Below are 55,553 nucleotides of genomic sequence, written 5' to 3' on the forward strand. Positions count from 1 at the left end.
CTCGACCCGGCGATCCTCGACCGGGCCGAGGTGTTCGTCGAGTACACCCCGCAGACGCGCATCGAGGGCGAGATCCAGTCCAAGCCGGCGGACTTCCCCGTCACCGAGCTCTGGGAGGTCCTCACCGGGCGCGCGCCCGGTCGTTCGGGCGCCGACGCGATCACCGTCTTCGACTCGGTCGGGTTCGCGATCGAGGACTTCTCGGCGCTCCGGTACGTCCGCGACCAGGTCGCCGGCACGCGCTTCGAACAGCGCATCGACCTCGTCGCGGATCCCGACGACCCCAAGGACCTCTTCGGGCTCGTCGGCGCGTTCTCACCGGTGGGCTGAGCGGATGTCGGTGCAATCCCCGTCGGCGGTCGTCATGGTGCGACCGCACCACTTCGCGCCCAATCCGCACACCCTCGCCGACAACGGCTTCCAGCCGGCAGCCGTCGGCCTCGACCCCGAGCGGCTCGCCGCCGCGGCCTACGACGAGGTCACGCGCGCCGCGGCGGCGCTGGAGGCCGCGGGCGTCACGGTGCACCTGTTCGAGGACGAGACCGCGCATCGGCCCGACAGCGTCTTCCCGAACAACTGGATCTCGACGCACTCGGGCGGGCACGTCGCGCTGTTCCCGATGTTCACGCCGAACCGTCGCACCGAGCGCCGCAGCGACATCGTCGAGCTGTTGAAGACCACGTACCGCGTGCAGGACGTCATCGACTACTCGGGCCTCGAGTACGACGACGTGTTCCTCGAGGGCACCGGCGCGATGGTGCTCGACCACGAGGCGCGCATCGCGTACGCCGCCCGATCGAACCGGGCCGACCCCATCGCGCTCGAGCGCTTCTGCACGAACTTCGGCTACGAGCCCATGGTGTTCGACGCCGTCGACGGCCGGGGCATGGCGGTGTACCACACCAACGTCATCCTGAGCATCGCGACCGAGTTCGCGCTCGTCGCGGCCGACATGTTCGTCTCCCCCGCCCGACGCCGGGAGGTGCTCGACCGGCTGGCCGCCCGTGGACGGCGCGATGTCATCGCACTCGACAACGCGCAGGTCGACGCCTTCGCGGGCAACGCGCTCGAGCTGTGGGGCGCACAGGGACGCGTGCTCGCCCTCTCCCGCACCGCCTTCGACGCCCTCACCGCCGACCAGCGGGCGCGCATCGCGCGCACCGCGCGCCTCGTGCCCCTCGACGTGCCCACCATCGAGCTCGCGGGCGGCTCGGTGCGCTGCATGCTCGCGGGCGTGCACCTCGACCCGCGGCCCGGGCTCGTCGAGCACCGGTCCGCACCGGTGGACGATGCCGCGGCCGATGAGATCGCGGCGCTCTGACGCACCGCGCGACATCCGCACACGACGAACGGCCTGTCCAAAGGACAGGCCGTTCGTGTTCACCCGACCGCTCGGCGACGGGTCGCCGCGGCTCAGCGGGTCGGGTAGTGCCGCTCCTGCGACCCCGTGTACAGCTGCTGCGGGCGACCGATCTTCGTCTGCGGGTCGAGGTTCATCTCGCGCCAGTGGGCGATCCAGCCGGGCAGGCGGCCGATCGCGAAGAGCACGGTGAACATGCGCGTCGGGAAGCCCATCGCCTTGTAGATCACGCCGGTGTAGAAGTCGACGTTCGGGTACAGGCGGCGCTGCTTGAAGTAGTCGTCCTCGAGCGCGAACTGCTCGAGCTCCTTCGCGATGTCGAGCAGCGGGTCGTCGACCCCGAGGCCCTCGAGCACGGCGTCGGCGCTCGTCTTCACGATCTTGGCGCGCGGGTCGTAGTTCTTGTAGACCCGGTGGCCGAAGCCCATGAGCTTGACGCCGTCCTCCTTGCGCTTGACGCGCTCGACGAACTTGGCGACGCCCTCGCCCGAGTCGCGGATCTGTGCGAGCATCTGCAGCACGGCCTCGTTGGCGCCGCCGTGCAGCGGACCGGAGAGGGCCTGGATGCCCGCGGAGATCGACGCGTACAGGTTCGCGCCCGTCGAGCCGACGAGCCGGACCGTCGAGGTCGAGGCGTTCTGCTCGTGGTCCTCGTGCAGGATCAGCAGCCGGTCGAGCGCCTTGGCGAGCGTCGGGTCGATCTCGTACGGCTCGGCCATGTTGCCGAAGTTCAGCCGCAGGAAGTTCTCGACGAAGTTCAGCGAGTTGTCGGGGTAGAGGAACGCCTGGCCGATGCTCTTCTTGTGCGCGTACGCGGCGATCACGGGCAGCTTCGCGAGCAGGCGGATGGTCGTGAGCTCGACGTGGTCGGGATCGTGCGGGTCGGACGAGTCCTCGTAGTAGGTCGAGAGCGCCGCGACCGCGCTGGAGAGCACGGCCATGGGGTGGGCGGTGTGCGGCAGTGCGGAGAAGAACCGCTTGAGGTCCTCGTGGAGGAGCGTGTGGCGCCGGATCTTCTCGTCGAACTCCGCGAGCTGGTCGGCGGTCGGCAGCTCGCCGTACATGAGCAGCCACGCGACTTCGAGGTAGGTGGAGTGCTCGGCGAGCTGCTCGATCGGATAGCCGCGGTAGCGGAGGATGCCCTGCTCGCCGTCGATGTAGGTGATCGCGGACCGGGTGGACGCGGTGTTCACGAACCCGTAGTCCAGCGCCGTCAGGCCGGTCTGCCGCGTCAGCGTCGACAGGTCGATGCTCGAGCTGCCCTGCGAGGCGCGGTGGATCGGGAACTCGGCCGTTCCGCCGGGGAAGTCCAGCGTCGCGGTGTCGGGTTCGACCCCGACGGTTTCGTTCACGACGTTGCTCACGGCGTCTCCTGTGATCGTCACTGTCTCGCGGTTCCCTGCTCTCCGGCCCGGCACCGGTCGGCGCGCGCGGCCCGACTACAGCCTAGACGGGTCGGGCGCACACTGTCGCATCCGCCAACGGATCGGGTGATCGGTTGGAGAGAAACCACAGATCACGCGACGATTCGGCCACATGCCCGCTCAGCGCACCGCCGTCGCCCGGAGCCGCGCGGCGGCCTGCCCGATGCGCTCGTCGGTCGCGGTGAGCGAGAGTCGCACGTGCTCCGGGAAGTGCGGCCCGTAGAAATGGCCCGGACCGGCGAGGATGCCGAGGTCGGCGAGCCGCTCGATCGACGCCCAGGCGTCGCGGCCCTCGGTCGCCCAGAGGTAGAGGCCCGCCTCGCTGTGGTCGATGCGGAAGCCCGCGTCCTCGAGCGCGGGCTTCAGCAGCTCGCGGCGGGCGCGGTAGCGCGCCTTCTGCTCCGCCACGTGCGCCTCGTCGGCGAGGGCGACCGTCATGGCCGCCTGGAGGGGCGCGGGGACCATCAGCCCGGCGTGCTTGCGAGCCGTGGTGAGGCGCGCGATGAGGTCGCGGTCGCCGCCGACGAACGCCGCCCGGTAGCCGGCCATGTTCGACTGCTTGGAGAGCGAGTAGATCGCGAGGACCCCGCGCACGTCGCCGCCGGTGACCTCGGGGTGCAGCACGCTCGGCACTGCGCGCCCCTGCCACGGCTCCTCCCAGCCGAGCTCGGCGTAGCACTCGTCGCCGACGATCACGGCGCCGAGCTCGCGCGCCCGTTCGACCGCGCGACGCAGCTCGTGCACGTCGAGCACCCGACCGTCGGGGTTGCCGGGCGAGTTCAGCCAGACGAGCCGGGTGTTCGCGGGCCAGTCGGCGGGGTCGTCGGATGCCACGGCCTCGGCGCCCGCGAAGATCGCGCCCATCTCGTACGTCGGGTAGGCCGCGCGCGGGTGCACGACCGCGTCCCCGGCGCCCACGCCGAGGAAGAAGGGCAGCAGCGCGACGAGCTCCTTCGAGCCGATGGTCGGCAGCACGCCATCCGTTTCGAGGCCCTCGACGCCCCGCCGGCGAGCGAACCACTCGACGATCGCCCGACGCAGGGCGGTCGTGCCGACCGTCGTGGGGTACGAGTGCGCGTCCGTCGCCGCGGCCAACGCCTCGCGCACGAGCGGCGGCGTCGGGTCGATCGGCGACCCGATCGACAGGTCGACGATGCCGTCGCGGTGCGCGGCGGCGCGGTCGCGGTACGGGACCATCAGGTCCCAGGGGTACTCGGGCAGGGCCCCGAGCGCCATGGTCAGTGGCCCTGCGGGGGCAGCGCCGCGATCAGCGGGTGGTCCTTCGGGATGACGCCGACCTTCGCCGCGCCGCCCGGGGAACCGACCTCGTCGAAGAACTCGACGTTCGCCTTGTAGTAGTCGGCCCACTCGTCGGGCAGGTCGTCCTCGTAGTAGATCGCCTCGACCGGGCACACCGGTTCGCAGGCGCCGCAGTCGACGCACTCGTCGGGGTGGATGTAGAGCGACCGCTCACCCTCGTAGATGCAGTCGACGGGGCACTCGTCGATGCAGGCGCGGTCCTTCACGTCGACGCACGGCAGGGCGATGACATAGGTCACGGTGGGTCGGTGTCCCTTCGGAGATGCTGGACTGCCAGTCTATGCGCGGTGCACGGTTCGCGGCGGCAGTGAGGGCCACGCGACGACCAATACGGAAACGATCGCCGGGCCGATCGCCCAGACCGTCCCGACGACGCCGTCGGCCACGAGCACGGAACCGCCGGGGCCGGGGAGCGCGAGCACGGCCACGGTCGCCACGACGCCCGCTGCGGCCGCCGTCGCCGCTCCGCGCCCGCCCGCCACGAGACGGATGCCGATCAGCAGGGCTCCGACGCCGACGAGCCCGGCGACGAGACCCCACGGGATCGCGATCCCGAAGACCTCGAGCGCGTGCCGGTGCCCGATGGTCGCGACCGTGCCGTAGACCACGCCGATCGCGAAGGCGATGGCGTAGGTGCCGATGCGCGAGCCGAGCGGGCGACGCTCGGCGGCCGCGCTCACGGCGCCGGCGTCACGGTGTAGGTCACCGTGCCGCCCTCGCCCGCGAGGATCACGAGGTACCGGCCGTCGGTGTACACCGAACCGGCGTCGGACGCCTGCGCCAGCGCGGCGTCCTCGGTGAAGCCCGCGCCCTCGAGTGCGCTGCGGGCGTCGCCGAGCGGATCGCTCGCTCCCGAGCTGAGCACGACCATCCAGCCGTCCGCGGACGCGGCGCCGCCCGCGAGCTCGACCGTGCCGTCGATGATCGGCACGCTCTGCGGGAAGTCCGCCGGGATGTCGCCGCTCAGGTCGACCTGCCCGCCCGTCGCCTCCTCGACGGTGCCCTCGACCCCGCGTTCGACGAGGTCCTGGACGGCTCCGCCGCAGCCGGTGAGCAGCACCGCCGTCGTGAGGCCCGCCGCGAGGGCGGCCGCGATGCGCGCGCGGGTGGTGAGGTGTGGCATGGGCGCGAGTCTATCCGGCCGTCCCGATCCGACCCGTCGGACGAGGCGAGCGCCGCCCCGGCGGCATGCCGTAGCGTGGTCGGCGGTGCGGCCCCACCGCCGCGGGAAGGACGATCGAGGATGACCGAGCAGCCCGGAACCGATGAGGCCCGACCTCCCGTGCGAGTGGAGCTCGACGGCGTGGTGGCGACCGTGGTCATCGATCGGCCGAAGGCGCTCAATGCGCTCTCCCCCGACGTCCTCCGGGCCCTCGCCGACGCCTTCGCGGCGCTCGAGGAGGAGCGCGACGCGGTCCGAGGCGTGCTCGTGCTCGGCGAGGGCGGGCGCGCCTTCGTCGCGGGCGCCGACATCCGGGCCCTCTCGACGCTCACGCCCGATGAGGGGTCCGAGGCCGCCCGGCTCGGGCACCGGGTCGCGGCGACGATCGAGGCCTTCCCCGCGCCGGTCATCGCGTGCGTCGACGGGTTCGCGCTCGGCGGCGGACTCGAGCTCGCGCTCGCGTGCGACCTGATCTACGCGACCGACGCCTCCTCCTTCGGCCAGCCCGAGGTCCGGCTCGGGGTCATCCCGGGCTTCGGCGGCACGGTGCGGCTCCCCCGCGCGGTCGGGCTGCCGCTGGCCAAGGAACTCATCTTCACCGGCCGCCGCATCGACGCCGCGACCGCGGAGGCGGCCGGCCTCGTCGCGCGGCGCTTCGCCGATCGCGAGGCGCTGCTCGCCGGCGCGCGCGCGACGATCGACGAGGTGGCCGCGAACGCCTGGACGGCGGTCGCGCTCGCGAAGCGCGTGCTCGTGGAGGCGGCCGGGACGCCGACCGCGACGGCCTCCGACCTCGAGGTCGCCGGCTTCGCGGACGCGTTCCGCACGGCCGACCTGCGCGAGGGCATGGCGGCGTTCATCGAGAAGCGCGAGCCGGCGTTCTCCGGTCGCTGAGACGACGGATGGCGCGACTCGCGCCCGTCGCCGGCGAACCGCCGCAGGCTGCCCGGCGACGCCGCTGCCCGCCCGGCATCGGAGGCCGCCGGTCGTTCCGGGCCGAGCCCGGTCAGCCGGTGACGTGCGAACCCAGCCAGGCCATCCCGTCGAACCGGACGCCGTCGGCGCCGTACATCTCGAGGTGCAGGTGGGGGCCGGTCGACTGGCCGGTCGTGCCCACGGCGCCGAGCGCCTGTCCGGCCGTGACCCGCTGACCCTGCGAGACGGCGAGGGAGCCGTACTGCATGTGGGCATAGAGCGACGTGACGACGACGCCGTCGATGTTGTGCTGCACCTCGACCATCACGCCGAGGCCGCCGCCCGACTCGGTCGCCGCGATCACGACGCCGTCGGCGATCGAGCCGATCGTGGCGCCGAGGCCGGGGTTGAAGTCGACGCCGTCATGGTAGGTCGAGCAGCCGGCACAGGGCGCGATGCGCGGGCCGAAGCCCGACGCCGTCCGCGAGGGGTCCACGGGCCAGACGACGCGGTCGGCCCGCAGCAGCGAGACCTCGCCGAGCCCGGCGACGCTCGACTCGATGGGCGGCGGCGCCGCCTCGACGTCCCAGTGCCCGACGTCGATCGGCTCGAGGGCGACCTCGGAGCCCACCTCGAGCGTCTGCGAGCGGAGGGACGTGCCCTGCGACGCGGGCGCGTAGACCGAGGCGCGCGCGGCGCTGTCCGTCGCCGTCACCGCGAGGGCGGGCACGCTCGTGGAGAGCAGCATGCCGCCGGCGAACGTCATCGCGCCGATCGTCATGATCGGACGGAGGCCGGCGGCGCCGCGAGGGCGGCCGGCCGCGCGGTCGCCCTCGGGTGCGGGGGCGGCCCGACGGGCGTCGGTGGTCGGGGTGCTGGCGGGGGCGGCCGTGGCGGTGCGGCGGTACCGGGGGCGTCCGGCCGCACGGCGGCCATGCTTGGGGAGGTTCATAAGCGGGGGAAGTCTGATCCAGGTAACGGTTACGTAACGACACACGAGGGTTTCGGAGAACCCGACAACCTTACGAGGCCCTTTCTGTGAGGTTCCTCCACTGGCCCGACGACCGCTGCCCGACATCGTCGCAGGCCGGCACGACGACAGCGGGGATGCCGCGGCGGCCCCGCGGCATCCCCGTCTGTCGCGCCGGTGGCTAGCCCTGCTTCTTCAGTCGCGACGCGGCGCGCGCACGCGCGGTCGCGTCCAGCTCGACCTTGCGGATGCGGACCGCGGTCGGGGTCACCTCGACGCACTCGTCCTCGCGAGCGAACTCGAGGCACTCCTCGAGCGACAGCTGGCGCGACGGCGTCATCGACTCGAAGGTGTCGGCCGTGGACGACCGCATGTTCGTCAGCTTCTTCTCCTTCGTGATGTTGACGTCCATGTCGTCGTTTCGCGAGTTCTCGCCGATGACCATGCCCTCGTAGACCTCCTCGGTGGGGTTCACGAAGAAGGTCATGCGCTCCTGGAGCGCGATGATCGCGAACGGCGTCACGACGCCGGCACGGTCGGCGACGATCGATCCGTTGTTGCGCGTGACGATCTGGCCGGCCCACTCGTCGTAGCCGTGCGAGATCGCGTTGGCGATGCCCGTTCCGCGCGTCGTCGTCATGAACTCGGTGCGGAAGCCGATGAGCCCGCGGCTCGGCACGATGAACTCCATGCGGACCCACCCCGTGCCGTGGTTCGACATGTTGTCCATGCGGCCCTTGCGCGCGGCGAGGAGCTGCGTGATCGCGCCGAGGTACTCCTCGGGAGCGTCGATCGTGAGGTGCTCGTACGGCTCGTGCAGCTTGCCGTCGACCTGCTTGGTGACCACCTGCGGCTTGCCGACGGTGAGCTCGTAGCCCTCGCGGCGCATCTGCTCGACGAGGATCGCGAGCGCGAGCTCGCCGCGGCCCTGCACCTCCCAGGCGTCGGGGCGTCCGATGTCGACGACCCGGAGCGACACGTTGCCGACGAGCTCGCGGTCGAGGCGGTCCTTGACCATGCGCGCGGTGAGCTTGTGCCCCTTGACCTTGCCGACGAGCGGCGAGGTGTTCGTGCCGATCGTCATCGAGATCGCCGGCTCGTCGACCTCGATCACCGGGAGGGGCCGGACGTCCTCGGGGTCGGCGAGCGTGTCGCCGATCATGATGTCCTCGAAGCCCGCGACGACCGCGATGTCGCCCGGGCCGGCGCTCTCGGCCGGATACCGGTCGAGGGCCTTCGTCAGGAAGAGCTCGGTCACGCGGACGTTCTGCACCGAGCCGTCGTGCCTGACCCACGCCACGGTCTGGCCCTTCTTGATGGTGCCGTGGAAGACGCGCAGGAGCGCGAGGCGACCGAGGAAGGGCGAGGCGTCGAGGTTCGTGACGTGCGCCTGCAGCGGGTGCTCGTCGTCGTAGGTCGGCGCGGGGATGTGCTCGAGGATCGCCTCGAACAGCGGCTCGAGGTCGTCGTTGTCGGGCAGCGCGCCGTTCTCGGGCTGATTGCGGCTCGCGGCGCCGTTGCGACCCGAGGCGTACACGACCGGCACGTCCAGGATGGCGTCGAGGTCGAGGTCCGGCACGTCGTCGGCCAAGTCCGACGCGAGTCCGAGCAGCAGGTCCTGGCTCTCCGCGACGACCTCGTCGATGCGAGCGTCGGGGCGGTCGGTCTTGTTGACGAGGAGGATCACCGGCATGCGGGCCTCGAGGGCCTTGCGGAGCACGAACCGCGTCTGCGGCAGCGGTCCCTCACTCGCGTCGACGAGCAGGACCACCCCATCGACCATGGACAGGCCGCGCTCGACCTCGCCGCCGAAGTCGGCGTGACCGGGGGTGTCGATGACGTTGATGGTCACGGGCGTGCCGCCGGCGTGCGCGCCGTTGTACGAGATCGCCGTGTTCTTGGCGAGGATCGTGATGCCCTTCTCACGCTCGAGCTCGTTCGAGTCCATCGCGCGCTCCTCGACGTGGGCGTGCTCGGCGAACGAGTGCGTCTGGTTGAGCATCGCGTCGACGAGCGTCGTCTTGCCGTGGTCGACGTGGGCGACGATCGCGACATTGCGCAGGTCGTTGCGGGTGGCCTTGGCCATGGTGTGGTCCTCGCGTGGCCGCCGGTCGCCGTGAGGCTCCGGGGCGCGGATCGGCAGCGCCGGGGCGCTGGTGTGGGAGTCGGTGGGAGCGCGAGGAGCCGATGCACACGGCTCGCGCCAGTCCAGCCTACCGCGTCCGGCGGAAACGACGGACGCCCGGCCTCCTGGGAAGGAGGCCGGGCGTCGGTGACGGCGGGCGTGCGCTACGCGCCGAGCTGGAGGTTCGCGCCCGGGATCGCCGCGAGGAGATCCTTCGTGTACTGCTCCTTGGGGTTCTCGAACACCTCATCCGTGGCCGCGGCCTCGACGATTCGACCCTTCTGCATCACGCAGACGTTGTCGGCGATGACGCGCACGACCGCGAGGTCGTGGGTGATGAAGAGGTAGGTGAGGTCGAGCTCGGCCTGCAGGTCGGCCAGCAGGCGCAGGATCTGGGCCTGCACGAGCACGTCGAGCGCCGACACGGCCTCGTCGAGGACGACGATCTCGGGCTTCAGGGCGAGCGCCCGCGCGATCGCGATGCGCTGGCGCTGACCGCCGGAGAGCTCGTTCGGGTAGCGGCCCACCAGCGTGCGCGGCAGCGACACCTGGTCGAGCAGCTCCATCACGCGAGCGCGACGCGACGCGCGGTCGCCCACGTTGTGCGTGACCAACGGCTCCGAGATGGTGTTGCCGATGTTGCGGAGGGGGTTCAGCGAGCCGTACGGGTCCTGGAACACGGGCTGCATCCGGCTACGGAGGTCGAACAGCTCCTTGCCGGTCAGGCTCGCCAGGTCCTTGCCGCCGACGAGGATCTTGCCGCTCGTGGCATCCTCGAGCTTCAGCAGCATCTTCGCGACCGTCGACTTGCCCGATCCGGACTCCCCCACCAGGGCGGTGGTGGTGCCCTTCGGGATCTCGAACGAGACCTGGTCGACGGCGGTGAAGTCGCCCGAACCGCGGATCTTGAAGACCTTGGTCAGGTCTTCGACCACGATGGCCGGGGGCTGCGCGGCAGCCGCCTCGTGCGCCTCGGCGCGAGCCTCGGCCGTCGCGATCAGGTCGATCGTGTCGGTCGTGGTCCCCGGCTCCGCGGCGTGCTCCGGCGCGGACTCCACCGCGTGGATCGACTGGATGCGACGGGAGGCGAGGCTCGGCGCCGCGGCGACCAGGCGCTGCGTGTACGGATGCTGCGGGTTCTGGAGGATCTCGAGCGACGGCCCGGACTCCACGACCTTGCCCTTGTACATGACCACGAGCTGCTCGGCACGCTCGGCCGCGAGGCCGAGGTCGTGCGTGATGAACAGCAGGGTCGTGCCGAGTTCGCGGGTGAGCGACTCGAGGTGGTCGAGGATGACGCGCTGCACCGTCACGTCGAGCGCCGAGGTGGGCTCGTCGGCGATGAGCAGCTGCGGGTCGGCCGAGAGGCCGATGCCGATGAGCACGCGCTGGCGCATGCCGCCGGAGAACTGGTGCGGGAACTGCTTGAGTCGGCGGTCCGCATCCTGCAGGCCTGCCTGCTTGAGCACCTCGATGGCGCGCGCCCGGACCTCCTTGCGGCCCGACGCGATGCCGTTGGCCTTGACGGCCTCCTCGACCTGGAAGCCGATCGACCAGACCGGGTTCAGGTTCGACATCGGGTCCTGCGGGACGAAGCCGATCTTGCGCCCTCGGATGTCCTCCATCTCCTTCTTCGACGCCTTGGAGATGTCCTGGCCGTCGAGGAGGATCTGGCCGCCGGCGATCTGGCCGGAGCCGGGCAGCAGGTTGATGATCGCGTGCGCGGTCGTGGACTTGCCCGAGCCGGACTCGCCGACGATCGCGAGGCTCTGCCCGCGGTAGAGCGTGATGTTCACGCCGTCGACCGCCGTGACCTTGCCCTCCTGGGTCGTGAAGTCGACCTTGAGGTCCTTGATCTCGAGGAGCGGGCGCTCCTCGGCGTCGGGGGTGTGCTGCACGTCTGTTCCGTTCACGGTCGAGGTCATCGCTGCGCCCTCGCCTTCGGGTCGAGCGCGTCGCGGACGACCTCGCCGAGCATGATGAAGCTCAGGACGGTCACCGACAGCGCGATGGAGGGCAGGATCAGCGTCTGCGGGTTCGTCCGCAGGTCGACCTGCGCCTGGCTGATGTCGTTGCCCCACGACATGGTGCTCGAGGGCAGGCCGACGCCGAGGAACGACAGGGTCGCCTCCGCGACGATCGCCGAGGCGAGCGAGATGGTGGTGATCACGATCACCGGGGCGATCGAGTTCGGCAGGACGTGGCGCCAGAGGATCCGCAGGCGCGTGACGCCGACCGCGGTCGCCGCCATCACGAAGTCGGAGTTCTTCACACGGAGGATCTCGGCCCTCAGCACACGCGCCGTCGCCGGCCACGCGAAGATGCCGATCGCGAGGGAGATCGTCCAGACGCTCGCATACTGCGAGAGCACCGACATGATCACGACCGCCGCGAGGATGTAGGGGATCGAGAAGAAGATGTCGCCGAGGCGCGAGAGGACCGCGTCGACCCAGCCGCCGTAGAAGCCCGCGAGCGCACCGAAGAAGATGCCGAGCGAGGCCACGAGGAAGGTCACGATGAGGCCCACCGACAGCGAGGTCGACGTGCCGTGGATGATCCGCGAGTAGATGTCGCAGCCCTGTCGGTTGTAGCCGAGCACGCTGCCGTCGCCCGGGCCCTGGTTGCTCAGCGAGAGCTGGCAGTACCGCGGGTCCACGCTCGTGAACAGCGTCGGGAACAGGGCGACGATCACGATCAGCACGATGAGCGCCGAGGAGATCCAGAACATCGGCCGCTTGCGCACGTCGCGCCAGGCGTCGGTCCAGAGGTTCGTCGGCTTGCCTTCGGCCTTGACCGAGTCGATCGCGACGAGCGGGGTCTCGTCGATCGGCGCCACGAAGTGGGCCTGAGTGGGGCGGGTGTTACTTGGCATAGCGGATCCTCGGGTCGAGAACGGCGTACAGCAGATCCACCAGCAGGTTGATGACGAGGTAGATCAGCACCATCACCGTCACGAACGAGACGACGGTCGGTCCCTCGCCTCGGATGATGGCCTGGTAGAGGGTGCGTCCCACGCCGGGGACGTTGAAGATGCCCTCGGTGACCGTGGCACCGACCATGAGCACGCCGAAGTCGACGGCGAGGTAGGTCACGACGGGGATCAGCGAATTGCGCAGGATGTGCACGGGGACGATCCGGCTCCGCGACAGGCCCTTGCTCGCGGCGGTGCGAACGAAGTCCTGGCCGCCCGTGTCGATGACCGACGCCCGTGTCAGTCGAACGATCTGGGCGAAGCTGATGGTCGCCAGCACGATGGCGGGCAGGATCAGGTCCTGGATGGGGGCGCCCGGTCCGACCGTCGTCCGGAACCAGCCGAGCTGGATGCCGAACACGTACTGCGCCACGAAGGCGACGACGAAGACGGGAAGCGAGATGAGGATCAGGCTGACGACGAGGAAGCTCGCGTCGAAGATGCCGCCCTTGCGCAGGCCCGAGACGAGGCCGATGGCGATGCCGAAGACCATCTCGATGAGCACCGCGATGATCGCGAGGCGGAGGGTGACCGGGAAGGTCTCGGCGAGGATCTCGGAGACCGGCTGGCCGGAGAACGAGACGCCGAAGTCGCCCTGGAAGATGCCGCCCAGGAACAGCAGGTACTGCACGATGAACGGCTGGTCGAGGTTGTACCGCTCACGGACGGCCTCGAGCACCTGGGGCGGCGGGGTCTTGTCGCCGAAGAGGGCGACGACCGGGTCGCCCGGCATGGCGAAGACCATGAAATAGATCAGGAAGGTGGTACCGAGCAGCACAGGGATCGCCTGCAGCAGTCGGCGCGCGATGTAGCCGGCCATGGATCAGGCCCCGCGATCTGCGTGTGTTGACATTGTGGAAGAAACCTCACCGTTATGGGAGTGCGCACACACGATGTTACGCGCCTCGGCACACCCCGGATACGTGGGAGTGGGGCGGCGATCCACTGGACCGCCGCCCCACGGGCGTCAGAGAGTCTAACCCCCTGAAACCCCGATCGAGAATTACTCGCTCTTGGTGATCTGGTGGTAGAGCGGCACCGAGTTCCAGCCGAACTCGACGTTCTCCACCTGCTCACCCCACGCGCCGTTGACGGTCGAGTACCAGAGCGGGATCGCGGGGAGGTCCTCGAAGAGGATCTCCTGCGCCTGCTGGAACTTCTCGATGCCGGCCTCGACCTCGGTCTCGCTGAGGCCCTCTTCGATGAGCGCGTCGAACTCGGGGTTCGAGTAGTCACCGTCGTTCGAGCCCGCGCCCGTCACGTAGATCGGTCCGAGGAAGTTGGAGAGCGACGGGTAGTCGGCCTGCCAACCGGTGCGGAAGCCGGTCTCGATGGTGCGGTCGGTGATCGCGGTGCGGAACTCCGCGAAGGTCGGGTACGGAGCACCCGAGGCGTCGATGCCCAGCTCGTTCTTGATCTGGTTGGTCACCGCGTCGACCCAGCCCTGGTGGCCGCCGTCGGCGTTGTAGCCGATCTGGAACGAACCCTCCCACGGGCTGATGGCGTCGGCCTCGGCCCACAGCTCCTTGGCGAGCTCCGGGTCGTACTCGAGGACCTCGCTGCCCGGGATGTCCTCCGAGTAGCCGTCGATGACCGGCGACGTGAAGTCGTGGGCCGGGGTACGGGTGCCCGAGAAGATCACGTCGGTGACCTCTTCGCGGTTGATCGCGTGCGAGATCGCGGCGCGGCGGAGCTTGCCCTCCTCGCCACCGAAGTGCGCGAGACGGTCCGGGACCACGAACGACTGGAAGATCGCCGCACCCTGGGTGACGGAACGGTCGCCGAACTCGTCCTGGAAGGTCGAGAGCGCGCTGTCCGGGATCGCGTCGAGCACGTCGAGGTTGCCGCCCTGCAGGTCGGCGTACGCCGCGTCCTGCGTGGCGTAGAAGATGATCGAGAGACCACCGTTGGCAGCCTGGCGGCCGCCCTGGTAGTCCTCGTTCTTCACGAGGTCGATGCGCTCGTTGTGCTTCCACGCACCCTCGCCGTCGAGCATGTACGGGCCGTTGCCGATCGGGTTCTCACCGAAGGCCTCGAGGTCCTCCCACGCCGCCTCGGGCAGCGGGAAGAACGCCGAGTAGCCGAGGCGCAGCGGGAAGTCGGACTCCGGCTGGCTCAGGGTCACGGTGAAGGTGCGGTCGTCCACGACCTCGAGGCCGGAGAGCTCGTCGACGTTCTCGTCGTAGCTGAAGCCCTCGATCGAGTCGAAGAAGTAGCTCGAGAGCTGCGCGTTGTCGAGCGCGGCGCCGTAGTTCCAGGCCTTCACGAACGAGTCGGAGGTGACGGGCTCGCCGTTGGTGAACTCCTGGCCCTCCTTGATCGTGATGGTGTAGGTCTGCGAGTCGTCGGTCTCGATGGACTCGGCCATGTCGTTGACCGGAGCACCGTCGGCGTCGTAGTAGACCAGACCCGCGAAGATCGAGTCGAGGATCTTGCCGCCACCGGTCTCGTTGGTGTTGGTCGGGACCAGCGGGTTCTGGGGCTCAGAGCCGTTGGTCGTGATGATCGCGGTCGAGTCGCCCGCCGGCGCCTCCGGCTCGTTGCTGGACGAGCAACCGGCGAGCGTGAGCGCACCGGCCGCCGCAAGAGCAATGGCTGCAACGCCGATTCTCTTGATCTTCAATGTTCCTCCTGTGAGATGAGCGCACGACTGCGCGATTCGTGGTCGAGCAGGGGCGCTGGTAGGTGAATCGAGACTATAAGCGGGCTCGGGCCGAACAAACTTCACGGCCGAACCGTTACCGAGGCGCAATCTTGCGAGGCCCCGGCGCGCAGATGAGCAGCCGTCGACGCACGATTCTTGCGCCGCGAGGCCGCGTGCGAGGATTGCCGCATGCCCGCGGCCCGACGTCTCCGCATCGAGATCGCGATCGTCCTCGCACTCTCGCTCGGCGCGTCCGCCGTCTACTCGATCGTGGCGATCATCGCCCGCCTCACCGCGGAGCGCCCGCTCGGCGAGCAGAGCGCCGCCCTGAACCGCTCGAGGTCCTCACGCGAGTGGCTCGACCTCACCTACCAGTTCCTCGACGTCGCGTTCGGCCTCGCGGTCGTCGCCCTCGTGCTCTACCTGCTGTGGGAACCCGGCCGAAGCCCGTTCCGCCGCATCGGGTTCGACCTGACGCGACCGGGACGGGACGCGGCATCCGGCCTGCTGCTCGCCGCCGCCATCGGCGTGCCGGGCCTCGCCTTCTACGCCGCCGGCCGGGCGCTCGGGTTCACGGTCGCCGTCGTGCCGCAGTCGCTCGACGCCTTCTGGTGGACGACCCCGATCCTCGTGCTCGCCGCGCTGAAGGCGGCCCTGACGGAGGAGCTCATCGCCGTCGGCTACCTCTTCACGCGGTTGCGCGAGCTCGGCGTCGGGCCGTGGGCGACGATCCTCTCGAGCGCGCTGCTCCGAGGGAGCTACCACCTCTACCAGGGCTTCGGCGGCTTCGTGGGCAACGCCGTCATGGGCGTCGTGTTCGGCTGGGCCTACCTGCGCTGGGGCCGGACGATGCCGCTCGTCATCGCGCACTGGCTGCTCGACATCGTGAGCTTCGTGGGCTACCCGCTCGCGCTCGCCTGGTGGCCCGAGCTGTTCGCGGCTCCGGCCGACTGAGCGACCGGCGCCTCCGGCCGGACGCGACCGGGCGACGGATGGCGCGGCCTCGGCGCCTCGGCGACGTGACGCGCCCCGGCGAGCGCGACGACCGTCGCGGGCATCGCCGGCAGGGTCTCCTCCGGAGGTTCGACGCGCAGGTCGGAGTCGTTCGCCCGCACGAGCGCGCCGTCGATCCAGCTGCGGCGCCCCGGCGTGCAGACCGACGAGAACTGCTCGGCCCCGCCGTAGAACCCGCCGCGCGAGAGGTCGCCGAACGACTCGGCCCGGCGCAGGGCGTCGGCCATCTGCGGGTTGCGGCGATCGAGCAGTCCGGCCCGCTGCTCGAGCCCGAGCCCCCGCGACCCGGCGAGCGTGCACCCCACCATGACGCCGGCGAACCCGAGCGTCGCGAGCACGGCGACGAGATCCATCGGGAACATGCGCACCCCCTCTTGTGCGAGTGATCCTCAGTGTACTCCCGGGCTGGTTCGAGGGGGCGGCCCGGATGTCGCGGGCGCGCGCCGCGCGCAGCATGTCCGACGTCGGGGCGGATCCGCCCCCTCGCACGTCAGGGAGAACGACGATGGACCTCGCACACGCACTCAACGCCGGCGGCCTCGCCGCCCGTCGCACCGACCACCGCTTCACGGCGGAGGAGGCGGAGATCCGGGCGGCCGAGCAGCGCGTCGCACGCCGCCGCGCGGCCGCGATCGAGCGACGGCCGCTCACCTTCACCGAGCGCGGCCGGCACGCTGCGCCGCGCACCGCCTGACGACCGACCTCGACGCGACGCGACGCGACGCGAACGCCGTGACGGCGTCCCGGCGCGATGCCGCTGCGCTCTCCTCGAGGCGTCCGCTACGCGAACGCCTCGATCGGCGGGCAGGCGCACACGAGGTTGCGGTCGCCGTAGGCCTGGTCGATGCGGCGGACCGGTGCCCAGTACTTGTTGCGCACCAGCGAGCGCACCGGGTAGACGGCCTGCTCGCGCGTGTAGGGGTGGGTCCACTCCCCCGTGACGACCGACTCGGCGGTGTGCGGGGCGTTCCGGAGCGGGTTGTCATCGGCGGGCCACTCGCCGCGGCCGACCGCGTCGGCCTCGGCCTTGATCGCGATCATGGCCTCGACGAACCGGTCGAGCTCCGCGAGGTCCTCCGACTCGGTCGGCTCGACCATGAGCGTGCCGGCGACCGGGAACGACATCGTCGGCGCGTGGAAGCCGTAGTCGATGAGGCGCTTGGCGACGTCGTCGACCGTGACGCCGGTCTCCGCGGTCAGCGGCCGCAGGTCGAGGATGCACTCGTGCGCGACGAGCCCGTTCTCGCCCGTGTAGAGCACCGGGTAGTGGTCGCGCAGCCGCGCCGCGACGTAGTTGGCGGCGAGCACCGCGGTCGCCGTGGCCTGCTTCAGGCCCTCGGCGCCCATCATCCGCACGTACGCCCACGAGATCGGGAGGATCGAGGGGCTGCCGTAGGGCGCGGCCGAGACCGGTCCGCCGCCGTGCTCGACCCCGCCCGCGTGGTCGGAACGCTGGGCCATCGGGTGACCGGGCAGGTGGGGCGCGAGGTGCGCCTTCGCCGCGACCGGGCCGACACCGGGGCCGCCGCCGCCGTGCGGGATGCAGAACGTCTTGTGCAGGTTGAGGTGCGACACGTCGCCGCCGACGTCGCCGAAGCGCGCGAAACCGAGGAGCGCATTGAGGTTGGCGCCGTCGATGTAGACCTGGCCGCCGGCGTCGTGCACGGCCTGCGTGATCGACTTCACCTCGTGCTCGTAGACGCCGTGCGTCGACGGGTAGGTGATCATCAGCGCGGCGATGTGCTCGGCGTGCGCGGCGATCTTCGCGCGCAGGTCGTCGAGGTCGACGTTGCCGAGCCCGTCGGTCGCGACGACGACGACCTTCATGCCCGCGAGCACCGCCGACGCGGCGTTGGTGCCGTGCGCGCTCGACGGGATGAGGCACACGTCGCGCTCGTCGTCGCCGTTGGCGAGGTGGTAGCCGCGGATCGCGAGGAGGCCCGCGAGCTCGCCCTGGCTGCCCGCGTTGGGCTGCAGCGAGACGGTGTCGTAGCCGGTGACCTCGGCGAGCCAGCTCTCGAGCTGCTCGATGAGGCCGAGCGAGCCGACGACGTCGGCCTCGGGCGCGAACGGGTGCAGGTTCGCGAACTCGGGCCAGGTGACGGCCTGCATCTCGGTCGCCGCGTTGAGCTTCATCGTGCACGAGCCGAGCGGGATCATGCCGCGGTCGAGCGCGTAGTCGCGGTCGGCGAGCGTCTTCAGGTACCGCATCATCTGCGTCTCGGACTGGTGCGTGTTGAACACCGGGTGCTCGAGGTACGACGACGTGCGCCGCTGGGCGTCGGGCAGGCTCGTGGGCAGCTCGCGGAGCGGCACCGGCACCTCGGTGCGCGGGTCGAACCCGAACGCCTCGACGACGAGCGCGAGCTCGGCCTCGGTCGTCGTCTCGTCGACGGCGACGTGCACGGTCGCCTCGTCGGCCTCCCAGAGGTTCACGCCGAGCTCGCGGCCCCGTGCGACGATGTTCGCGGCGCGGCCCGGCACGTGCACCCGGATGGTGTCGAAGTACGCCTCGTGCGCGAGCGAGAGCCCGAACCCGGTCAGCGCGTCGGCGAGCGCCTTCGCCTTGGCAGCGGTGGTCACCGCGATGTGGCGGATGCCTCGCGGCCCGTGATAGACGGCGTACATCGACGCCATCACGGCGAGGAGCACCTGCGCGGTGCAGATGTTCGACGTCGCCTTCTCGCGACGGATGTGCTGCTCGCGAGCCTGGAGGCTGAGCCGGTACGCGGGGTCGCCCGCGGCATCCTGCGACACGCCTACCAGGCGGCCCGGAAGCTGCCGCTCGAGCCCCTTGCGCACCGCCATGTACCCGGCGTGCGGGCCGCCGAAGCCCATCGGCACGCCGAAGCGCTGCGAGGTGCCGACCGCGACATCCGCCCCCAGCTCGCCGGGGCTCGTGATGAGCGCCATCGCGAGCAGGTCGGCCGCGACGACCGCGAGCGCGCCCTGCTCCTTCGAGGCCGCGATGACCGTCGACGGGTCCCAGACGCGACCCGACGCACCCGGGTACTGCACGAACATGCCGAAGTGCTCGCCGAGCGCCGCGACATCCGTCGTCTCGTCGAGCCCGGCGACGACGAGCTCGATGCCGACGGCCTCGGCGCGTGAGACGAGCAGCGCGTGCGTCTGCGGCAGCGCATCGGCGTCGACGACGAAGCGGTTCGACTTCGACTTGGAGGCGCGGCGTGCGAGGAGCATGCCCTCGACGACCGCGGTGCCCTCGTCGAGCATCGACGCATTGGCGGTGTCGAGCCCGGTGAGGTCGGTGACCATGGTCTGGAAGTTGATGAGCGCCTCGAGGCGGCCCTGCGAGATCTCGGGCTGGTAGGGCGTGTAGGCCGTGTACCAGCTCGGGTTCTCGAGTACGTTCCGCTGGATCACGGCCGGCGTGATCGTGCCCGAGTAGCCGAGGCCGATCATCGACGTGCGCACGGTGTTCGCGTCGGCGAGCGCCCGCAGCTCGGCGAGCGCCTCGCGCTCGGTCGCCGCGGCCGGGATGACCGAGTCGAGCACCTCGTGCATGCGGATGGCGCTCGGCACCGCCGCATCCATGAGCGCGTCGAGCGAGTCGTAGCCGAGCGCCGCGAGCATCCACTCGTGGTCGCGCGGGGTGGTGCCGATGTGGCGGCGCCCGAAGGCGTCGACGTCGAAGGCCGGAGAGGTGCTGGTGGTCATCGTCTTCCTAGTCGTTCGCTGGTCGCGGAGCGGGCTCGGCCCGCCTCCCGACCTACTCGCCCGTGAGGGCGCGGTACTCGTCGTGGCTGAGCAGGGCGGGGAGGGACGAGGTGGTGACCTTGATGAGCCATCCGTCGCCGTAGGGGTCGCTGTTGACGAGCTCGGGCGAGTCGACGACGGCCTGGTTGGACTCGACGACCTCGCCGTCGACCGGGGCGAACAGCTCGCCGACGGACTTCGTCGACTCGATCTCGCCGACGACGGTGCCGGCGACGACGGTGCTGCCCGCGTCGGGCAGGTCGACGTAGACGACGTCGCCGAGCTTCTCGGCGGCGTAGTCGGTGATGCCGACGGTGACGGTGTCGCCGTCGACCTTCACCCACTCGTGCTCGGCGGTGTACTGCAGTTCGCTGCGGTCGGTCATGGGGTGCTCCTCGTGATCGGGTGGTGCGGGTCCGGCGGTGCCCCCGCCGGATGGGTCGTGGGTCAGGCGCCGCGCTGGTAGAAGGGCAGTGCGGTGACGGATGCCGCGATGCGCGTGCCGCGGACGTCGACGAAGAGCGACGAACCGACCTCCGCGACGTCGGGCGCGACGAAGGCCATCGCGACCGGGTGGCCGAGCGTGGGCGAGAGCGCGCCGGAGGTGATCTCGCCGACCTTCCGCGCATCGTCTCCGTCGCCGTCGAACACCCCGTAGCCGGCGCGCGGGGCGCGGCGACCCTCGGCCGTGAGCCCGACCAGCACGGGCGCGCCCTCGGCGGGGCCCTCCTCGATCGCGGCGCGGCCGACGAAGTCGCCGTCCTTGGTCAGCGCGACGACGCGGCCGAGACCCGCCTGCACGGGGAGGATGTCTCGCGAGAGCTCGTGGCCGTACAGCGGCATGCCCGCCTCCAGGCGGAGCGTGTCGCGGCTGGCGAGGCCGCACGGCACGACCCGCGGGCCGCCGGTCTCCTGGAGCGCCTCCCACAGGGCCTTCGCCCGCTCGGGGGCGACGTACAGCTCGAACCCGTCCTCACCGGTGTAGCCCGTGCGCGCGACGAGCACGGGGATGCCCTCCCACGTTGCGGCGATCGCCCGGTAGTACTTCAGCGCGGCGACGGCCGCGACGAAGTCCTCCTCGTCGTTGCCCGGTCCCTCGATGCCGAAGCCCTCGGTCTGCTGGAGCACCTCGAGCGCGTCGGGGCCCTGGAGCGCGACGAGCGCGATGTCGTCGGACTCGTCGAACACCTCGGCGTCGAACGGCGCCGTGCGCGAGCGGAGCTCCTCGGCGACGACCCGCCGGTTCGCGGCGTTCGCCACGACCAGGTAGCGGTCGGGCCCGGTGCGGTAGACGACGAGGTCGTCGATGACGCCGCCGTCGCGCGCGAGCAGGAGCGAGTACTTCGCCTGGCCCTCGACGATCGCCGACAGCTTGCCGGCGAGGGCGTAGTCGAGCGCGTCGGCCGCCTCGGGCCCGACGACCACGATCTCGCCCATGTGCGAGAGGTCGAAGAGCCCGGCGTGCTCGCGGACCGCGTGGTGCTCGGCGAGGTCGCTGGAGTAGCGGACCGGCATCTGCCAGCCGGCGAAGTCGGTGAACGACGCGCCCGCGGCGCGGTGCACCTCGTCGAGGGGGCTGCGGCGCTCGGCGGCGGGGTCGGTGGTTCCGGGTGCGTCGGTCACGAGTTCTCCTGGATCGCGCGGATCACGCGGCGGTCGCCGCGGAAGAACTCCCCCTCTGTCATGGGCCTGAGAGCTTCGCGACGCCCCGGGGGAGCTGTGCTTTCACCTTCGGCGGGAAGCCGCCGTTGCGGCATCCGCTTTTCAGAGTCGGCCTCGTCATCGCGGTGATGCGACCTGAGAGATTGGCGGGGAGGCTTGCTCCTTCGGTGCCGTCCGGTTCCGGTGAGGGAACGGCCGGCTCTCCCGCGATGCGTCGATGGCCCGGTATGCGGTTGTCGTGGGAAGTCTAGCAACGCGCGCACGCGGGTCCGCGCCCGCCCTCGTGCGCGCGCGTCGCGGCCGCCCTCGTCACGCGATTCGCGTTCGTGTCACGGTGACTGTAAGCTGGGCTCCATCGACTTAGCGTCATGGTGACTCTAAGCGGGCGAGAGGAGCGAACGGATGTCGCAGCACGACGCGCACGCGCGCCTGGCCGTCTCCACGGTCATCTTCGCCCTCGCCCCCGACCAGGCCGACGGCATCGCCGACGACCGCGAGCGCCCCGCCAGCCTGCGCATCCCACTGGTCCGCCGTCTCCGCGAGCCGGGCCTCGGCCGCTGGGCGCTGCCGGGCGGGTGGCTCCCCGTGAGCGAGGCCCTCGACGGGGCCGCGGCGCGCACCCTCAACGAGACGACGGGCCTCGCCCCGAAGTACCTCGAGCAGCTCTACACGTTCGGCGACCCCGACCGCTCCCCCGGCGAGCGCGTCGTCTCGGTCGTCTACTGGGCGCTCGTGCACTCCGACGAGGTCGAGCGCGCCGTCTCCGACGAGAACGTCCGCTGGTTCGACGAAGATGCACTGCCCGAGCTCGCCTTCGACCACGCCGCGATCATCGACTACGCGCTCCGGCGCCTGCGCACCAAGCTCGTCTACTCGCGCATCGCGCACGCGCTCCTCGGCGAGCGGTTCACCATGGCCGAGCTCCGGCGCGTCCATGAGGCCGTGCTCCGCCGGCGCCTCGACCCCGCGAACTTCCGCCGCACCATCGAGGCCTCGGGGACGCTCATCGACACCGGAGAGCGCCTCGCCGGCACGCGCCATCGCCCGCCGGCGCTCTACCGCTTCGACCCCGCCCACTCCCCCGTGGCGTCGCCCTCGCCGACGTCGCGGCCGCCCGCGGCGTCCGCCGCATCCCCCGCACGGCCCGGAACGCACAGCAAGGATTCGCAATGAGCACCATGACCGCCACCACGCCCGAGCGCGAGATCCGCCTCGCGGCATCCGTCGACCGCACCATCCGGCTCATCACGACCGGGAAGGCCGCGGGCGAGACCTGCGCGCCCGACCTCGCGAAGGGTCCGTGGGAGTTCGACGCCGGGCCCGCCGGCTACGGCCCCGGCTCCTCGATGGGCGACGTGATCCCGACCGGCGCCCCGCGCCAGGGCGCGCTTCCCGCCGAGTACCGCGAGGCGAGCGACGCCGAGCTGCACGAGCGCATCCGCGCCGCCAAGGGGACGCTCGGCGAGAAGGTCGTGATCCTCGGCCACTTCTACCAGCGCGACGAGGTCGTCCAGCACGCCGACTTCACGGGCGACTCGTTCCAGCTCGCGAACGCCGCGATGACCCGCCCCGAGGCCGAGGCGATCGTGTTCTGCGGCGTGCACTTCATGGCCGAGACCGCCGACATGCTCTCGCGGCCCGACCAGGCCGTGATCCTCCCGAACCTCGCCGCCGGCTGCTCGATGGCCGACATGGCCGACGAATCGGGCGTCGAGGAGTGCTGGGAGCAGCTCGAGGAGGTCTACGGCGACCTGACCGCGACCGACGCCGAGGGCCGCGTGCCCGTGATCCCGGTCACCTACATGAACTCGTCGGCGGCGCTCAAGGGCTTCGTCGGCCGCCACGGCGGGATCGTCTGCACGTCGTCGAACGCCCGCGTCGTGCTCGAGGAGGCGTTCGAGCGCGGGCAGCGCGTGCTGTTCTTCCCCGACCAGCACCTCGGCCGCAACACCGCGAAGGCCATGGGCGTGCCGCTCGAGCAGATGCCGATGTGGAACCCGCGCAAGGCGCTCGGCGGCAACAGCGCCGAGGCGCTCGCCGACGCCAGCGTCATCCTCTGGCACGGCTTCTGCTCGGTGCACAAGCGGTTCACGGTCGACCAGATCGAGCGCGCCCGCGCCGAGCACCCCGGCGTGCAGGTCATCGTGCACCCCGAGTGCCCGATGCCCGTCGTCGATGCGGCGGATGCCGCGGGTTCGACCGACTTCATCGTCAAGGCGATCCAGGCCGCGCCCGCCGGTTCCACTTTCGCGATCGGCACCGAGATCAACCTCGTGCAGCGCCTCGCCGCCGAGCACCCCGAGCACACCATCTTCTGCCTCGACCCGGTCGTGTGCCCGTGCTCGACGATGTACCGCATCCACCCCGGCTACCTCGCGTGGGTGCTCGAGGAGCTCGTCGCGGGGCGCGTCGTGAACCGCATCTCGGTGGCCGACGACGTCGCCCGGCCCGCGCGCCTCGCGCTCGAGCGGATGCTCGCGGCCAAGCCCCCGGCCTCCGTGCCGGTGCCGGCGGGCTCGACGATCGCGCAGGCGACGGATGCCGCGGCCGCGCGCCGGACGACCGACGCCGTCGCAGGCGCCGCGCCCGCAACCGCGGCGGCCGGAGCCTGACATGACGTCCGTGCTCGTCGTGGGCTCCGGCATCGCCGGGCTCTGGACGGCGATCCGCGCGGCCGAGGCCGGGTGCGACGTGACCGTCGTCACGAAGTCGGCGATCGGCGAGGGCTCGACGCCGTGGGCGCAGGGCGGCATCGCCGCCGCGATCTTCCCCGGCGACGCGCCGGCACGTCACGCCGCCGACACCCTCGCGGCGGGGGCGGGCCTCGGCGACCGCGAGGCGATCGACGTGCTGACGACCGAGGGTCCGGCGCGCATCCGCGACCTGATCCGGTTCGGCGTCGCGTTCGACCGTGACGAGTCCGGCATCGCGCGCGGGCTCGAGGCGGCGCACTCGCGGGCCCGCATCCTGCACGCGGGCGGCGACGCGACCGGCGCGGCGATCGAGGCGGCGCTCGTGGAGACTGTCCGGCGCCGCGGCATCCGGGTGCTCGAGCGGGCGACCCTCGTCGACCTCGTCGTCGAGGGCGGCCGCGTCGTGGGCGCGCGGATGCTCGTCGAGGGCGGGGCGGATGCCGCGGGGCCGTCGCGCGACCTGCGGGCCGACGCCGTGGTGCTCGCGACAGGCGGCGCAGGCATGTTGTTCGCGCACACGACCAACCCCGATGCCGCGACCGGCGACGGCGTCGCGGCCGCGGCTCGTGCCGGCGCCGAGGTCGCCGACCTCGAGTTCGTGCAGTTCCATCCGACCGCGCTCGCGGTGCCGGGGACTCCCCTCATCTCCGAGGCCGTTCGGGGCGAGGGCGCGGTGATCCGCGACGCGGGCGGCCGTCGATTCCTGCTCGACGTGGACGCGCGCGGCGAGCTCGCACCGCGTGACGTCGTCGCCCGGGCGGTCTGGCGGCGGATGGCGCAGCAGGGCGGCGAGCCCGTGCGCCTCGACGCCACCGCGCTCGGTGCGGAGTTCCTCGCGCGGCGGTTCCCGTCGCTCGACCGGGCCTGCCGGGCCGCGGGCTTCGACTGGTCGCGCGAGCCCGTGCCGATCGTGCCCGCCGCGCACTACGCCATGGGCGGCGTCGTCACCGACCTCGACGGCCGATCGAGCCTGCCCGCCCTGTGGGCGGTCGGCGAGGCCGCGCGCACCGGGGTGCACGGCGCGAACCGGCTCGCCTCGAACTCGCTCCTCGAGGGCGCGGTGTTCGCCGAGCGCGCTGCAGGCGCGATCGCGCACGCGGACTCCGCCGACGCCGGCCGCGCTGCGCCGCCGATCCGACCTGCTCGAGACGGCGGACCCGCGATCCGCCGCGCCGGGGGCGTCGCAGCGGTCGGCGGCGAGGCGGAGCGCGTCTCCACCGACATGGCCCCCGGCGCGGCGGGCGCGCCCGTCCACCGCGACGAGCTGCGGCGCCTGATGTGGGACCGCGTCGGGCTCGAACGCGACGCGGCCGGCCTCGCCGAGGCATCCGCTCGACTCGACGGATGGCACTCCCCGGCGCCCGTCGACCGGCGGAGCGTCGAGGACCGCAACCTGCTCGACCTCGCCCGGCTCACGGTCGCGGCGGCGCTCGCGCGCGGTGAGAGCGTCGGCGCCCACACCCGCACCGACGCGCCGGCGTCGCCCGCCGCCCCGCGAACCGCCCAGCACCCCACCCCGGAGAGGCAGGCCGCCTGATGACCGAACCCCGCGAGATCGAGCGCATCGTGCTCGTGGCGCTCGACGAGGACGCACCCTGGGGCGACCTCACGGGCGAGACGCTGATCCCCGAGGCGGCGACCGCGACGGCCGAACTGGTCGCCCGCGAGCCCGGCGTCCTCAGCGGCGCACGCGTCGTCGAGGCGACGTTCCGGCTCGTCGACCCGCGCATCGCGGTCGAGGCGATCGCCGCCGACGGCGAGCCGTTCGCGGCGGGCGACGTGCTCGCCCGCGTGACCGGTCCGGCCCGCGGCATCCTGCGCGCCGAGCGCGTCGCGCTGAACCTCGTGCAGCGCATGTCGGGCATCGCGACGCTCACGGCCCGGTACGTCTCCGCCGTCGAGGGCACCCGCGCGCGCATCGTCGACACGCGGAAGACCACGCCTGGACTCCGCAGCCTGGAGCGTCAGGCCGTGCGCGACGGCGGCGGCCGCAACCACCGGCGCTCGCTCTCCGACGCGATCATGGCCAAGGACAACCACCTCGCGGTGCTCACCGCCGGCGGGGCCGACCTCGCCGAGACGCTGCGCGCGGCGCGCGAGCGGATGCCCCACACCGCGCACCTCGAGGTCGAGGTCGACCGCGTCGAGCAGATCCCCGCGGTGCTCGCGGGCGGCGCCGACACGATCATGCTCGACAACCTCGACCTCGACGCCCTGCGCGAGGGCGTCGCGCTGATCGGCGGCCGCGCGATCGTCGAGGCGTCGGGCGGCGTGGACCTCGACACGGTCTCCGGCATCGCCGGCACCGGCGTCGACGTCATCTCCGTCGGCGCGCTCACGCACTCGGCGCGCGCGCTCGACCTCGGCCTCGACGTCGTGATCGAAGCGGGCTCGGCGTGATCTTCGCCGACCACGCCGCCACGACGCCCGTCCGCCGCGAGGCGCTCGAGGCGATGTGGCCGTACCTGACCGGCGCGTTCGGCAATCCGTCGAGCCGGCACGGCGTCGGCGAGGAGGCGGCACGCGCGCTCGCGTGGGCGCGCGACGAGGTCGCCGCGGTGGTCGGATGCCGCGCGGGCGACGTCGTCTTCACCTCGGGCGGCACCGAGGCCGACAACCTCGCCGTGACGGGGCTCGCGCTCGCGAACCAGCGTGGCCGGCACGTCGTCGTCTCCCCCGTCGAGCACGAGGCCGTGCTCGAGTCCGCCGGGGCGCTCCGCCGGCTGCACGGGTTCGAGGTCGACCCGGTCGAGGTCGATGAGACGGGCGCCGTCGCGCCCGAGGCCCTCGCCCGCGTCATCCGGCCCGACACGACGCTCGTCTCGGTCCAGCTCGCGAACAACGAGGTCGGCACCGTGAACCCGGTCGCCGAGCTCGCGGCGATCGCCCACGCCTCGGGCGCGCTGCTGCACACCGACGCCGTGCAGGCCGCCGGCTGGCTTCCGCTCGCGATCGACGACCTCGGCGTCGACGCCCTCTCGCTCGCCGGCCACAAGGTCGGGGCGCCCAAGGGCACGGGCGCACTGGTGGTCCGCGGTCGCCTCCCGCTCGAGCCCGTCCTGCACGGCGGCGGCCAGGAGCGAGGGCGCCGCTCGGGCACCGAGAACGTGGCCGGAGCCGTCGCGTTCGCGACGGCCCTGCGGCTCGCCGAAGCAGAGCGAGCGGATGCCGCGGCCCGCGTCGGCGCGGTCGCGTCGCGGTTCCGCGCACTGGTCGCCGCGTCCGTGCCGCGGGCCGTGCCGACCGGTCACCCGTCGCGGCGGCTGCCCGGCACGGTCTCGTACGTGTTCCCCGGCACGAGCGGCGAGGCGGTGCTGCTCGAGCTCGAGCGCCGCGACGTGATCGTCTCGAGCGGCTCGGCCTGCGCGGCGGGCAGCGACGAGCCCTCGCACGTGCTCACCGCGATGGGCTTCGCACCCGGGGTCGCGCAGACCGCCGTGCGGTTCTCGTTCGGGTCCGAGGCCACCGACGCGGATGCCGCGACCGCGGCGGGTGCGCTCGCCGATGCCGTGTCGGCGGTCCGCGATATCGTCCCCTGATCGGGTCCGGGCGATGACGCCGGCCCGTCGGGGGAACGGGTCCTGATGCATGCGTCGGCATGCACCGGGCCGATCGGGAATAGCGCTCGCGCACGTGCGGGTTGCATTCCTCGTCCGCCCGGTCCGGGGCAGCCCTGCCGACCCCGGCGGACACGAGCAACGACGACGAGACGACAGGACGCACCGTGAGCGAACGATCAGCACCGGACACCGATTCGATCGCGGTTCCCGAGCCCGCCGACTTCGTCGCCGCCGAGGCGGCGCCGAGCCGCGCGGCGGCGGCGGGTCCGACCGAGGCCGCCGATCGCGCCATCGATCGGCACATCGTCGCGGCACGGCCCGTGCACGGCGCGCGCAGCACCCGCGTGATCTGGCTGCTCCTGGCCGCGACGTTCACGGTCTTCCTCAACGAGACGATCATGAGCGTCGCCATCCCCGAGCTCGTCGACGACCTCGGCGTCACCCTGTCGGCCGCGCAGTGGCTCACGACCGCGTTCATGCTGACGATGGCCGTCGTGATCCCGATCACGGGCTTCCTGCTGCAGCGGTTCCCGACCCGTCCGATCTTCGGTGCGGCGATGACGCTGTTCTCCGCCGGCACCCTGCTGGCCGCACTCGCGCCGGGGTTCGAGGTGCTGCTCGGCGGCCGCATCGTCCAGGCGACGGGCACGGCCATCATGATGCCGCTGCTCATGACCACCCTCATGACCGTCGTGGCGCCGGCGGATCGCGGTCGGTTCATGGGTCGCGTGTCGATCGTCATGTCGGTCGCGCCGGCCATCGGTCCGGCGATCTCCGGGCTCATCCTCAACACGCTCGGCTGGCGCTACATGTTCTGGCTGGTGCTGCCGATCGCGGTCACGATGCTCGTCATCGGCCTGCGCCGCGTCGAGAACATCAGCGAGACGCGCGTCTTCCCGATCGACGTGGTCTCGGTCGTGCTCTCCGCGTTCGGCTTCGGCGGTCTCGTGTACGGGCTCAGCCTCGTCGGCGAGGTGGCGAGCGGGCGGGCGCCCGGCGACGCGGTGCCGATGTGGATCGCCCTGGCGGTCGGCGCACTCGGCATCGCCGCGTTCATCCTCCGCCAGCTGGTGCTGCAGCGGCGCGACCGGGCGCTGCTCGACCTGCGCACGTTCCGGTCCCGCAACTTCGCCGTCTCGATCGCGCTCATGGCCGTCATGATGGCCGCTCTCTTCGGCACGATCATCCTGCTGCCGATCTACCTGCAGGACGTGCTCGGCCTCGAACCGCTCGCCACCGGACTGCTCGTGCTGCCCGGCGGCCTCGTGATGGGCCTCCTCGGCCCGACGGTCGGCCGGCTCTACGACCGCGTCGGCCCGACCCCGCTGCTCGTCCCCGCGAGCATCGGCGTGAGCGCCGTGCTGTGGTCCCTCACGCTCGTCTCCGAGACGACGCCGCCGTGGATGGTCCTCGCCGCCCACGTCGTGCTGTCGATCTCGCTCGCGTTCATGTTCACGCCGCTCTTCACGACCGCGCTCGGGTCGGTCGAGCCGCACCTGTACTCGCACGGCTCGGCGATCGTCGGAACGCTGCAGCAGGTGGCCGGCGCGGCGGGCACGGCGCTCTTCATCACGGTGATGACCGCGACCGCCGTCGGCGCGACGAACGGCGGCGCCGAGGCCGTGGCCGCGCAGGCGGCCGGCGTCCGGAGCGCCTTCCTGGTGGGGGCGATCATCTCGCTGCTCGCGATCGTCGGTTCCACGCTCGTCCGCCGCCCCGCCGACATGGTCGCGGGCGCCGCGCCGGCGCACTGATCGCCGCGCCGGCCGAGCTGCACGAAGGGGCGCCCTCCGAACGGAGGGCGCCCCATCGTCGTCGTGGCGGCGCCGTGGCGCGCCCGCTCAGGCGCAGTCGGGTCGGCAGGTGCGCTGCGACAGCGCGTCGACGAGCACCGTGCCGAGGTCCTCGGGCTTCGTCGCCGAGTAGGCGCCACCCTTGGTCGCCTTCGCGATCTTCTTCATGGCGTCGAGGTCGGTGTCCGGGCCGAAGCCGATCATGATGACGGCCACCGGCTTGGTCGGGTCCTGCAGCTTGTCGAGCTCGGCGAGCAGCTGGTCGAGCCCGATGCCGTTCTGGTCCTCGTTCTTGCCGTCGGTGATGACGAGCACCGAGTTGACCTTCTCGGGGTCGTACGACTCCTGCACGCGCTTGAACGCCGCGAGGGTCGTGTCGTAGAGGCCAGTGGCGCCGCCGAGTCGGCCGGGCAGCGACCCGATGATCTGCTGGATCTGCTGCGTGTGCGACGCGTCGGCGAGCGGGGCGATGGGCGAGAGATCCTCGTAGTCGAGGTCGCCGTTCCGCGCCGTCGAGAAGATCCACACGCCGAGCTCGACCTCGCCCGAGAACTTCGACATCGCACCGACGGCGGCCTGCTGGAAGATGTCGATGCGACGGAGCCCGTTGCCGGCCGGCTCCTCCATGGAGCCGGAGACGTCGATCACCGCGAGCATGCGCGACCGGAGGGTCAGCACGCCCCAGGAGCGCAGGATCTCGATCTGCGCGTCGGCGTCGAGCTCGGTCTGCGTCGGCGGCGCGGTGGGCGTGATGCCGGGCGATTCCACCTTGCCGGAGCCGTCGGGTGCGCGGAAACCGGCCTCGAGGAAGTGCTCGGTGGCCGTGCCGAGCGCCGCCTCGAAGGTGTCGAGCACGGCGGGCGCGTCGTCGCCGATGCGCACGAACGGGTAGTCGAGCGCGATCGTCCCCTCCTCCGGGTACGCCGCGACGAGCGGTTCGGCCGAGGCGTCGGCGTTGTGCGCCGCGACACTCGCCTCGCTCGTGAGCACCACGGTCGGCGTGCTCGCCGACGCGACGGTGGTCATCGCGGCATCCGCCGTGGCCGGGATCGACTTGCCGAGCGCGATGAGCGCACCGGCGAACTGCCGCGGGTCGTCGGGCGATGACTGCCCCTTCAGCGCGTACAGGCTCGCGAGGCTGGCCGCGGATGCCTCGGGGTCGGGCAGCAGCGCCGGCAGCGTGCCGTTCAGCACGCGGGCCCAGCTCACCGGTTCGGCGGCGAGCTCCTGGGCGTCGCTCGCGGGGGCGGCGAAGACGACCGGAGAGGTCGCGACCGAATCGCCCGCGGTCGCCTCGGGCGCGCCGAGGCCCAGCGAGGCCGCGGTCGAGGCGGTGCGCGTGAGCCAGCTGCTCGAGTCGGGAACCCACGCGTCGGCGGCGAGCGTGCCCGCGGCCAGCTCGGCCGCAGTGTCGGCCGAGTCCTGCGCGCGCACGGTCGTCTCGACGCAGCGCTTCTCGTCGGCGTCGAAGTCGGCCGCCAGCTCTCCGATGGCCGCCGCGATGGAGGTGTCGGCCACGATCGTGAGCTCGGTGACCTCCTCGCAGGCCGGCTCGTCGGCGGAGGCGAAGATCGGGTTCAGGTGACCGCCGACCCACAGGTACACGCCGGAGGCGACGACGCCGACGACGGCCACGCCGGCGACGATGGACAGGATGAATCGACGGCTCGGCCTCTTCGCCGGAGCCGCGGCGCTATGACGTCCCACGGACACTCCAAGCCGACCGGCACTGTCGGGGGGCGCCGATCCCAGTCTGAACGGGTTCCCCCGTTCAGGGGGAAGGGTGCTGCCAGTGTAGGGGAACCTGAGCGTTCGGCGAACTTCCGGCCCGACGGACCGGATCACAGCCGACTGCGGGTGCGCAACCCCTTTGCGCTGCGCGGCCGCTGCGATTGAGTGACCCCGAACCGGACGAAGGGACGTGCGAACGTGGACAGCAGCACCACCATCTGGATCGTCGTGGGCGTCATCGCCCTCCTGGTCGTGGTCGCGGCGGTCGTGCTCGTCGCCACCGCAGGGCGCCGGCGCGAGCGCCGCGCGGAGGCGCAGCGGGCCCGGGCCGCCGAGATCCGCGAGAAGGCCGCGGAGACCGATCGCCTCGCCCGCGAACGCGAGGCGAAGGCCATGCAGGCGGATGCCGCGGCTCGCGCCGCCGAGGCCGACGCCGCCCGCGCCAGGCTCGAGGCCGAGCGTCTCGCCGACTCCGGCCGCGAGCACCGGGACGAGGCCGCCGACCTGCGCGCGACGCAGGCCGAGCAGGAGCAGCGCGCGACGGAGCTCGACCCCGACGCCTCGCCGGAGGCGTCGCCTCGCGTCGCCGATCGCGACGGGATCGGGCACGCAGGCACCGCGCAGCACGACGACGGGCACGACGCCGCGCGTGACGACGCCGTCCGTGACGACGCCGCGCGTGACGACGCCGTGCGCGACGACCTCGGACGAGACGACCATCTCGGCCGCGACGACGCCCGCGACGACGGCCACCCTGACACCGTGGCTCGCGACGATTCGGCCTCAGTGGCCGACGACTCGCCGCACACCGCGCGTCACGCACGCGACTCCTGACGACGCCACCCGGTGCCGACGGGCGGGCCCAGCTCCCCGGCCTGCCGTCGGCGTCGGCTCATCACCGTCGTCGATCGGCTACTTCACGAGCCGGGAGAGCACCCGATCGGCGAGCGGCGTGCCGCCGGTCTGGCATGTGGGGCAGTACTGGAAGGTCGAGTCGTGGAACTCGACCTGCCGGATCGTGTCGCCGCACACCGGGCAGGCCTCGCCGGTGCGGCCGTGCACGCGCAGCCGTCGTCGCTTGGCGTCCTTCAGCTCGGCGGCGGGCTTGCCGGATGCCTCGTCGAGCGCTTCGCCGAGGGTGCCGCGCATCGCGGCGAACAGCCGCTCGACCTCGGCCTCGTCGAGGGTCGCGGCGATCTTGTAGGGCGACATCTTCGCGGCGTGGAGGATCTCGTCGGAATAGGCGTTGCCGATCCCGGCGAGCACCGACTGGTCGCGGAGGAGTCCCTTGATCCGCGTGCGACGGCCGTCGAGCACGGCGGCGAACCGTTCCAGCGTGAAGTCGTCGGCCATGGGATCGGGGCCGAGCCGTGCGATGCCCGGCACGTCGCCGGGGTCGCGGACGACGTACACCGCGAGCGACTTCTTCGTGCCGGCCTCGGTCAGGTCGAACCCCGAACCGTCGTCGAGCCTGACGCGCAGGGCGATGGGCGACCGGCCCGGGCGCAGCACCGTGGTCGGCAGCTCGTCGTACCACCGCAGCCAGCCCGCGCGGGCGAGGTGGAACACGAGGTGCAGCGCCCCGCTCGCGGAGCCGCCCCCCGCGGCATCCGCCCCGGCGATCTCGAGGTCGAGGAACTTGCCGTGCCGCTGCACCGCCGCGACCGGGCGGCCCTCGACCGCGTGCAGCGGCGGGTCGAAGGTCTTCAGCGCGGCGATCGCGACGACGCGGGCCGATGTGATCGCGTGGCCGACCGCACGCTCACCGAGGAACCCGGCGAGCGCCTCGACCTCGGGCATCTCGGGCACGCGTCCATGGTGGCACCGGCGGCCGACATCCGCGACCGCGTCGGTTCAGCCCGCCGGCTCCGAGGTCGCCGCGTCCGCGGCGGCGCCGCCCGCGGCATCCAGCTCCGCGACCAGCTCGGGAGTCAGCTGGAGCCCGGCGACGCCGTTGGCGGCGCGCATGAGCCGCTCGAGCCACGCGCGGTCGAGTCGACGCGGCTCCTCGTCCTGGTCGTAGGTGGCCAGGACCGTCTGCGTCGGGTGGACGAGCACCTCGTCGTGGCGTCCGTCCGGGGAGGTCCAGCCGAGCAGCACGGGCTCGTGCACGCGGAACTTGGCGATGAGGACGGCGTGCAGGTGGGCGAGCACGTGATCGGAGAGGTCGATCCGCGTGATCCGACCGAGGTGGAGCGTTCCCACAGGGTCCTTCCGGGGCATGGCGATGGGACGGGTCAGGCCGTCGGTCGCCCGGGTGTCCCGGGACGTCCGCGTGGTCGAACTCCACGCGGTGACCGACGGCCTGTCGCGGGCTTCGGGGACCCGCGACCTCATTTGTAATCGAGGGATCCCGATTCGCGGGAGGGACTTGACATCGGCCGATCGACCGTGCTCCATACCCTCCCGGGGTTCACTCGACCCGCTGCGCGGCGGCCAGGAGCGAGGTCAGCTCGTCGCGAAGCGCCTCGAGGCGATGCAGCGGGTGGCCGAGGCGCTCGACGACCTCGACCGGCACGGCGAGCGCACGTTCCCGCAGGCGCCGTCCGTCGGCGGTCAACTCGATGTCGACGGCGCGTTCGTCGACGCTGCTGCGGCGGCGGGTGACGAGCCCGGCGGCCTCGAGCCGCCCCACCAGGGGACTCGCCGTCGCCGGCTCGAGGTGCAGCCGCTCGGCGATCTCGCGCAGCCGCAGCGGGCTCTGCTCCCAGAGGGCGAGCATGACGAGGTACTGCGGATGCGTCAGGCCGAGCGGTTCGAGCGAGGGCCGGTAGAGCCGCACGACCTCGCGACTCGTGGCGGCGAGCGCGAAGCACAGCTGGCGGTCGAGCTCGAGCGGATCGATCATGGCCTCAAGAATAGTCTGTACACTAACTATTCGTGCACGAACAGAAACTGCCGAACCCGTGGAAGGGCGTGCCCGGGTTCTGGTCACGCGTCAACCAGATCCTCTATCCCGTCGCGGGGCCCGCGCAGGTGGGCATCGGCCGACCCGAGGCGCCGTACGTCCCGCCCGCCGACCCGTCCTGCCCGCTCTGCGGCGCGCGGATGGCCGATCACCGCATCGAGCGCGGCGACGCCACCACGCCGACCCACCTCCACTGCCCCGAGCCGACCCGCTGACGTCGGCACGCTCGACGCGGTCCCGCCCGTGCGAGGCGGCCCGGGACTACGATGAGCGCATCGGAGGCGAGGCGATGCTGGACGCGACGGAATCCGGTGCGACGGCGGTCGGGACCGCCGTCATCCCCGTGGTCGTCGCCGTGCTGACGGTGGTCGGTGCGGCCGTGTCGACCAGGTTCGGGCACGGCGGCGACGACCTGCGCCGCGCCGAGCAGCTGACCGCCGTGCTGGCGGGCATGTCCCCGTCGGCCGAACGCGACCTCGTCGAGCGGGTCCGCGACCGGCACGCCGCGGCGTACGCGCTCTCGGCGTCCGCCCCGGCGCTCGGCGCGCTGCGCGTTGCCGCCGTCGCCGCCGAGGCATCCGGCATCGCGGTCATCCTCGTCGGCGCCCTCTACGTGCTGCTCGCCCCGGGGTTCCAGCCGTGGTTCTGGGCCACGTACCTCGTCGGCGCCGTGCTCCTGGCTTTCGGTGCCGGCGCCGGGCACCTGCGCCGCATGCGACGGCGCGAATGGATGGCGGCGGAGCGCGACCGGCTCGGCCTCCGGCCGGCCGAAGGGTCCTGACGCGTCAGGTCGCGGCCCCGTCGCCGCACGTCACCCGGTCCACCCAGCCGTACTCCCGTTCGTCGTTTCCGAAGACCACGGGCACGGCCTCGTCGGCGCGGACGTCGGGGACGATCCGCGTCTCGATCTCCTCGGCGGTCCAGGACTCGGCGTCGTCGTTGTAGGCGAGCGTGATCTCGAGCTCGGCGCACTCGGCCTCGGTGAACAGCGCCATCTGCCAGCAGCCCTCGAGGAACTCGAGCGAGCACTCGCCGTCGTACCTCCCATCCGAGTACACCTCGAGCGCGGCGGCGAACTCGTAGCCGGTCTCGAACGACTCGTATCGGGCGACGTCGCCGCCCGCGTCCGCCTGCGCGCCGGGGTCGGCGGGCTCCGCCGCCCGTGAGGCCTCCGAGACCGCCGTCTCGGCGACGCCCCGCACGAGCCCGAACACGGCGACGCCTCCGACCGCGAGCAGCGCGACGAGCGCCACCGCGCCGGCCACGATCGCGGCGATCGCGCCGCCGGACAGCCCGCGGCGAGGCGAGCCGGCGGCACCCGACGCCACCGAGGCTCCCGGCGCCGGGGCGACCGGCGACGCCAGTTCCGCCACGAGCACGGCACGCGCGCGGCCCAGGGTGTCCCGCCACGACTCGGCCGCACGACGGCCGTCGGCGTCGGGATACCGCGACGGATGCCGCAGCCAGAGTTCGCGCTGGTAGGCCTCGTCGACGAGTTCGACGGAGAGCGGCGCGTCCGGCGCGATCTGCAGGGTCGTGCGTGCGGTGATCGGGTCCACAGCGCGATCATAGGGACCCCGCGGGCACGCGACATCCGCCTGCGCGCCCGGGACGCCCACCTGCAACCCGATCGATATCGGCCGGGTGCTCCGGCTGCCAGGGGGCGAGATCGCATGCCCCGTCGCGCATGGACGCTCGCATAGGGTTGCCGGATGCTCCGACGACTCGTCTCCCGCGTCTACTGGGCCCTCAGCAGGTGGTCCCTCGCGGGCGAGTCCGCGCCGGGACGTCCCTCCGTGCTGATCGGCGCCCCGCACACCTCGAACTGGGACTTCGTGCTCATGCTCGCGATCGCATGGCACTACGGCATCGACGTGCGCTGGCTCGGCAAGAAGAGCCTGTTCCGAGGATGGCGCGGCCCCATCATGCGCGGGCTCGGCGGCATCCCCGTCGACCGTGACGACCCGAGCCGGGTGGTCGGCGAGGTCGTGGCGCGCATCCGCGCGGGCGAGGTGTTCGGCCTCGTCGTCACGCCCGACGGCACGCGCGGCTCCAACACGTACTGGAAGTCGGGCTTCTACCGGATCGCGCGCGAGACCGGCATGCCCGTCACGCTCGGCTTCGTCGACCGCACGACGATGACCACCGGCCTCGGCCCGACGTTCGAGCTCACCGGGAACGTGGCAACCGACATGGACCGCATCCGCGCGTTCTACGCCGACAAGGCAGGCGTGCGCCCGGAACTCCGCACCGAGCCGCGGCTGCGTGACGAGTCGCGCGACGACGGCGCGGCGGGCGCCGCCTAGGCTGCCGGCTGCCAGGAACGGATCGCGCGCTACTCGTCGAGCCGGAACCCGACCTTCAGGGTGACCTGGAAGTGCGCTACCCCACCGTCCTCGACGACGCCTCGGGTCGACACGACCTCGAACCAGTCGACGTGCCGCAGCGTCGCGGTGGCCCGCGCGATCGCGTTGCGGATGGCGGTGTCGGTGCCCTCGGGCGAACTCCCGACGATCTCGGTGACGCGGTAGACGTGATCGCTCATGTGCCTCGGCTCCCCCTCCCGCGCCGGCGCGGGATCCCTCGACCCTAGTCGGATCGCCGCGCCGCCGACAGGTGCGCGGAACCCGCGACGGGCTACTCCGTCGAGAAGTCGAGCTCGTCGTCGGCGACCGCGACGACCGACCATGCGCCGCCGTCGGCGTCGGTGAACTCGTACGCGGGGACGACGAGCACGCTGCCGTCGGGCTGCCACTGGCTCGCGAGTCCCAGCCTCGCCTCGACGATCTCGACGTCGTTCACCGGCCATGAGACCGCGGTGCCCGCCGACGGGACCGCCGGCGGCGCGGTGGGCGGAACCCACTCGGTGACCTCCTCGGTCACCTGCTCGCGCGCGGCGAGCGGCATCATCGTCATCTGCGCCCCGAAGCGCGGGTCCGACAACCGCTCGAACGCCTCCTGCTCGCTGACGACCGCGTAGTCGCCGAGCGGCACGAGTTCGGCGAGCGCGCCGTAGGCGCTGTACAGCCCCTCGTCGGTGACCTCGACCGACCAGCCGGTGTCGATGCGCTGCCCGTCGACGACGGGCCACGCCGACGCCGTCCGCGTGACCGCGCCCTCCCAGGACTCGGAGGTGAACTCGTACGCCGCGGGATCGCGCCCGGCGGCGGCGAGGAGCCCGCGCAGTGCCTCGATCGCGGCCTGCTCGCTCGGGACGGTGCCGGAGGGCTCGCAGACCCCGGTGTCCTCCGCGCAGACCCACGGATCCAGCGCGGGGTTCGTGTACGAGAAGCTCATCGTGCCGTCGAGCGACACCCACAGGGTCGGCGCGCTGCCGTCCTGCGGGCCGACCGTCCATGCGCCGTCGGCGAGCACCGGCTCGCCCTCGACGCCGAGTGCCGAGGCGAGCGCCGCGATCGTCGCGGGGTCGGATGCCGCGGGGGCATCGAACGCGTACGCGGCGGCCGTGCCTACCGCGGTCGAGAGCCCGCTCGCGTGGAACGCATTGCGGCCGAAGCCGTACGGGTACGACAGGTCGGCGGCGCCCGCGCCGGCCATGCGCTCGTCGGCCGCCCCCGGCGCCACGAGGCTCCCCTCGGTCGCGGCGCCTCCGGCCTGCCCCTGCAGCGAGATCGGCGGGGCCGCGGCATCGGCGAGGTTCGTCGTCGTTCCGGTCGCCGCGCCCACGCCGTAGCCGACGGCGCCGACGACCACGAGCGACGCCGCGACGGCGGCGACCGGGATCCAGCGCCGGCGCCGGCGGGCGCGTTCGGTCGCCAGGTCGGCGAACGGGGCTGCAGCGGATGCCGCGGCATTCGGCGACTCGGAGCCGCCCGCCTGCGGAGCCGCACCGGCGCTCTCGGCCGCGGCGCGCGCGACGACCTCGTCGGCGAACCCCTCGCGCGGCTCGATCCCCGCGGCCGGGTCGGCCGCGCGCAGCTCCGTCATCGGATCCCGGCGGTCCTCGTCGTCGCCCATGTCGCTCACCCTCGTTCGCCTCTCCTGCCGGACTTCCTCACCCATGCCTGTGTCGCGCGACCGCGGAACCTTGCAGCCGTCGGGCCGTGTCTCAGAAGGACAGACGCTCACCCCACGCGTCGCGGAGGCGCTTCCTGGCGCGTGAGAGCGCGGCATCCGCCCCCGATCTCGAGATGCCGAGCACCTGCGCGAGCGCCTCGCCGTCGAGGCCCTCCCACGCGTGCAGCAGGATGATGCGGCGGTCGCGTTCGCCGATGCTCAGCAGCGCTCCGCGCAGCTCGGCGTCGAACAGCGCGCTGAGCTCGGGGTCCTCGTCGATGCGCGACGTGCCCGTATCGGGCACATGCTCCACGGGCAGGTCGACGAGCTTGCGCCGGTGGTTGGCGAGCGTGAAGCTCGCGGTCCGGTAGAGCCAGGGCAGCATCGCTTCACGCGGCACGTCGTCGCGGCGGCGCCAGGCGGTCGCGAAGACCTCGGCGGTGAGGTCCTCGGCGTCCTGTCGCGGACCGCGCCGCGCGAAGTACTTCACGAGCGCCGTCGAGTGCTCGTGCACGACCTCGGTGAACCAGGCGAGGTCGTCGTCGCGGCGCGGCGGCTCCGTCGGGGCGGGCGGTTCCGCGGCATCGGGCATCGCCACCCCCTGGGTCGTGTCGGCGTCTGCGGCGTCGGTGTCGGCGATCCTCACGCCCTGCTTGTGTCGCGACTGGTGCGAGTCTTGCACGCTGCGACGATCGGCGTAGCCTCTGAGCAGCATCCGTGCGAGACCCGACCTGCGGAGGAAGGACCGGTCGACATGCCCATCACGGTGATCATCGAGATGAAGGCGCAGCCCGGCAGGCGCGACGACCTGAAGCGCCTGCTCGACGACCTCGTCGCCACGCGCGGGCGAGGGCGGCGCGGGTTCCTGGGCAGCACCCGCTACGAAGTGCTCGACGACCCCGACCTGCTCGTCGAGATCGCCGACTGGGACTCGGTCGAGGCGCGGATGGAGCACCTCGAGGACGCGATGGCGACGAACGCCTTCGGGCCGCTGGCGGAACTCATGGCCGAGCCGTTCCGAGTGACGGTGGTGAGCCCGCTCGAGTGAGGTCGGCGGGGCATATGGCAGCCCTCCGATCACCGCTTCCAGACGTACGGCGTCGTGGTCGAGACCTTCACGAGTCCCGATCGTTCGAGGATCGGCCGCGAGAACTCGGTCGAGTCGCTGTTGATCAGGCGCTTGCCGAGCGCGAGCGCCGACCGGGCTCGCGCCGCCGTGAGCGCGCGGTAGATCCCCCGGCCGCGCCACTCCTCGCGCGTGGCGCCGCCCCAGATGCCGGCGAACTCGGTCCCCGGCACGGGTTCGAGTCGGCCGGCGCTCACGATCTCGCCGTCGGAGGTCTCGGCGACCCAGAGCTCCATGCCGTCGCCGAGTGCGAGCCGGTGCAGGACGGCGTCGGCCATCGCGTCGGAGACCGGGTCGCCGAAGACCTCGTCCTGCATGGCGCTCATCGCGCGCACGTCGGGCTCCGAGGTCACCCTCCGCAGCGCGATGCCGTCGGGCAGCGGGACATCGACCGCGAGCAGCGCGGCCTCGCCGATCATGATCGACTCCGGCTCGCCGGGCACGAAGCCGTGCGCGAGGAGCGACTCGTGCAGTCCCGGCGCGACGTCGTGGCCGCGAGTCTTCCACTCGACGTTCGAGATCTCGGTCCGTGTCTCGTAGTGGGCGATCGCGTCGGCGACGAGCGAGTCGATGCCCGAGGCATCCGCCCCGCCGAGGTCGCGGTAGGTGATGAACCCGCGCCCGCCCCCGAAGGTCACGAGGCGCAGCGGCCCGAGCCGTTCGACGGCGAGCGCGCTCGGCGTCTCGGCATCCGTACGCAGCTGGTCGTCGTAGGCCCGGAGCAGGCGCGCACGGTCGGTCACCAGCTCACGCTAGCGCGGGCGAGGCGACGACGGCGCGCACGCGATCCGTCAGCGGGATCTGCGGAATCCTCTGGAAGTCAGCCACCGCTCACACGTTGAAGCGGAACTCCACGACGTCGCCGTCCTGCATGACGTAGTCCTTGCCCTCCATGCGGGCCTTGCCCTTCGCGCGCGCCTCGGCGACCGAGCCGGTCTCGACGAGGTCCGCGAACGAGATGACCTCGGCCTTGATGAAGCCCTTCTCGAAGTCGGTGTGGATCACGCCGGCCGCCTGCGGAGCCTTCCAGCCCTTGCGGATGGTCCAGGCGCGCGACTCCTTCGGACCGGCGGTGAGGTAGGTCTGGAGGCCCAGCGTGTCGAAGCCGACGCGGGCGAGCTGGTCGAGGCCCGACTCCTCCTGGCCGGTCGAGGCGAGCAGCTCCGCCGCGTCCTCCGGGTCGAGGTCGATGAGCTCGGACTCGATCTTGGCGTCGAGGAAGACCGCCTCGGCGGGAGCGACGAGTGCGGCGAGCTCCGCCTTGCGGGCGGCATCCGTCAGCACCGCCTCGTCGACGTTGAAGACGTAGATGAACGGCTTCGCGGTGAGCAGGCCGAGTTCGGCGATCGGTGCGATGTCCACCTTCGAGGCCGACAGCGGAGTGCCCTTCTGCAGTTCCTCCTGCGCCTCCTCGGCGGCAGCGAGCACCGAGGGGTCGAGCTTCCTGCCCTTGACCTCCTTCTCGTAACGCGTGATGGCGCGCTCGAGGGTCTCGAGGTCGGCGAGGATCAGCTCGGCGTTGATCGTCTCCATGTCGCTCTTCGGGTCGACCCTGCCGTCGACGTGCACGACGTCGGAATCCTCGAAGCCGCGGACGACCTGCGCGATCGCGTCGGCCTCGCGGATGTTGGCGAGGAACTTGTTCCCGAGCCCCTCGCCCTCCGACGCGCCCTTCACGATGCCGGCGATGTCGACGAACGAGACGGCGGCGGGGAGGATGCGCTCGGAGCCGAAGATGCCGGCCAGCACCTCGAGTCTCGGGTCGGGCAGGTTCACCACGCCGATGTTGGGCTCGATCGTCGCGAACGGGTAGTTCGCCGCGAGCACCGTGTTCTTGGTGAGGGCGTTGAAGAGGGTCGACTTGCCGACGTTCGGGAGACCGACGATTCCGATGGTGAGTGCCACGGGCGACCAGTCTACCGGCGGGAGACCGGGCATCCGACGCCGCGACGGTGGCGCCGACACGGCCGGTCGTTGCCGATTCGTGACGCGAGGCCGAGGGTCGCGCGGCATCCGCTGCCGCATGCTGAACCCATGCGGATGTCCCGACCCACGCTCCTCGTCGCGCTCGCCGTCGCCGCGGCGGCGGCGCTCACCGCGTGCGCACCGACCTCGTCGGGACCCGCCCGGCCCACGCCGGCGAGCACGGCGCCCGCGTCGACGCCGGCGCCGACGCCCGACCAGGGGCCGAGCGCAGCGGCCGTCGTCGTGGACGGCGACGGGTTCGACGTCGTCGACACGGCCGGCGTCGTGGTCTTCGAGCACGCGTGGGCCGACGAGGTCGATCCCGCGGTCGCGGCGCTGACCGACGCGTTCGGGTCGGTGGCGGAGACCTCCTTCGAGGACGGCGACGACACCCACGTCGCCGACTACGACGTCTACACGTGGGGCGGGTTCGCCCTGGGCGACGCGGTCGGGCTCGAGCAGCCGCGCGAGGACTACTTCCTGCCGTCGTGGGTGCGCGTCGAGACGGCAGCGGTCGGCGACGTCGCGATCCGCTCGCGCAGCGGCCTCGGCGTCGGCTCATCCGTCGCCGAGGTCGCCGCCGTCGAGCCCGTCGTGCGAGAGCAGGCGGATGCCGCCACGCCGGCGGTCTACCGCATCGACGCCGCCGACCCGTCGCTCACGCTCGAGCAGCTCTCGCCGCCGGCCGACCCGACCGACATGGTCGGGCTCGTGGCGGATGCGGCCGACGCCGTGATCGTGCGGCTCGCGGCGCCCGAGTTGTCCTGGTACCCGTTCTGACCTCGCGGACCGGGTCGCCGCGGCACGTGCACCGTGAGCCACACGCCGACGAGGACGACGGCTCCGCCCGCGATCGCCGCGGGGTCGATGGGCCGTCCGAGCAGCAGCGCGATGATCACGGTGAAGACCGGCAGGAGGTTCAGGAAGACACCCGCGCGCGCGGGCCCGACGCTCGCCGAGCCGGCGTTCCACAGCGCGTAGCCCGCGACGGAGGGCAGCAGGACGATGTACGCGACCGCGAGCGCACCGCCGGCGTCGGCCGGCATCGCGAGCCCGGTGACGGCGATGACGGGCAGCATCGTGACGGTGGCGAAGACGGCCTGGAGGGCGGTCGCGGTGATCGGCGGGGTCGTGAGGCGACGCGCGATGATCGAGTAGACGGTCCACGCGACGACGGCGCCGAGCACGAGCAGGTCGCCGACCCCGAACCCGTTCGCGAAGGCCGCGACCGGGTTCCCGCCGGTGAGCACCACGGCGACCCCGATGAACGCGAGCACGATGCCCGCGGCCTGCGTCCGCGACATCCGCTCGCCCAGCAGGACAGCCGCGGCGAGCGCGATCGTGGCCGGGTTGATGGCACTGATGACGGATGCGGTCACCGAGCCGGTCAGGCCGATGCCCGCGTAGAGCAGCAGGGCGTATCCGGTCAGCCCGAACACCGACTGCACGAGGTGCCAGCGCCATTCGCGGGCCGCGGCGCGCCAGTCCGGGCGCTCGGCGATCCACGCAACGACGAGGAGCGGGACCGCCGCGAGGGACCATCTCCAGAAGGTCAGCGAGACCGGATCGACCTGCTCCGAGATGACGGCCGAGAACACGAAGTTGCCCGCCCAGAACAGGTTGGCGAGCGAGAGCAGGAGGAAGGCGCGGCGACGTGGCACCGGGGAATGCTACGGCCTGCCGGGCTGTGCGGATGCCGTGAGCCCGTTTCCCGCCGCTGGCCTGCGGTTTCGAGGCAACCTGCGCGACCGGCCCGCCGTACGCCGCTCGGCCGGTTCGTGCGCGGCGCGCGCGGCGCTTCCGGGTCCACCCTGAGGCGGCGGGAGCGACGCCCGCCTACCGTCGCAGCAGGCGTCCGCCGCGGGCGCCTCACGGCATGCCCGGCCCATCGGCCGGCGAGGGGAGAACGGATGCTGCAGGACGAGCGCGTCGTCGCAGGGGACGCCGCAGCGGCGTACCTCCAGGCGGAACTCACGCCGATCGTGACGGCGGGCTCGCCCGCGACGCTGACGGTCCGGCTCGTGAGGCCGGATGCCGCGGGCCCGACCATGGCGGCGACCGCGACGGGGCGCGACGCGCGCGCTGCCGGCGGTGCCGGCCCGAGCGGCCAGGTCACCGTGACCGTCGTGCCCCGGGGGCTCCGGTTCCTCGTCGGCGCCCGACGGAGTCGCCAGCTCCGGCTCCCGCCGACGGGATCGGCGGAAGCCCGCTTCACCCTCCTGGCCGCCGACCGCGGTCCGGCCGAGGTCATCGTCCTCGTCCGCGGCGTCGGCGAACTGCCCCTCGCGACGGTCCGGCTCACGAGCGAGGTCGTCGACTCCGACGACCACGACCAGGCCGGCGTCGCCCGCGCCACGGCGCGCATGGCGCCCGCCGACCGCGTGCTGGCGAGCCGCCCGACCCTGCGCATCGACGAGGAGATCGCGCGCGGCCGCTCCATCCTCCACGCGGCGATCTCGGTGGGCGGCGAGCACCACCGGTTCCGGGTCCGCCTCCACGACAAGGCACGCCTGGTGGGCGAGGTGCGGGCCGCGCTCGTCCGGGCCAAGGACGCCGGTGCCGGACTGCCCGACGCGGAGCGCGCCCGCGCGGTCGAGCGGGGTCTCCGCGAAGTCGGCGCCCGCCTCGCCGCCCGGGTGCTGGACCGACGCGCCCGCGAGCTGCTCTGGGCCCACCGCGACGAGCTCGACGGGCTCGTCGTGCAGACCACGGGCGAGACCGAGCTGCCGTGGGAGCTCGTCGTCGTGTGCTGCCCCGGAAGCGATCCGACGGACGCGGACTCGTTCCTCGGGCAGTACGGCCTGACCCGCTGGCTCTACGACGTGGCGCCGCCGTCGGCCGTGCGCCTCTCGACGACGGATGCCGCGCACGCTCGCACCACGACCGCGATCGCCTCGGCCTCCGTCGTGGCACTCGGCTCGGGGACGGGCGGCGCGCCCGACGGCGGAGCGCTCGACGCGATGCGCAACGGCGCGGGCGTGGTCGTCGAATGCGGCGGCAGCGGCGGCCGGAGCACCCTCTCCGAGCGCTTCCTCGCGACGTTCTCGGCGGAGCTCGCGGGCGGGACGCCCGTCGACCGGGCGTCCCGGCGAGCGCGCGAGGTGGCGCGCGCCGCGGGCGAGGCGTGCGCGCTCGCGTACGCGGTCTACGGTCACCCCGACGCGAGGGCGTCGCAGGCGGCCTGAGCCGGCCCGCCCACCCCCCGCGCGTCCCACGGCCCGTCGCGGACGCGGGCGTCAGCCCCGGATGGTGCGGAAGCAGTGCGTCACGTACGGCACCGCGAGTTCGTCGGCTCCGGCGACATCCGGATGCGTGACCAGCAGCGTCTCGATGGCCGCGATCACCGCGCGCTGCTCGTCGGGCGGGGAGGTCAGCCAGTGGCTGCGCGAGCGCACCAGGTCGAGGAACCTCGCCCGCGACATCCGCTCGACCCACTCGACCCGGTGCGACTCGAGCGGCCCGAACGGACTCCCCACCCGCACGTGGGCCGCGAAGGACGCCGACGCATCGTGGCGTTCGCGGATGATCTCGCCCGCCTCGCGGAGCCAGTCGGCGCTGCTGTCGCGCGAGTTCCACGCCAGCCCGAGCGTCCCTCCGGTTCGGAGCACGCGAGCGATCTCGGGCACCGCCCGCTCGCGCTGGAACCAGTGCCAGGCCTGGCCCGCGACGACCGCGTCGACCGAGGCGTCCTCGACCGGCAGGTCCTCCGCGGTGCCGAGGATGCGCGGCACCCCGGGCACGCGGAGCTCGAGCTCCTCCAGCATCTCCTCCACGGGGTCGACCGCGATCACCTCGCGGTCGAGCGCGACGAGCGCCTCGGTCAGCCGTCCGGTGCCCGCGCCGAGATCGAGCACGCGGTGCGCGTCGCCGACCAGCCACGCGACCGCCTCGATCGGGTAGCCGGGCCTCGCCGCCCCGTAGACGGATGCCACGGCGCCGAACGAGCGCGCGGCGCGCACGGTGTCCGGGTCGGCCGGGTCCGCCACGAGTCCGCCGCGTCCCTCGGTCGCCGTCTCGTCCTCGCCAGCCATGGCCCACCCCCGCATGCCGCCCTCGGGACATTCCACGCCACCCCGCCCGGCGCGTCAATGCCGGGCCGTCGGCGGGCGACGACGGATGCCGCGGCGTCGGCGGTTCGCGGACGGGCCCGCACCGGTCGGGCGACGCGTCGTCGGCGCGTGCGAGGATGCGCCCGTGCCAGTGAGCTTCACCGCGATCGACTTCGAGACCGCCAACCCCTCCGCCGCCTCGGCCTGTTCGATCGGACTGGTGAAGGTCGTCGACGCTCGCGTGGTCGAGCGCGAGCACCGGTACATCCGGCCGCCGTTCCCGCACGGCGAGTTCTCGCCGTGGAACGTGCGCATCCACGGCATCACCCCCGACCTGGTTGAGGACGCCGCCGGCTGGGAGGTGCACCTGCCGTTCCTCCGCGAGTTCGCGGGCGACGACTGGCTCGTGGCGCACAACGCCGGCTTCGACATGGGTGTCATCCGCGCGACCTCGGAGGCGCACGGCCTCGCGGTGCCCGACTTCCGGTACGTGTGCAGCCTCCAGATCGCTCGGAGCACGTACCACCTGGACTCGTACCGGCTTATCTCGGCCGCTGCGGCCGCCGGCTTCGACGACTTCGCGCACCACGACGCGCTCGCCGACGCCGAGGCGTGCGCGGCGATCGTCGTGCACGCCGCGAAGCGGCACGAGGCCGGCGACCTCGAGCGGCTCGCGCACGTCACGCGGGTGCGCGTGGGGGCGATCGGGACCACCGCGTCGCAGGCGCGGGCCTCCCTCCACGGTCCGATGGCGCTGCAGTAGCGCGTCGCCGGGCGCGATCGGCGTCAACCCCCTGCCGTCCGCACGGCGGGTGGGGTTCACTCGGTCGCTCACGGAAGGAGCCGCGATGACCGACCTGAACGACGCGACCCACTCCCCGGAGCCCGCCGGGCGCCGGGCCATCGTCACCGGATCCGACTCCGGCATCGGCCGAGCGACCGCCGTGGCGCTCGCCGAGGCCGGCATGGACGTCGGGATCACCTGGCATCGCGACGAGCGCGGCGCGCACGAGACGGCCGACGAGGTGCGCGCGCACGGGCGCGCCGCCGAGGTCGTCCGCCTCGATGCATCCGACGCGCCGGCGTGCGGCGACGTCGTCGACGACCTCTGCGAGCGGCTCGGCGGCGTCGACGTGTTCGTGAACAACGCCGGGACGGGTTCGTCCACGCCGTTCCTCGAGCACGGTTGGGATGAGTGGCGGCACGTCGTCGCGACCGATCTCGACGGGCCGTTCGTGTGCCTGCAGCGGGCCGCCCGGCGCATGGTCGAGGCGGGGCGCGGCGGGCGCCTGATCGCGGTGACCAGCGTGCACGAGCACCAGCCGAGGGTGGGCTCGAGCGCCTACGACGCGGCCAAGCACGGGCTCGGCGGGCTCATGAAGACGATCGCCCTCGAGCTCGGCGAGCACGGGATCACGGCGAACACGGTCGCCCCCGGCGAGATCGCGACACCCATGACCGGGCAGGAGGACGAGGATCCGCGCTCGAAGCGCCGGGTCGGCATCCCGCTCGGCCGACCCGGGGATGCCCCCGAGATCGCGGCGGTGATCGCGTTCCTCGCCTCGCCGGAGGCGTCGTACGTGACGGGCGCCTCCTGGGTCGCGGACGGGGGCATGCTGCAGATGGGGCCGCAGGCGGGCTCGCACCTCGCCGCCGACGACTGGCGCCGCGTCTGACGACGGCTCGGCGCCGCGGTTCGCGGCCTGCCGACCGCGCTGCGAGGGGATGTCGGGGGCCGCTGCCACACTGATCGGCATGGAACTCCTCCTGCTGCTCATCGGCCTCCTCGTCGGCGCCGTCCTCGGGGCGCTCGTCATGCACCTGGTGGCGCTCCGACGCTCGGCGTCGACCGAGGTCGTCGGTGACGACCCGGCGCTCGTCGAGGCGCGGCACGAGCGCGCACTGCTCGAGCTGCGCGCGGCGGCCGACGCCGAACGTGCGCGCGTGCTGGCCGAGCAGCAGGGCGTCCAGGCGTCGCTGCGCGCCGAGCTCGCCGCCGCCGAGGCCGCCGCCGCGGCGCTGCGCGAGCAGGTCGAGCAGCAGGGTCAGCGACAGCGCGAGCTCCTCGAGCAGCAGCGCCTCGACCAGGCCGAGCGGAGCGAGCGCGAGCGCCGCGAGAGCGCCGTCCTCCAGGCCCTGAGCCCCGTCCGCGAGACGCTCACGACGATGCAGCGCAAGGTGTCCGAGCTCGAGCAGCAGCGGAACGAGCAGTACGGCTCGATCGCCGAGCAGCTGAAGCGCGCGCAGCTCTCCGACGCCGAGCTGCGCGCCACGACCGAGTCGCTCGCGAGTGCGCTGCGCCACAACAGCACGCGCGGCGTCTGGGGCGAGACGCAGCTCCGTCGCGTCGTCGAGGCCGCGGGGCTGACGCAGCACGTCGATTTCGAGCTGCAGACCCAGGTCACGACCGACCAGGGGCGCGGTCGCCCCGACATGGTCGTCAACCTCCCGGGCGGCAAGTTCATCCCGCTCGACTCCAAGGTGCCGCTCGAGCACTACCTCGAAGCGTCCACGATCCCCGAGACCGCGACGGGCGAAGAGGGCGCGCGGCGCAAGGCCCTCATCGACAGGCACGTCAAGGCGATGCGCTCCCACATCGACGCACTCGGCAAGAAGACCTACTGGGAGGGCCTCGCCGCCAGCCCCGAGTTCGTGATCGCCTTCATCCCGAACGAATCGCTGCTGTCCGCAGCGCTCGAGGCCGACGCGGGCCTGCTCAACTACGCGTTCGAGCGCCGCGTCGCGCTCGCCTCGCCCGTCAACCTCTTCGCGGTGCTCAAGACGATCGACTACGCGTGGCAGCAGCAGGCGGTCTCCGACGAGGCGAAGAAGCTGTTCGACCTCGGCAACACGCTCTACCAGCGCATCGGCGTCCTCGCCGGGCATGCGGACTCGCTGCGCAAGGCCATCGAGCGCACGGTCGACAGCTACAACAAGTTCGCCAGTTCCCTCGAGTCGCGCGTGCTCGTGACCGCGCGCCAGTTCCCCGGCATCAACGAGACCAAGCTGTCGCTCGTCGACGAACCGACCCCGATCCACGAGTCGCCGCGTCGGCTGTCGGCGCCCGAGCTCACGGACGGCACGATCGACGCGTCGGCCACGACGGCCGCCCTGCCACTCGACGCGGTCGACCCGGGCGACGATCCGGTCCTGCCGATCGACGCGACCTTCGACGGGGCCGACATCGACGATCACATCCGCCGCTCCGCGACGCCGTGACCTGACGGATCCGGCCTCGTCGGGCGGGGCACCGCGATATGAGGCGCGTCCGGCTCCGACGGGCAGCGCAACCGGTCAGGGCACGGGGTCCGGATCCGGGTCCTGGCGCGGGTGCGGTTCGTCGACGGGCGGCGCGAACCCCGCGGCAGCCTCCGCACCGGTCGTCTGGGCGGCGTCCATCGGCCCATCGTCGAGCGGATGGGCGCGCTCGTCCTCGCCGAGCCGGGCGGCCGCCAGCGTGATCACCGCGAGCACCGGCGGCACCAGTCCGGCGATGAGGAACGCCGGCGCCAGCCCGAGCCACTCGCCGACCGGTCCGGCGATGGCCATCGAGAGCGGCATGAGCGCGAGCGAGACGAAGAAGTCGAGGCTCGACACACGGCCCAGCATGGCGGGCGGCACGCGCCGCTGCAGGAGCGTGCCCCACACGACCTGGGCGGCGTCGAAGAGGAATCCCACGATGAACGTGGCGACGACCATCACCCAGAGCCACGGCGTGACGCCGATGACCGCGAGGGGGATGCAGCCGAAGCCCCACGCGAGGATCATGAGCGTGAGGTACCGGCGGGGCAGCCGGAACGAGGAGACGAGGAGCGATCCGATCGCACCCCCGATCCCGAACGACGCGAGCACGAGCGCGAACTCGCCGGCGCCACCGCCGGTCTGGTCGCGCACCGCGAACGGGATGAGCACCTCGATCGGCCCGATCACGACGAGGACCAGCAGGATCGAGAACGCGAGCGTCGCGAACAGCCACCGGGTCCGCAGCAGGTACGCGAAGCCCTCGCGCAGGTCGACCGCCATCTGCCGCAGCGGATGCGCGTTCGAGTCCTCCAGGTCGCGCCGGAGCGGCGTGGTGCGCATGAGTGCGAGCCCGACGATGGCGACCACCTGGAGTCCGGCGACGACGAGGAACGCGAGCCACGGCGCCTGCACCGCGATGAGCACGCTCGCCAACGCCGGCCCGGCGGCGTTCTGCGCGACCGGACGAAGCACACCCTCGACGCCGTTGGCCGCGAGCAGCTGCTCGGCCGGGAGCAGCGCCGGCAACCAGGCGGAGTACGCCGGGTAGAAGAAGCCGTCGGCCACGCCCAGCACGAACGAGAGCACCGCGAGGTGCCAGACCTCGACAAGGCCCGACACGGCGAGCACGCCCGCGATCGTGAACACGGCGGCTCGCGCCGTCTCGATGACCACGAGGATCCGTCGCTGCGCGACGCGGTCGGCCACGACTCCGCCCACCAGCACCGCGAGCACCAGCCCGAGGCTCGCGCCGACCGCGACGATCGACAGGTCGATCGGCGTGCCGCCGAGTTCGATGACCTGCCAGGCCGCCGCGACGATCCACGCGCCCGCCGACAGCAGCGACGCGGCGAGCGCGACGACGAGCAGCCGGTACTGGCCGGAGGTGAACGGGCGGAGCGCACGCGGCATCCGGGTCTCGGAGTCCACCCGCTCAGTCTGCGGCAGACCGCCGACGTCGCGCGAGGGATTCCGCCGCAGGCAGACGCCTACCGATCAGCGTCGTCGAGCCACTTCTCCACGAGGTGGTCGGCCACGATGCGGCGGATGGTGCCGGACTTGCCGCGCAGCACGATCGACTCGGTGCGGATGATCGGGCCCTTCTTGCGCACGCCGTCGACGAGCTCGCCGTCGGTCACCCCGGTGGCGACGAAGAACGTGTTGTCGCTGCGCACCAGGTCGTCGAGCTCGTAGACCTGGTCGCAGTCGAGGCCGGCGGCCTCGCCCCGGGCACGCTCCTCGTCGTCCTTCGGCGCGAGCCGGCCCTGCATGAACCCGCCGAGCGCCTTGATCGCGCACGCGGTGGTGATGCCCTCGGGGCTGCCGCCGATGCCGACGCACATGTCGATGCGCGACTCGTACCGGGCCGCGTTGATCCCGCCGGCGACATCGCCGTCGGAGATCAGGCGCGTGCCCGCGCCCGCCGCCCGGATGTCGGCGATGAGCTGCTCGTGGCGTGGGCGGTTCAGGACCGCGACCCGGAGCTCCCCCACCTCCTTGCCCTTCGCCGCGGCGAGCGCGCGCAGGTTCTCGCCGATGGGCTTGCGGATGTCGACGACGCCGTGCCCCGAGGCATCCGTGACGATCTTGTCCATGTAAAAGACGGATGACGCGTCGAGCATCGTGCCGCGATCGGCGACCGCGATGACCGAGAGCGCGTTCTGCCGGCCGGCCGCCGTGAGCGACGTTCCGTCGATCGGGTCCACCGCGATGTCGCACGCCGGACCCCGGCCGTTGCCGACCTTCTCGCCGTTGAACAGCATGGGCGCCTCGTCCTTCTCGCCCTCGCCGATGACGACGACGCCGTCGAAGTTCACCGTGCCCAGGAAGGCCCGCATCGCGTCGACCGCGGCGCCGTCGGCGGCGAGCTTGTCGCCGCGGCCGATCCACGGGTAGGAGCGGATGGCGGCCGCCTCGGTCGCACGCACCAGCTCGAGCGCGATGTTGCGGTCGGGGTGCAGGTAGAGGCTGTCGTGTTCGCTGCTCGCCATCGAGGGGTCCTCCTGGTTCGTGGGCGCTGCGCCCGCGCGACTCGGATCGGCCGGGGCGCCTGTTCCGAGCCTACTGACGGGGGTCTCCGCCCGAGCTCGTGGGAGCGCGATCCGGCGTGAAAGTTCGTGCATTCTTTACGGCTGGCGCGAACCCGCGGCGAGGTTCACGCGACCGGGCCGAACGACGCGGCTGAACCGACGCGCCACGACTGACCGGCCTCGAGGCGAACGCCGGGACCGAGGTCGCACGGGGTGACCGCCGTGAGGAACACCGCCACCCGGTCGCCGCAGAGGTCGTCCAGCTCGGACACCCGGCCGAGCGGGATCCCGGCCTCCGCGATCCGCTCCGACTCGCCGGCCGACTGGGGAGCGAGTCGCGCCTGCATCCACCCGCCGAGCGCCCGGACCGCGGCCGCGGTGAGCACCCCCTCGGGCGCGCCGCCGATCCCGACGACGAGGTCGAGGTCGCCGTCCGGCCGCGCCGCGCGCAGGCAGCGTTCGACGTCGCCGTGCACGAACCGCTCGACGCGGGCGCCGCTCGCCTCCGCGGCATCCGCCACGGCCGCGTTCCTGGGCCGGTCCTGCACCGCGACCCGCACCTCGTCGACCGGGACGCCCCGCGCCTCGGCGATCCGCGCGATCGACTCGCGGACCGGCGCGTCGATGTCGAGCCCGGGCAGCCACGACACGAGCTTCGCCATGTAGTGCGCCGTGCCGATGTCGAGGAACGCTCCGCGCGGTGCGGCCGCCAGGATCGCCATGGCTCCTGGCTCGCCGGCCGCGGCGAGGCTCGTGCCGTCGACCGGGTCCACCGCGACATCCGCCTCCGGGCCGGCACCGGTGCCGAACCGCTCGCCGAGGTGCAGCATCGGGGCGTCGTCCTTCTCGCCCTCGCCGACCACCACCCGCCCGTCGACGTCGAGCAGGGTCAGCGCCGCCCGCATCGCCGCGACGGCGGCGCCGTCCACCGCCTCGCGATCGCCGCGGCCGACGAACGGCACCGCCGCGATCGCGGCGGCGTGGACCGCCGCGGCCAGGCCGTCGTCGAGTCGATCGCGGTGCGGAGCGCCGGGCTCGAGCGGGTCGCCGTCGTGCGGAGCGCCGGGCTCGAGCGGGTCGCCGTCGTGCGGGAAGTCGGAATCGTGCGTCACGGCCCAATCCTGCCGCGCGCGCCGAGCCATCCGTCACCCCTTGCGTCACGGCACCTGAGGCGTGCTCGACACGTCGGTAGACTCGTGCCGATCCCACTCACCTCCGAAGGAGCAAGGTATGCCCATCGCAACGCCCGAGCAGTACGCCGAGATGCTCGACACCGCCAAGGCCAAGGGATTCGCGTTCCCGGCGATCAACGTCTCGAGCTCGCAGACGCTCAACGCGGTGCTGCAGGGCCTCGCCGAGGCCGGCTCCGACGGCATCATCCAGGTCACCACGGGCGGTGCCGACTACTTCGCCGGGCACACCGTGAAGGCGCGCGCCGCGGGCGCCCTCGCGTTCGCGAGGTTCGCCCACGAGGTCGCGAAGTCCTACCCGATCACCGTCGCGCTGCACACCGACCACTGCCCGAAGAATGCGCTCGACGACTTCGTGTACCCGCTCATCGCCGCCTCGGAGGAGGAGGTGAAGGCCGGCCGCAACCCGATCTTCCAGTCGCACATGTGGGACGGCTCGGCCGTGCCGCTCGAGGAGAACCTCGAGATCGCGAAGGAGATCCTGCCCCGCATGAAGGCCATCCACGCGATCCTCGAGGTCGAGATCGGCGTCGTCGGCGGCGAGGAGGACGGCGTCAAGCACGAGGGCTCGAACGAGGCGCTCTACACGACGCTGAACGACGCGATCGCGGCGGTCGAGGCGCTCGGCCTCGGCGATCAGGGCCGGTACATGGCCGCGCTGACGTTCGGCAACGTCCACGGCGTCTACGCGCCCGGCAACGTCAAGCTGCGCCCGGCCCTGCTGAAGGAGATCCAGGACGGCCTCGCGGAGAAGTACGGCACCGGCGAGAAGCCCCTCGACCTCGTCTTCCACGGCGGCTCGGGCTCGACCGACGCCGAGATCGCGGAGGCGGTCGCCAACGGCGTCGTCAAGATGAACATCGACACCGACACGCAGTACGCCTTCACGCGCTCGATCGCGGGCTACATGTTCAGCAACTACGAGGGCGTGCTGAAGGTCGACGGGTCGGTCGGCAACAAGAAGCAGTACGACCCGCGCGCCTGGGGCAAGGTCGCCGAGTCCGCCATGGCCGTCCGTGTCGGCGAGGCCACGCGCCAGCTCGGCTCGGCCGGCAACTCGATCTCGGCGTAGGGCGACGGATGACGCAGGACGAGGCCGCTCGGAACGGCATGCAGGGGCAGGCCGCCGAGGGCGCCGCTCCCCCGCCGCGCGACGAGCGGCCCCGTCCGCAGTACGGCGAGTACGCACCCGAGGGCTGGTCCTGGCAGCCTCCGGGTGACGATCGAACGGATGCCGCGGCATCCGCTCCCCCGCCGCCGCCCCCGCCGGCGGCCCCCGCGCCGAACGGCGGTCCGGCGGCGGGCCCCGGCGCTGCGGCGGCTCGTCCGCCGCGCACGACCGACCGGTTCTTCACGATCCTGCTGCTCGCGCTCGGCGCGATCGGCGCGTGGAACACGTCGGTGAGCCTGCAGCAGCTTCCCGGCGCCATCCAGGGCGTCTACTCCGACCAGGGCGTCGGCACCTACACGCCGCAGCCGTGGCTGCCGACGCTCGCCCTCATCGGCACGGTGTTCATGCTGGCCCTCTACGCGGCCGTGCTCGGCTGGTCGATCATGCGACTGCGGGCACGCAGGCTCGCGTTCTGGGTGCCGCTCGTCGGCGGCGCGGTGGCGTTCCTCGCGACCATGGTGCTGACGTCGATCGTGTTCCTGACCGACCCGACGTTCCAGTCCTACCTCGAGCGGATGACGGGCGCCTGATCCCGGCGGCCGCGACCGGCGCCGCTCAGGCCGAGGCCGCTCAGGCCGAGGCGGCCGCCCGGTTCCGGCCGCCGATCGCGCGGGCGTCGCGGTTGCCCTGCAGGTCCTTCCGGAGCTCCTTCGGCAGCGAGAACATCAGGTCCTCCTCGGCCGTCTTGACCTCTTCGACCTCCCCGAACCCGGCGTCGGCGAGCTCGAGGAGCACCTCCTGCACGAGTCCCTCGGGAACGGAGGCACCGCTCGTGACGCCGACCGTCTCGACGCCCTCGAGCCACTCCTGCTTCACCTCGGTCGAGTAGTCCACCCGGTAGGCGGCCTTCGCGCCGTACTCCAGCGCGACCTCGACGAGCCGGACGCTGTTGGACGAGTTCGCCGACCCGACCACGATCACGAGGTCGGCGCCCTGTGCGACCTTCTTGATCGCGACCTGCCGGTTCTGCGTGGCGTAGCAGATGTCGTCGGAGGGCGGGTCCTGCAGGTTCGGGAACCGCTCGCGGAGGCGCCGCACCGTCTCCATGGTCTCGTCGACCGAGAGGGTGGTCTGCGAGAGCCAGACCACCTTGTCGGGATCGCTCACCTCGATGTTCGGCACGTCGTCGGGGCTGTTCACGAGCGTGACGTGGTCGGGGGCCTCGCCCGCGGTGCCCTCGACCTCCTCGTGGCCCTCGTGGCCGATGAGCAGGATCTCGTAGTCGTCCCGCGCGAAGCGCACGGCCTCGCGGTGCACCTTCGTGACGAGCGGGCAGGTGGCGTCGATGGCGTGCAGGCCGCGCTCCGCGGCCGAGTTCACGACCGCGGGCGAGACGCCGTGCGCGCTGAAGACGACGTGCGCGCCCTCGGGAACCTCGTCGACCTCCTCGACGAAGATCGCCCCGCGCTTCTCGAGCTCGGTCACGACGTGGATGTTGTGCACGATCTGCTTGCGCACGTACACGGGAGCGCCGTAGTGGTCGAGGGCCTTCTCGACCGCGATGACCGCCCGGTCGACGCCCGCGCAGTAGCCGCGCGGCGCCGCGAGCAGCACCTTCTTGCGTCCGGGGACGGGGATATCCTTGAGCCGGCCGCGCACGCTCGGGATCCGAGGCATGCCGAGGTCGATTCGCGGGGCATCCGTCAAGCTCGTCACGGGTGCCATCCTACGCGGGCATTGATGACGGGCTGCTGGGAGGCGCATGGCCGAGGGACCGACGACCCGCGAGACCCCATGGCCCGTGTCGGTGCTCTCGGCGAAGCTGAAGGAGTACCTCGATCGCCTCGGCACGGTGTGGATCGAGGGCGAGATCACGCAGTGGGGCGTCTCCGCCGGCAACGTCTACGGCAAGCTGAAGGACCTCGAGACGGATGCCACGGTGTCGTTCACGATCTGGTCGTCGACGCGGGCCCGGCTCACCGAGCAGTTCAAGGCCGGCGACCACGCCGTCGCGCTCGTGAAGCCCAACTGGTGGGTGAAGGGCGGCTCCCTCACCATGCAGGTCTTCGACCTCCGCCACGTGGGGCTCGGCGACCTGCTCGAGCGGCTCGAGCGCCTCCGCGCACAGCTCGCCGCCGAGGGCCTGTTCGCCGCCGACCGCAAGCGGCGCCTGCCGTTCCTGCCGAACGTGATCGGCCTGGTCACCGGCAAGGACAGCGACGCCGAGCAGGACGTCGTCCGCAACGCCCGCCTGCGCTGGCCGGCGGTCGAGTTCCGGATGGCGTACGCCGCCGTGCAAGGCGACCGCTGCGCCCCGGAGGTGGCCGGCGCCATCCGTCGCCTCGACGCCGACCC

Annotated in this window: 53 protein-coding genes, 1 pseudogene and 2 riboswitches (1 of these 56 cut by a window edge); of the genes and pseudogenes, 23 read left to right on the forward strand and 31 right to left on the reverse strand. The window is 72.4% G+C overall.

The features are described 5' to 3' along the window. Together ACQ393_RS04840 and ctlX are read left to right on the forward strand one after the other, a co-directional pair. Positions 1-330, forward strand: a pseudogene (locus ACQ393_RS04840) (ornithine cyclodeaminase); the annotation flags it as partial. Positions 331-334: 4 nt separating this feature from the next. Beyond that, positions 335-1,321 (forward strand): citrulline utilization hydrolase CtlX, encoded by a 987-nt coding sequence (gene ctlX, locus ACQ393_RS04845; protein ID WP_430645679.1) that lies wholly within the window; start codon positions 335-337, stop codon positions 1,319-1,321. A 92-nt stretch (positions 1,322-1,413) separates the two neighbouring features. Here the strand turns inward: ctlX and ACQ393_RS04850 are convergent, their stop codons facing one another. The 5 genes from ACQ393_RS04850 to ACQ393_RS04870 form a co-directional block, all read right to left on the reverse strand. Then, complete coding sequence (locus ACQ393_RS04850) at positions 1,414-2,712, reverse strand: citrate synthase (protein WP_430645814.1); 1,299 nt, start codon at positions 2,710-2,712, stop codon at positions 1,414-1,416. Between the two features lie 192 nt (positions 2,713-2,904). Further along, on the reverse strand, positions 2,905-4,020 hold the full coding sequence (gene dapC / locus ACQ393_RS04855) for a succinyldiaminopimelate transaminase (RefSeq protein ID WP_430645680.1): 1,116 nt from the start codon (positions 4,018-4,020) through the stop codon (positions 2,905-2,907). Positions 4,021-4,022: 2 nt separating this feature from the next. Then, entirely contained in the window at positions 4,023-4,343 is a 321-nt protein-coding gene (fdxA, locus tag ACQ393_RS04860) for a ferredoxin (RefSeq protein ID WP_129235541.1), read from the reverse strand. 39 nt (positions 4,344-4,382) lie between these two features. Beyond that, complete coding sequence (locus ACQ393_RS04865; protein WP_430645681.1) at positions 4,383-4,784, reverse strand: histidinol dehydrogenase; 402 nt, start codon at positions 4,782-4,784, stop codon at positions 4,383-4,385. Then, positions 4,781-5,227, reverse strand: coding sequence for a hypothetical protein (locus ACQ393_RS04870; RefSeq protein WP_430645682.1), 447 nt, complete (start codon positions 5,225-5,227; stop codon positions 4,781-4,783). The genes ACQ393_RS04865 and ACQ393_RS04870 overlap by 4 nt, the downstream gene beginning before the upstream one ends. Before the next feature lie 120 nt (positions 5,228-5,347). Between ACQ393_RS04870 and ACQ393_RS04875 the strand changes: the two genes are divergently transcribed. Then, entirely contained in the window at positions 5,348-6,160 is an 813-nt protein-coding gene (locus ACQ393_RS04875) for an enoyl-CoA hydratase/isomerase family protein (protein ID WP_430645683.1), read from the forward strand. 112 nt (positions 6,161-6,272) lie between these two features. Here ACQ393_RS04875 and ACQ393_RS04880 read toward each other — a convergent pair whose 3' ends face one another. From ACQ393_RS04880 to ACQ393_RS04905, 6 genes are all read right to left on the reverse strand, one after another. Then, positions 6,273-6,947: a M23 family metallopeptidase gene (locus ACQ393_RS04880; protein ID WP_430645684.1), complete on the reverse strand. Its 675-nt coding sequence runs from the start codon at positions 6,945-6,947 to the stop codon at positions 6,273-6,275. A 385-nt stretch (positions 6,948-7,332) separates the two neighbouring features. Next, positions 7,333-9,237 carry a translational GTPase TypA gene (typA, locus tag ACQ393_RS04885; RefSeq protein WP_430645685.1) on the reverse strand — a complete coding sequence of 635 codons (1,905 nt, stop codon included), beginning with the start codon at positions 9,235-9,237 and terminating at the stop codon, positions 7,333-7,335. A 203-nt stretch (positions 9,238-9,440) separates the two neighbouring features. Continuing rightward, positions 9,441-11,201 (reverse strand): dipeptide ABC transporter ATP-binding protein, encoded by a 1,761-nt coding sequence (locus tag ACQ393_RS04890; protein WP_430645686.1) that lies wholly within the window; start codon positions 11,199-11,201, stop codon positions 9,441-9,443. Continuing rightward, the gene (locus tag ACQ393_RS04895) at positions 11,198-12,148 is read right to left on the reverse strand and encodes an ABC transporter permease (RefSeq protein WP_430645687.1); all 951 of its coding nucleotides are present in this window, start codon (positions 12,146-12,148) and stop codon (positions 11,198-11,200) included. Before ACQ393_RS04895 ends, ACQ393_RS04890 begins: the two co-directional genes overlap by 4 nt. Then, positions 12,138-13,067, reverse strand: coding sequence for an ABC transporter permease (locus ACQ393_RS04900; RefSeq protein WP_430645688.1), 930 nt, complete (start codon positions 13,065-13,067; stop codon positions 12,138-12,140). The genes ACQ393_RS04895 and ACQ393_RS04900 overlap by 11 nt, the downstream gene beginning before the upstream one ends. A gap of 183 nt (positions 13,068-13,250) precedes the next feature. After that, the gene (locus tag ACQ393_RS04905; RefSeq protein ID WP_430645689.1) at positions 13,251-14,870 is read right to left on the reverse strand and encodes a peptide ABC transporter substrate-binding protein; all 1,620 of its coding nucleotides are present in this window, start codon (positions 14,868-14,870) and stop codon (positions 13,251-13,253) included. Between the two features lie 210 nt (positions 14,871-15,080). Between ACQ393_RS04905 and ACQ393_RS04910 the strand changes: the two genes are divergently transcribed. Further along, positions 15,081-15,845 (forward strand): CPBP family intramembrane glutamic endopeptidase, encoded by a 765-nt coding sequence (locus tag ACQ393_RS04910; protein ID WP_430645690.1) that lies wholly within the window; start codon positions 15,081-15,083, stop codon positions 15,843-15,845. Here ACQ393_RS04910 and ACQ393_RS04915 read toward each other — a convergent pair. Continuing rightward, a complete protein-coding gene (locus ACQ393_RS04915) occupies positions 15,791-16,267 on the reverse strand; it encodes a hypothetical protein (protein ID WP_430645691.1) in 477 nt (158 codons plus the stop codon). The two genes, ACQ393_RS04910 and ACQ393_RS04915, sit on opposite strands and share 55 nt — an antisense overlap. A 143-nt stretch (positions 16,268-16,410) precedes the next feature. Here ACQ393_RS04915 and ACQ393_RS04920 point away from each other — a divergent pair, with 143 nt between their 5' ends. Beyond that, positions 16,411-16,599 (forward strand): hypothetical protein, encoded by a 189-nt coding sequence (locus ACQ393_RS04920; RefSeq protein ID WP_430645692.1) that lies wholly within the window; start codon positions 16,411-16,413, stop codon positions 16,597-16,599. 86 nt (positions 16,600-16,685) lie between these two features. Here the strand turns inward: ACQ393_RS04920 and gcvP are convergent, their stop codons facing one another. From gcvP to gcvT, 3 genes are all read right to left on the reverse strand, one after another. Next, positions 16,686-19,583, reverse strand: coding sequence for an aminomethyl-transferring glycine dehydrogenase (gene gcvP, locus ACQ393_RS04925; protein WP_430645693.1), 2,898 nt, complete (start codon positions 19,581-19,583; stop codon positions 16,686-16,688). A 52-nt stretch (positions 19,584-19,635) separates the two neighbouring features. Then, on the reverse strand, positions 19,636-20,007 hold the full coding sequence (gcvH, locus tag ACQ393_RS04930) for a glycine cleavage system protein GcvH (RefSeq protein WP_430645694.1): 372 nt from the start codon (positions 20,005-20,007) through the stop codon (positions 19,636-19,638). 62 nt (positions 20,008-20,069) lie between these two features. Then, positions 20,070-21,245 carry a glycine cleavage system aminomethyltransferase GcvT gene (gene gcvT / locus ACQ393_RS04935; protein ID WP_430645695.1) on the reverse strand — a complete coding sequence of 392 codons (1,176 nt, stop codon included), beginning with the start codon at positions 21,243-21,245 and terminating at the stop codon, positions 20,070-20,072. 45 nt (positions 21,246-21,290) lie between these two features. Next, positions 21,291-21,396: riboswitch (glycine riboswitch) on the reverse strand. Position 21,397: 1 nt separating this feature from the next. Next, a riboswitch (glycine riboswitch) is annotated at positions 21,398-21,501 on the reverse strand. 185 nt (positions 21,502-21,686) lie between these two features. Between gcvT and ACQ393_RS04940 the strand changes: the two genes are divergently transcribed. The 6 genes from ACQ393_RS04940 to ACQ393_RS04965 all read left to right on the forward strand — a co-directional run bounded on the left by ACQ393_RS04940 (position 21,687) and on the right by ACQ393_RS04965 (position 29,291). Next, complete coding sequence (locus tag ACQ393_RS04940; RefSeq protein ID WP_430645696.1) at positions 21,687-22,457, forward strand: NUDIX hydrolase; 771 nt, start codon at positions 21,687-21,689, stop codon at positions 22,455-22,457. Beyond that, positions 22,454-23,896: a quinolinate synthase NadA gene (gene nadA / locus ACQ393_RS04945; RefSeq protein WP_430645697.1), complete on the forward strand. Its 1,443-nt coding sequence runs from the start codon at positions 22,454-22,456 to the stop codon at positions 23,894-23,896. Before ACQ393_RS04940 ends, nadA begins: the two co-directional genes overlap by 4 nt. A gap of 1 nt (position 23,897) precedes the next feature. Continuing rightward, on the forward strand, positions 23,898-25,514 hold the full coding sequence (locus ACQ393_RS04950) for an L-aspartate oxidase (RefSeq protein WP_430645698.1): 1,617 nt from the start codon (positions 23,898-23,900) through the stop codon (positions 25,512-25,514). Further along, entirely contained in the window at positions 25,514-26,377 is an 864-nt protein-coding gene (nadC, locus tag ACQ393_RS04955; RefSeq protein ID WP_430645699.1) for a carboxylating nicotinate-nucleotide diphosphorylase, read from the forward strand. Before ACQ393_RS04950 ends, nadC begins: the two co-directional genes overlap by 1 nt. Next, a complete protein-coding gene (locus tag ACQ393_RS04960) occupies positions 26,374-27,516 on the forward strand; it encodes a cysteine desulfurase family protein (RefSeq protein ID WP_430645700.1) in 1,143 nt (380 codons plus the stop codon). Before nadC ends, ACQ393_RS04960 begins: the two co-directional genes overlap by 4 nt. Positions 27,517-27,827: 311 nt before the next feature. Next, positions 27,828-29,291 carry an MDR family MFS transporter gene (locus tag ACQ393_RS04965; RefSeq protein WP_430645815.1) on the forward strand — a complete coding sequence of 488 codons (1,464 nt, stop codon included), beginning with the start codon at positions 27,828-27,830 and terminating at the stop codon, positions 29,289-29,291. 87 nt (positions 29,292-29,378) lie between these two features. Here the strand turns inward: ACQ393_RS04965 and ACQ393_RS04970 are convergent, their stop codons facing one another. Then, positions 29,379-31,037, reverse strand: coding sequence for a VWA domain-containing protein (locus ACQ393_RS04970; RefSeq protein WP_430645701.1), 1,659 nt, complete (start codon positions 31,035-31,037; stop codon positions 29,379-29,381). Between the two features lie 222 nt (positions 31,038-31,259). Here ACQ393_RS04970 and ACQ393_RS04975 point away from each other — a divergent pair, with 222 nt between their 5' ends. Further along, positions 31,260-31,895 (forward strand): hypothetical protein, encoded by a 636-nt coding sequence (locus ACQ393_RS04975; RefSeq protein ID WP_430645702.1) that lies wholly within the window; start codon positions 31,260-31,262, stop codon positions 31,893-31,895. 78 nt (positions 31,896-31,973) lie between these two features. On the opposite strand, the gene ACQ393_RS04980 is transcribed toward ACQ393_RS04975, so the two are convergent. From ACQ393_RS04980 to ACQ393_RS04990, 3 genes are all read right to left on the reverse strand, one after another. Further along, a complete protein-coding gene (locus ACQ393_RS04980) occupies positions 31,974-32,870 on the reverse strand; it encodes an Fpg/Nei family DNA glycosylase (protein WP_430645703.1) in 897 nt (298 codons plus the stop codon). A gap of 45 nt (positions 32,871-32,915) precedes the next feature. After that, positions 32,916-33,266: a hypothetical protein gene (locus ACQ393_RS04985; protein WP_430645704.1), complete on the reverse strand. Its 351-nt coding sequence runs from the start codon at positions 33,264-33,266 to the stop codon at positions 32,916-32,918. Between the two features lie 208 nt (positions 33,267-33,474). Continuing rightward, on the reverse strand, positions 33,475-33,909 hold the full coding sequence (locus tag ACQ393_RS04990; RefSeq protein ID WP_430645705.1) for a MarR family winged helix-turn-helix transcriptional regulator: 435 nt from the start codon (positions 33,907-33,909) through the stop codon (positions 33,475-33,477). 32 nt (positions 33,910-33,941) lie between these two features. On the opposite strand from ACQ393_RS04990, the gene ACQ393_RS04995 reads away from it, so the two are divergent. Then, complete coding sequence (locus ACQ393_RS04995; RefSeq protein ID WP_430645706.1) at positions 33,942-34,184, forward strand: hypothetical protein; 243 nt, start codon at positions 33,942-33,944, stop codon at positions 34,182-34,184. A 74-nt stretch (positions 34,185-34,258) separates the two neighbouring features. Then, positions 34,259-34,750, forward strand: coding sequence for a hypothetical protein (locus ACQ393_RS05000; RefSeq protein ID WP_430645707.1), 492 nt, complete (start codon positions 34,259-34,261; stop codon positions 34,748-34,750). 4 nt (positions 34,751-34,754) lie between these two features. On the opposite strand, the gene ACQ393_RS05005 is transcribed toward ACQ393_RS05000, so the two are convergent. Continuing rightward, entirely contained in the window at positions 34,755-35,528 is a 774-nt protein-coding gene (locus ACQ393_RS05005; RefSeq protein WP_430645708.1) for a hypothetical protein, read from the reverse strand. A gap of 153 nt (positions 35,529-35,681) precedes the next feature. Between ACQ393_RS05005 and ACQ393_RS05010 the strand changes: the two genes are divergently transcribed. Further along, positions 35,682-36,275, forward strand: a complete 594-nt coding sequence (locus tag ACQ393_RS05010; RefSeq protein ID WP_430645709.1) for a 1-acyl-sn-glycerol-3-phosphate acyltransferase — start codon at positions 35,682-35,684, stop codon at positions 36,273-36,275. A 29-nt stretch (positions 36,276-36,304) separates the two neighbouring features. Here the strand turns inward: ACQ393_RS05010 and ACQ393_RS05015 are convergent, their stop codons facing one another. The 3 genes from ACQ393_RS05015 to ACQ393_RS05025 all read right to left on the reverse strand — a co-directional run bounded on the left by ACQ393_RS05015 (position 36,305) and on the right by ACQ393_RS05025 (position 38,632). Continuing rightward, entirely contained in the window at positions 36,305-36,514 is a 210-nt protein-coding gene (locus tag ACQ393_RS05015; RefSeq protein ID WP_430645710.1) for a dodecin, read from the reverse strand. Positions 36,515-36,606: 92 nt separating this feature from the next. After that, positions 36,607-37,947 carry a hypothetical protein gene (locus ACQ393_RS05020; RefSeq protein ID WP_430645711.1) on the reverse strand — a complete coding sequence of 447 codons (1,341 nt, stop codon included), beginning with the start codon at positions 37,945-37,947 and terminating at the stop codon, positions 36,607-36,609. A gap of 91 nt (positions 37,948-38,038) precedes the next feature. Then, positions 38,039-38,632: an RNA polymerase sigma factor gene (locus ACQ393_RS05025; RefSeq protein ID WP_430645712.1), complete on the reverse strand. Its 594-nt coding sequence runs from the start codon at positions 38,630-38,632 to the stop codon at positions 38,039-38,041. Between the two features lie 108 nt (positions 38,633-38,740). On the opposite strand from ACQ393_RS05025, the gene ACQ393_RS05030 reads away from it, so the two are divergent. Further along, positions 38,741-39,034, forward strand: a complete 294-nt coding sequence (locus tag ACQ393_RS05030) for an antibiotic biosynthesis monooxygenase (RefSeq protein WP_430645713.1) — start codon at positions 38,741-38,743, stop codon at positions 39,032-39,034. A 29-nt stretch (positions 39,035-39,063) separates the two neighbouring features. Here ACQ393_RS05030 and ACQ393_RS05035 read toward each other — a convergent pair whose 3' ends face one another. From ACQ393_RS05035 to ACQ393_RS05045, 3 genes are all read right to left on the reverse strand, one after another. After that, a complete protein-coding gene (locus tag ACQ393_RS05035; RefSeq protein WP_430645714.1) occupies positions 39,064-39,855 on the reverse strand; it encodes a GNAT family N-acetyltransferase in 792 nt (263 codons plus the stop codon). Between the two features lie 88 nt (positions 39,856-39,943). Further along, positions 39,944-41,017: a redox-regulated ATPase YchF gene (gene ychF / locus ACQ393_RS05040; RefSeq protein WP_430645715.1), complete on the reverse strand. Its 1,074-nt coding sequence runs from the start codon at positions 41,015-41,017 to the stop codon at positions 39,944-39,946. A gap of 689 nt (positions 41,018-41,706) precedes the next feature. Next, the gene (locus ACQ393_RS05045) at positions 41,707-42,738 is read right to left on the reverse strand and encodes a DMT family transporter (RefSeq protein ID WP_430645716.1); all 1,032 of its coding nucleotides are present in this window, start codon (positions 42,736-42,738) and stop codon (positions 41,707-41,709) included. Positions 42,739-42,987: 249 nt separating this feature from the next. On the opposite strand from ACQ393_RS05045, the gene ACQ393_RS05050 reads away from it, so the two are divergent. Further along, positions 42,988-44,262 carry a DUF7363 domain-containing protein gene (locus tag ACQ393_RS05050; protein WP_430645717.1) on the forward strand — a complete coding sequence of 425 codons (1,275 nt, stop codon included), beginning with the start codon at positions 42,988-42,990 and terminating at the stop codon, positions 44,260-44,262. Between the two features lie 51 nt (positions 44,263-44,313). Here the strand turns inward: ACQ393_RS05050 and ACQ393_RS05055 are convergent, their stop codons facing one another. Continuing rightward, positions 44,314-45,108: a class I SAM-dependent methyltransferase gene (locus ACQ393_RS05055; RefSeq protein WP_430645718.1), complete on the reverse strand. Its 795-nt coding sequence runs from the start codon at positions 45,106-45,108 to the stop codon at positions 44,314-44,316. Between the two features lie 163 nt (positions 45,109-45,271). On the opposite strand from ACQ393_RS05055, the gene ACQ393_RS05060 reads away from it, so the two are divergent. The 3 genes from ACQ393_RS05060 (at position 45,272) to ACQ393_RS05070 (ending at position 48,345) form a co-directional block, all read left to right on the forward strand. After that, complete coding sequence (locus tag ACQ393_RS05060) at positions 45,272-45,889, forward strand: exonuclease domain-containing protein (RefSeq protein ID WP_430645719.1); 618 nt, start codon at positions 45,272-45,274, stop codon at positions 45,887-45,889. An 85-nt stretch (positions 45,890-45,974) separates the two neighbouring features. Then, the gene (locus ACQ393_RS05065) at positions 45,975-46,802 is read left to right on the forward strand and encodes an SDR family oxidoreductase (protein ID WP_430645720.1); all 828 of its coding nucleotides are present in this window, start codon (positions 45,975-45,977) and stop codon (positions 46,800-46,802) included. A gap of 79 nt (positions 46,803-46,881) precedes the next feature. Next, positions 46,882-48,345, forward strand: a complete 1,464-nt coding sequence (locus ACQ393_RS05070; RefSeq protein WP_430645721.1) for a DNA recombination protein RmuC — start codon at positions 46,882-46,884, stop codon at positions 48,343-48,345. A gap of 75 nt (positions 48,346-48,420) precedes the next feature. Here the strand turns inward: ACQ393_RS05070 and ACQ393_RS05075 are convergent, their stop codons facing one another. The 3 genes from ACQ393_RS05075 to ACQ393_RS05085 form a co-directional block, all read right to left on the reverse strand. Next, positions 48,421-49,779: an MFS transporter gene (locus tag ACQ393_RS05075; RefSeq protein ID WP_430645816.1), complete on the reverse strand. Its 1,359-nt coding sequence runs from the start codon at positions 49,777-49,779 to the stop codon at positions 48,421-48,423. A gap of 77 nt (positions 49,780-49,856) precedes the next feature. Beyond that, positions 49,857-50,858 (reverse strand): class II fructose-bisphosphatase, encoded by a 1,002-nt coding sequence (gene glpX / locus ACQ393_RS05080; protein WP_430645722.1) that lies wholly within the window; start codon positions 50,856-50,858, stop codon positions 49,857-49,859. 164 nt (positions 50,859-51,022) lie between these two features. Continuing rightward, a complete protein-coding gene (locus tag ACQ393_RS05085; protein WP_430645723.1) occupies positions 51,023-52,009 on the reverse strand; it encodes a fructose-bisphosphatase class II in 987 nt (328 codons plus the stop codon). 118 nt (positions 52,010-52,127) lie between these two features. On the opposite strand from ACQ393_RS05085, the gene fbaA reads away from it, so the two are divergent. Next, positions 52,128-53,159, forward strand: a complete 1,032-nt coding sequence (gene fbaA, locus ACQ393_RS05090; protein WP_430645724.1) for a class II fructose-bisphosphate aldolase — start codon at positions 52,128-52,130, stop codon at positions 53,157-53,159. Between the two features lie 8 nt (positions 53,160-53,167). Continuing rightward, a complete protein-coding gene (locus ACQ393_RS05095) occupies positions 53,168-53,788 on the forward strand; it encodes a DUF6264 family protein (RefSeq protein ID WP_430645725.1) in 621 nt (206 codons plus the stop codon). Positions 53,789-53,828: 40 nt separating this feature from the next. Here ACQ393_RS05095 and ACQ393_RS05100 read toward each other — a convergent pair whose 3' ends face one another. Continuing rightward, complete coding sequence (locus tag ACQ393_RS05100; protein ID WP_430645817.1) at positions 53,829-54,875, reverse strand: 4-hydroxy-3-methylbut-2-enyl diphosphate reductase; 1,047 nt, start codon at positions 54,873-54,875, stop codon at positions 53,829-53,831. 85 nt (positions 54,876-54,960) lie between these two features. On the opposite strand from ACQ393_RS05100, the gene xseA reads away from it, so the two are divergent. Further along, a protein-coding gene (gene xseA, locus ACQ393_RS05105; RefSeq protein ID WP_430645726.1) for an exodeoxyribonuclease VII large subunit crosses the window boundary here: on the forward strand, positions 54,961-55,553 show its 5' end (the start). The gene runs 631 nt beyond the window's last position; 593 of the gene's 1,224 nt are visible here — the first part of the coding sequence; its start codon is at positions 54,961-54,963; its stop codon lies off the right edge, out of view.

The sequence above is a fragment of the Agromyces sp. GXS1127 genome (assembly GCF_050565425.1).
GTDB lineage: Bacteria > Actinomycetota > Actinomycetes > Actinomycetales > Microbacteriaceae > Agromyces.

Bases quoted from the DNA above. Each gene is read 5' to 3' on its own strand.
- ctlX (WP_430645679.1), top strand. From the start codon at position 335: ATGTCGGTGCAATCCCCGTCGGCGGTCGTCATGGTGCGACCGCACCAC.
- dapC (WP_430645680.1), bottom strand. From the start codon at position 4,020: ATGGCGCTCGGGGCCCTGCCCGAGTACCCCTGGGACCTGATGGTCCCG.
- ACQ393_RS04870 (WP_430645682.1), bottom strand. From the start codon at position 5,227: ATGCCACACCTCACCACCCGCGCGCGCATCGCGGCCGCCCTCGCGGCG.
- ACQ393_RS04875 (WP_430645683.1), top strand. From the start codon at position 5,348: ATGACCGAGCAGCCCGGAACCGATGAGGCCCGACCTCCCGTGCGAGTG.
- ACQ393_RS04880 (WP_430645684.1), bottom strand. From the start codon at position 6,947: ATGACGTTCGCCGGCGGCATGCTGCTCTCCACGAGCGTGCCCGCCCTC.
- typA (WP_430645685.1), bottom strand. From the start codon at position 9,237: ATGGCCAAGGCCACCCGCAACGACCTGCGCAATGTCGCGATCGTCGCC.
- ACQ393_RS04890 (WP_430645686.1), bottom strand. From the start codon at position 11,201: ATGACCTCGACCGTGAACGGAACAGACGTGCAGCACACCCCCGACGCC.
- ACQ393_RS04895 (WP_430645687.1), bottom strand. From the start codon at position 12,148: ATGCCAAGTAACACCCGCCCCACTCAGGCCCACTTCGTGGCGCCGATC.
- ACQ393_RS04900 (WP_430645688.1), bottom strand. From the start codon at position 13,067: ATGGCCGGCTACATCGCGCGCCGACTGCTGCAGGCGATCCCTGTGCTG.
- ACQ393_RS04910 (WP_430645690.1), top strand. From the start codon at position 15,081: ATGCCCGCGGCCCGACGTCTCCGCATCGAGATCGCGATCGTCCTCGCA.
- ACQ393_RS04915 (WP_430645691.1), bottom strand. From the start codon at position 16,267: ATGTTCCCGATGGATCTCGTCGCCGTGCTCGCGACGCTCGGGTTCGCC.
- ACQ393_RS04920 (WP_430645692.1), top strand. From the start codon at position 16,411: ATGGACCTCGCACACGCACTCAACGCCGGCGGCCTCGCCGCCCGTCGC.
- gcvP (WP_430645693.1), bottom strand. From the start codon at position 19,583: ATGACCACCAGCACCTCTCCGGCCTTCGACGTCGACGCCTTCGGGCGC.
- gcvH (WP_430645694.1), bottom strand. From the start codon at position 20,007: ATGACCGACCGCAGCGAACTGCAGTACACCGCCGAGCACGAGTGGGTG.
- ACQ393_RS04940 (WP_430645696.1), top strand. From the start codon at position 21,687: ATGTCGCAGCACGACGCGCACGCGCGCCTGGCCGTCTCCACGGTCATC.
- nadA (WP_430645697.1), top strand. From the start codon at position 22,454: ATGAGCACCATGACCGCCACCACGCCCGAGCGCGAGATCCGCCTCGCG.
- ACQ393_RS04950 (WP_430645698.1), top strand. From the start codon at position 23,898: ATGACGTCCGTGCTCGTCGTGGGCTCCGGCATCGCCGGGCTCTGGACG.
- nadC (WP_430645699.1), top strand. From the start codon at position 25,514: ATGACCGAACCCCGCGAGATCGAGCGCATCGTGCTCGTGGCGCTCGAC.
- ACQ393_RS04990 (WP_430645705.1), bottom strand. From the start codon at position 33,909: ATGATCGATCCGCTCGAGCTCGACCGCCAGCTGTGCTTCGCGCTCGCC.
- ACQ393_RS05000 (WP_430645707.1), top strand. From the start codon at position 34,259: ATGCTGGACGCGACGGAATCCGGTGCGACGGCGGTCGGGACCGCCGTC.
- ACQ393_RS05010 (WP_430645709.1), top strand. From the start codon at position 35,682: ATGCTCCGACGACTCGTCTCCCGCGTCTACTGGGCCCTCAGCAGGTGG.
- ACQ393_RS05015 (WP_430645710.1), bottom strand. From the start codon at position 36,514: ATGAGCGATCACGTCTACCGCGTCACCGAGATCGTCGGGAGTTCGCCC.
- ACQ393_RS05020 (WP_430645711.1), bottom strand. From the start codon at position 37,947: ATGGGCGACGACGAGGACCGCCGGGATCCGATGACGGAGCTGCGCGCG.
- ACQ393_RS05030 (WP_430645713.1), top strand. From the start codon at position 38,741: ATGCCCATCACGGTGATCATCGAGATGAAGGCGCAGCCCGGCAGGCGC.
- ACQ393_RS05050 (WP_430645717.1), top strand. From the start codon at position 42,988: ATGCTGCAGGACGAGCGCGTCGTCGCAGGGGACGCCGCAGCGGCGTAC.
- ACQ393_RS05055 (WP_430645718.1), bottom strand. From the start codon at position 45,108: ATGGCTGGCGAGGACGAGACGGCGACCGAGGGACGCGGCGGACTCGTG.
- ACQ393_RS05065 (WP_430645720.1), top strand. From the start codon at position 45,975: ATGACCGACCTGAACGACGCGACCCACTCCCCGGAGCCCGCCGGGCGC.
- ACQ393_RS05070 (WP_430645721.1), top strand. From the start codon at position 46,882: ATGGAACTCCTCCTGCTGCTCATCGGCCTCCTCGTCGGCGCCGTCCTC.
- ACQ393_RS05075 (WP_430645816.1), bottom strand. From the start codon at position 49,779: ATGCCGCGTGCGCTCCGCCCGTTCACCTCCGGCCAGTACCGGCTGCTC.
- glpX (WP_430645722.1), bottom strand. From the start codon at position 50,858: ATGGCGAGCAGCGAACACGACAGCCTCTACCTGCACCCCGACCGCAAC.
- fbaA (WP_430645724.1), top strand. From the start codon at position 52,128: ATGCCCATCGCAACGCCCGAGCAGTACGCCGAGATGCTCGACACCGCC.
- ACQ393_RS05095 (WP_430645725.1), top strand. From the start codon at position 53,168: ATGACGCAGGACGAGGCCGCTCGGAACGGCATGCAGGGGCAGGCCGCC.
- ACQ393_RS05100 (WP_430645817.1), bottom strand. From the start codon at position 54,875: ATGCCTCGGATCCCGAGCGTGCGCGGCCGGCTCAAGGATATCCCCGTC.